Raw genomic sequence first — 57,671 nt, 5'->3', positions numbered from 1 at the left:
CAAGTGTGTGATATCAGGCCGGGAGGCACATGGCGGTTCATCATGCATGGACCGGATGGGGTGGATTATCCTAACCATAACGTCTTTGTTGAGATTGTACCGTCAGAGCGGATTGTGCTTGATCATGTGTCCGGTCACGAATTTCGGATAACGGCTACCTTCGAGAGCATCGAAGGCAGCACCAGAGTCACCTTCCGTCAACTTTTCAAGGAAAAAGAGGAGTTTGAAAAATCTAAGCCGATTTGCATAGAAGCTAATGAACAGAACCTTGACCGGCTTGGCAAGCTGCTGGCGGAATTGGCCTACTAGCTTTGCAAAGTTATATCGGTTTTTACTAAATTTCGCTGTTAGACACAATGGTAAAACTCATTTGGGCGAAACCAAAGGGGCAGGAAATAAAAAAACACTAAGAATCAACTTAGTGTTTTTCGTTATACAAAGGAAAGCCTCAATTGCCCTCAAGAATCCACTTGCTTAGCTTTTTGTCAAAGGTTAGAGGTTCCTCAATCATTGGGTTGTGACCACTATGCTCAAAGATCACTTTTTTCACGTGCTCATAGGTTTCATCAACAGAATTCCAAAGTGAAACAGGCGCTACCAAATAATCATACCTGCCTAATATACATCTTCCCACATGTATGCTGCGTCAAATGTATAGTCATAAAAGCTTTGGGCTCCCATCCGAATACACATGTATTAACACAACGCACAGAACGCCATCTGGCCTCCTGGTAGGGAGACCGGACAGCGTTCCGTGAAAAACTAGATTGTCGCATATTTTCGTTTAGAACGTGCTGGCTTTATGAGTATCCGGGCACCATCTTGAGGATCGGTAGAATCGAATTAATGTATCGATAGCCTCGGGCGTACGGATGTTTGTCAGCGCTTCAGCAGCATAGGATCTGACATAACGGTCATGACTTTCCAAACCTTTCTCAAGTGCCCGCAGCATGATGGCCGGGTCGCCTGCCTTGCCGATGCGCAGCAAGGACAACGCAGCGGTATACCCGATTTTGTTCGTGATATAACTTTGATTTTCTACATAAATGTCCGACGTATTTGGTTCGCCGGACATTTCTTTCGTGAGCGATTCCTCCAATACGCCCGCCAACGCCGGAACGATTTGCTCCGCGGGCTGTACGATCATCCCCAGCGACTCGATAACGTTGCGGCGGACCCATTCGCTCTCATCGCTTAACGATGTGAGCAGCGCCGGAACGGCAGAAACGGCATCCGATCCGAGCATGCCGAGAACAAACGCTGCGAACGCTCTCCGTTTTTCTTTCGGATCATTAAGCGCATCGATCAGTCCCGGTGCTGCACCGACACCCGCCCCTTGAAGACCGTATGCAGCGCGCTCTGCGATCTGGTTGGTTCCTGTCACTAGCTGCGCAAGCAACTCTTTCACGCCTTCCGGCCCCATATGTCCGAGCGCATAAGAAGCATTGAGCGCGACGGTTTCCACCGAATCGCCCAGCAAACTACCGAGCTGCGGCGCCAAGGCAGCGGCGGAGGTTCCATATCGTCCAATCTCGTCTGCCGCCTGCCCCCGGATTTCATATGATTCTGAAGTCAATTCGTTCTCCAGCTGCTTCAGCTTGGAAGTATCCGCGTATGCAGAGCCGTTCGCCGATCCCGCCCGCTCGCCGCGCAGCCAGTTCCAGATGTCGTTCCACAGATGATGATGGAATGCCGGCGTTCCTTCCGGAACAACGAGTTCGTCATTCGTATGATTCCAGCTTGGCTGCTCCGGAGCCCGTAGCCGAACAAATTGAAACTTCAGCATATAGCGGTCCAAATTCGTCGTATTTATTGAAGCTTTATGCCACATATCGAAATGGACCAGCACCATGGTACCCGCTTTTCCAGTCGGAAGCATCGTTTCTCCCCGGTCGCCGATAAACTTCTCATAATACTGGGTTCCCGGCATAATTGCGGTCGGTCCCAAGTCTTCGGTAACATCTTGCGTATAATAGAAGATCATCGCCCACCATGGCCGGTGGCTGCGCATCGCCGACCAATACCCGTCCTTATGCCAAGTGCCCCCGCCAGGAGTCTGATTGCCCGGCTGATTATAGTGACAGTGTCGATGCGGATGCATGTAATAGTCCGGCCCCAGAACGCTCGTCAAAGCGCCCTTCACAACCGGCGTGTCGAAGAATTGCTGAATATCCGGAACGCGCGGCAAAATGTTATTACCCGGATTGCCCTCATTGTGCAGAACATGATTAATCGAGTCCATAACATGCTGGTGAAGCTGCTGCGGCAATTCATTCTGTATCACGACATAACCTTTCGTGATGAACTGAATCATTTGTTCATCTGTCAACAAGAAACGGGAATCTACCATGTGAATGATCTCTCCTTTTTACGTTTAAACTATAAGTAAATATAACCTCAACCGAACGTTTTTGTATTTACAGAGAGTTCATTTTTTTGTACAATAATCATATGAAAATTACATCCTTGCACCCATATGTTTATTATGCGACCCGATACCCGTTCTCAAAAGGACAGACCAGCTCGCAGCGTATATGTTATGGAAGCTCCCTTTATCTGATCAGCGAGGGTCAAGGTGTCATACATACGTGCGGACGGACGCATATTGCGAGGCCCGGCTCGCTGGTCTATATCCCTCCAGGGCAGATCCATGAATGGATTGCGGATGATTATGAGCCGATGGTACATATTTGCTGTTATTTCGACTGGCATTTCGTCGACCGGCAAGCGCGATTCGAGTCACCGTCAACGATTTTATACGATTTCCCGCAGGTGCAGACCGACATGATCGGCCCGGCTTTTCTCTATTCCATTCCGGAGCATTCGACCGTTGAGCGAATACGTATCTGGACCGAACTATTCGAAGGCTTCTACACGGACAATGTGTATCTAACCGAACGCACATTACTGAGGAACTTGAAGGTGCAATGTCGGTTTCAAGCATTTATCGAGCATTTTTTAAGCTTCGCACTGAATGAGGCGCAATTTCCGGACCCGCGTATGGATAAGCTGCTGGAGTGTTTGGATCAGGATTTGATGAGGGGCCGACCGGAGCCACTGGAACATTATTATGAAGAGCTGCGGATCTCGCGGGGCTATTTTTTCGAGCTGTTCAAGCATGCGACGGGAATGTCACCCATCCAATACATGAATCACTTCCGAATCAACAGAGCAAAATACGACTTGTGCAATTCTCAGCTTACCGTCACGGAAATAGCGGAGAAGCATGATTTTTCATCCATCCACTATTTCTCCAGACTGTTCCGGCAAATCACCGGTACAACCCCTCTAAAATATCGAAGAGGCCAGGAATGATCGACGCTTGAGGGTCGGATCGGGACACTCACCACATCCAACCGTTACACTAGCCATTGTCATATTTGTGTGCCTCGTTCCATCGAGAAAGTAAAAAAAGATCAAGCTGCATGGTCGATTCCTGCCTTATTGACTAGAATGTCGACCGTTCCGTAACGGCACACGGATTCGTCTACTATTCAGAAAATGTAGAAGACGCAAAAAAGAGGAAGGGCTATCGCCCTTCCCCCTCAGCCGTTATAGAAACGGGCCCTTTACACAATTATCATTTCACGACGTTACTCTAATGAGGATAGAAACTCAATCGTTTTGGCATCTGGCTTATAGGCAGTTGTGTCAAACGGTTCTATCATCGCATTTTGCGACATTTCCAAAAACTCAGGAAGGCCCAACTTTTCAAAACCTTTCACATACGAGTCCCAATCAGTGTCTAGCGATTTGCTGCCCAGGATGAACTGTGCTTTCCATTGATTCACATATTGCTCTATATTGGTCTTGAGCAACGCATATTTCTGATATTGTTCCGGCTCCATCCAAATCGCGCCAGGATAGACTTGATCCGGCTGATGCCCGGTATAGTTTTTCATCGTCTCCAGCAGCAGCAAAGACTCCAGTCCGTCTGCGGAAAATGGTGGTTTGGCCTCGACGAAGCCGTTACGCCACGTCATATTCTGGTATACCGGACCCATCTGGTTCCAGCCTTCATTCTGCTTCGCGCCAGCCGAATAGAACTTATCGGATTGGGTGATGAACAGCCCTTGCTCGCCGTCAAGCCCTTTCACTCCAGGAGCGGCTTTCGTCCAGTACTTTCCTTCTGGGCCGAAGTTCATCATCTGTGTGCCCTCTGGCGTGTAGATGAAATCTATCAGCTTTATAAGGCGGATGATTTGAGCCTCGGTCGCTTTTTTCGTCACAACGACGGACATCGACCTTGGCGTATTACCGCTGAAGGAAGCATATTGCGTACCGTCCGGGCCTTTTAACGGCGTCATAGAGCTCCAGTCGGGATAGCTCTTGTGCCCCGCGTCAAGGAAGGCGCCACTATATAGTGAAGGAATGACAGCAACTTTATCTTGTGCGGCTAGTGGTTTAAGCACCTCACTTTTCTGGCTAAATGCCTGTTTATCGATCAAGCCCTTCGAATAAAGTTTATTGATGTAGGCGAGACCATTCCTCCATCCTTCCTGCACAGGAGCGTACGTAACCTTTCCATCATCCACATTAAAAAGATCAGAGTTATTGTGGTAGATGAACGCATTCATAAGGAACACGGTTGGATCATAGCCGTCCGATGTACCAGACAGCGGAATCAACCCATTATCCTTGAACACCTGTAGCACTTGCTCGAATTCTTCGGTTGTAGTCGGCATCGTTAAGTTGAACTTCTCCAGATAGGCGGTGTTCATCCAGAACTTCGAGCCCCAATAACAGTGTAGACAGGTGTTGTACGAAGTGAGCCCATAAATATTACCGTCGGGTGCCGTGATGGCCTGCTTCAATCCGGGAGCTGTATCGATCGCCGATTTCAAATTAGGGGCGTATGTATCGATATAGCTGTTCAAGGGAAGGAGTATGCCCTGTTTAGATAACTTTAATATTTCAGAAGGCGTGAATGATCCTGACCAAAACACTTCCGGATAGTTACCGCCCGATAGCAGCAAAGACTGCTTGGTGGCCGAGTCGCTGGAAGGAGACGTCACCCACTTGATGTTCAGTTTGTACATATCCTTGACATACTTGGTAAACCAGTTCGTTTCCAGATCGATGACATCACCAGACGGCACGGCGAAGAACGAAACGTCAACGACGGTATTCTCATCTACTACTTTATCGGTCTGCTTTCCGTTCTCGCCGTTATTTCCCGAGCAGGAAGACAGAATCAAAAGTATGCAAATCAACGCTGCTGTAATTGATATTTTACTTGTTTTAGACATGTATAAGACCCCTCCATCTTTCAAATTTTTGAAAGCAGATGAAAAGAAGCATACCGGTTCACGCTTTGATAGAACCGATCATCACCCCTTTCACAAAATATTTTTGGATGAACGGGTAAAGCATTAAAATGGGTACACTGGCAACGACGATCACGGAATATTTTAGCAAGTTTTTCATATCCTCGAACTGCTTTAGTTGCTCTGCCGATAGGCTCATCGAGCCGAGCGAGACCGAATTGAGTACCAATATTTCGCGTAGCACGAGCTGCAGAGGGTACATCTTCTCACTATCCAGTAGAATCAATGCGTTGAAGTAGGAATTCCATTGACCCACTGCAGACCAAAGCAGTAGAACGGCAAGGACAGGCTTAGACAGCGGCAATACAATACTGATTAGATAACGGCCATCGTTGCATCCGTCCAACTGAGCTGCTTCGTACAGATCGTTGGGTATGGTCGACTGAAAGAACGTCTTCGCTACGATGACCGAGAAGACGCTAAGTGCACCTGGCAACACCATCGCCCATATTGTATCCAGCATGTGAAGCGATCTCACAACTAGATAGAACGGGATCAGCCCTCCACTGAACAACATAGCGAACAACAGCGCCCAAACGAGCAGTTTTCGTCCAACAAATGTCGTTCGTGATAACGGGTAAGCCATCATGACCGTTAGGCTGATGCTTATTAGGGATCCCAACGCGGTATAAATAATGGAATTTAAATAACCGTTCCAAATTTGTGGATATTGAAATACGGCATGATACCCGTTCAGTGTAGGTTGAACGGGCAGCAGCCAAACGCGACCCTCCATAACGGCCGTCGAAGAGCTGAATGACGAACTGACGATATAGATCAGCGGATAGGCAACGGCAATCAACACGAGCGTAAGCAGCGTATAGATGATGGCCATGCTGATCCGATCGGGCAAAGACTCTTTGATGAGCGTGTTCTTTCTCACTTTCATTGCCGCCCCTTTCATTAAAACAGACTCGAATCGGAATATTTGCGAGCTAGGAAGTTCGCGATGAAGATCAGCACAAACCCAATGACGGAGTTGAATACGCCAACGGCAACAGCAAAGCTGTAATTCATATGTACGAGTCCGATCTTATAAACATAAGTCGATATGACCTCTGACGTACTGAGATTCATAATATTTTGTAGTAGAAACACTTTCTCGAAGCCCACGCTGAGTAGACCGCCGATCGCCATAATAAACAGAATGATAATGGTAGGCCGGATGGCAGGCAAATCGATATGGAATATTTTTTTGAGCCGGGTGGCGCCGTCGATCCTGGCCGCTTCATACAGCTCCGGATTGACGCCCGATAATGCCGCCAAGTAGACAACCGCTCCGTATCCGGTCTCCTGCCAAACAGCTGACCATACAAAGAGGGAAGAGAATGCGCTTGGATCGCCTAAAATATCGATCGGATCCGTAATGCCCACCAAACCCGTCAATTGACCATACAATCCGGTCGATGGCGACAACACGATATTAATGATCCCGACTAATACAACCGTGGAAATAAAATAAGGAGCATAGGTGAACATTTGAACGACCTTCTTGAAACGTTGATTGCCCACCTCATTCATAGCCAGAGCAAGAAGAATGGCAGCCGGGGCGCCAATGAAAAGCGAGTAGACGCTAAGCAGCAGCGTATTCTTAATGATCGGCCAGAAAAACGGAGATTCGAAAAACATGGCAAACTGTTTGCCGCCTACCCACGGGCTGCCCCAGATGCCTTGAACCGGGTTGAACTCCTTGAAGGCAAGTTGGATGCCGAGGAGCGGAACGTAATTGAAAATGATTAGAAATGCAACGGGAACGGAGACGATGGCATACAATTGCCAATGCCGGACAATATTCTTTTTCCAGTAGGCAGTCATTCGAACAGCCAAAAGACATTCCTCCAAACGGTTTTTAATGAAAACGCTTACTAAAGTAGAAAAATCGAATCATTCATGTGGGTTCTCATTGCTTCGACAGCCTTCACCTTAGCGTACTCTAAGAGAGCCCTGACGATCATCTTGTACTCGTATTTTTCTGCTTCGAGTCTGGTTGGATTTTGGATGAGGTTTAGATAGCGATGAATACGCTAAGTTATTGAGATCATCATCTGCTTCATATTGTCGTTGCCGGCGTAGCTCAATATCGTGCCGCGAAAGTCCTTGTTCATCCTTTAGAAAGCGCTTTCATTAGGGATTGCGCAAATCTACCCATTCCCCCCTTGCCGGTCGGTGAATCCATTTACTCAAGCATCTCACTCCTCTTAGAGAATGGTAAATACTGTTTTTATTTTATCCGAACCATTCAACGAAGTATTTAGCAAACAATCATTTATTTGTACAATCGTCAGGTCAAACAATTGATTGGGAGCTCTTTTATGAGTTGACCTTTGATTCAGTTAATGAACAGGGAGTAAGTTCGTCTGGTCCGAGTTTAGGTTCAGACATTTGAATTTGATGATGGTTAAAATATTCAAACGTACGTTCCCAATCTCCAATAGCAAAGAAAAAGCGGGAATCCAACGTTGAATAAGCAGCCCCGCCTGCAAAGTATTGACTTGGCTTGGCTTGTTCAAGGGAATGACATACTATTAATGCTAAGAGAAGGCAGGCGAAACTATTTTAAGTTGCACAAAGAAAGTGAAAGCGCTGTATCACATGAAAAGGAGCGAGGACGATGACTATACTAATTACCGGAGCGAGCGGTTTTTTGGGGGCTCTTTTGATAGAGCGACTTGCTAAACAGCATGATGTTCTGTGTATGTCTAGAAAAAAACCGAATAGCGATGTGCCTTTTGTGAAGGGGACGTTCGACAGCTTCGAGGATTTGCGTCAGCTCGACAAGTATGAGATTACATCGGTTATACATCTTGCCGCAGTTACAGGCGGATGCAGTGAGGAGGATGGGCTTTCCGTCAACTTACTTGGAACAAGAAGGCTGCTCCGTTATTTGCTTGACCGCGGGTGTCGAAAATTCGTCATGGCCAGTTCAATCGCAGCAGTCGGTTGTCTGGACCCAGAGTTTCTTCCCTTAAGCTTCCCTATTGCTGATGATCATCCTTGTTTGGCAACGGATGCATACGGATTAAGTAAGGCCATGGTGGAGGACCTGGCGCGATACTTCAGCCGTAAATATACGGATGCCGATTTTATTCATTTGAGATTTGGGAGCATCGCATCTGATGAAACCTGGTCACCGGAAGAAGTTGACCTTCATACTGTGTTATTTTTACCGATCACACAATTAACGCATGTGCTTGCAAGCGATGTGGTTAATGCCATCAAAAAATCGGTAGAGAGCTCCAACCATACAGGTGTGCGTGTTTACAATGTTGTCGGACCTGACGCTACTTGCGACGTTCCGGTTATCGCGAAATTACGCGCTACTCTCGGGGATGCTAAGCTTGAAGAATTCGATTTTAGCTATTATGAGCAACCAGGGAATGAGCATAAGCCATTGTTTGCTATGGAAAAAATCAAAGAGGAGCTTGGACATGAATCCGTCATGACGACAATGCCGAATAATCAAAGGGAAAATAGAATGAAATACACAGTTAGTGCAAAGTAAAACGCAGGTATAATCCGAAAAACCCCTCCATGATTTATTATAGAGGGGTTCTCTGTGTCCATCTAATTAGGGCAAGGTCACTATTCTCGAAAAGCGGTTGAGCGGCGCATTTGAAACTTCAGTCTCCCAAGAGACTAGAAGATTGTCGTCCCTTATGTCGCTCTGGCAGCAGAAGCCCAATCAGCATTCCAGCGCAGGCTGGAATCAGCCAGCCCAATCCGATATTATACAAAGGTAAGTAGTGGTTAAACCAGTCATGGAGCTGCTCTATACCTAGCGGCGTATTTTCAAGACCATCGACCAGGCTGACGAGAAAAGTCAGCAGCAGGCTAACCCCGTATACGGTGCGCTTGCCTTTAAACAAATCATGCAAGAATGTCAGTAAGATGAGCACGATAGCCAGCGGGTATAATATCGTCAGAACGGGCTCAGAAAAATGGATTAATTGCTCTAGACCTATATTTGCCAGCAGGGCGCTGACAACACACAAGACGATGCAGATACTTTTATACGACATGCCTGGAATAATCTTTTGAAAATAGCTGCTGCAAGAGGCGGTCAGTCCGATGCTTGTGGTCAGACAGGCAAGCAGCACAATGATACCGAGTACAACCCCTCCGAACGTGCCGAAATAATGGCTAGTCACCAAGTTCAACACCTCGCCGCCATTGGTCAGAATACCAAAGGTGGATACGCTGCTTGCTCCGATATAAGTTAGAGATGTGTAAATAACGGCGAGCATAGCCGCTGCAATTAAGGTCGCTTGGAAGCAGACGGACAGAATGCTTTTACGTTCGTGGACCCCTTTCGCTCTAATAGCGTTTATGACGATAATGCCGAATACGAATGCCGCGAGCGCATCCATAGTCAAATACCCCTCTTGAAATCCATTAAAGAAGGCTTGGGAGGCATACCCGGATTTCGGTTCTTGAGGCTTTCCTAGGGGTACCGTAAAGGATGCTATGGCCAATAATGCGATGCAGCCGATCAAAATAGGTGTCAGTATCTTTCCTATAATATCAACCATTTTTGCTGGGTTAATAGAAAGGAGCAAGGTTACCCCGAAAAATAATACGGTGAAGACCACCATTCCAAGCGGTCCATGTTCCGTTTCGATATAGGGCTTAATACCGATTTCGTACGAAATGCTGCCGGTTCTCGGCATGGCAAACAACGGCCCGATCGTTAAGTAGAGCAAAGTTGTGTAGCCGACGGCAAACCAAGGATGCACGCGATTGGTTAATGCGAGCAAATTTTTCAAGCCGGAAAAGCCGAGCGCCAACGTTCCAAGCAAAGGCAGACCGACGCCCGTGATCAGGAATCCCAGATTGGCTTGCCAATACTGATCACCTGCGATTTGGCCCATCATCGCCGGGAATACGAGATTTCCCGCTCCGAAGAACAAGGCGAATAACATGAGCCCGATTGTCAAAGTGTTACTAAAAGGAATGCGTTGCATAAGATGTCTCTCCTGTACCAAAAAATCATTTTTATTATTTTCACATAGAAATATATATGAATAAGATATTTTCATTGTAGCATTTCAATGTCGAATTTGCTTAATGTAAATCTACACGATTCGATGAAATTCGACAATACTATTATACATAGGTAAATATCTAAAAAGGTAGTTAATGAATAAAATGAAAAACACATAACAAAAATAGTAGAAAAAGATGATTCTTTATCTAGCATATTATTAACGGTTTATTCTGACCAGACAGGTTACTTTGAACGATTTGCAGTAGGTACTAAAAAAGGGGCGCACTTATACAGATGCGCCCCTTTTTTGGCGTATCTTATAATAGCCCTAAGTTCCGTACACTAATGGTATGCCTATTACTTTTGCTCATCGTCAGCATATCATGCTAAGGTAGCTTGTTGAAAGGAGAGGAAGATATGTTAGATCCAATCGTGAGTAAAATAAGCAGCAAGGAAAAAATAGATGTCCTGATCCCTGCAATCGCAAAGGATTTAAAGACTCTGCCCTATGTGATTGATGCCGTTAGAAAACAGGTTAAGCATCCTATTGGCAGCATCCTAATTGTGGCGCCGAGGCAGAATAAGATACGGGAACTGTGCAGACGAAAAGGATGCAGATTTATCGATGAAAACACAGTTCTTCCCATTACGAAGAAGGACATTCACTATCGTTCTAAGAAATGGGAACGGTCAGGGTGGCTTTTCCAGCAATTATTGAAAATGAGCGGCGATACTTTATGTACATCGAAATATTTTTTAGTTATTGACGCTGACACGGTGTTAATTCGACCGCATGTTTTCAGAAAAGGTAATAAGACATTATTTTATTGCAGAAAATGGAGCCAGCCTGAATATTTTAAAACCTATAGAAAGCTATTAGGGAAAAAAGCTGCGGCACCCATGTCCTTTGTTACCCACTATATGCTGTTTGAGAGGTCGAAGCTGCAGCAATTGAAGAGGGAAATTGCATCAAAACATCACACGAGATGGTATTCGGCGATAATAAGGAAGATGGACAAGTCGAAGCAATTTGCTTTCTCAGAATTTGAAACCTACGGAAACTTCCTCTATTCTAAAAATCCAAGCGGACTAGTTCTCAAGAGTGCACTAAACAAGAGCATAGGTATGAATATTGCGCAAATCACACAAAAACAAATTAAGACGCAATCACGACGATATCGATCATTCTCTTTTCATATGCGTAAAGGTTATGTAAGAAAGGCCAAGATGCGATAATGACTCCAAATCAAATCGTATGGAGAGGGCCTGTGGGCAGAGCTTCCGGTCTTGGAATCGCGAGCAGAGAATATGTTCGAGCGTTAAAATTGCAAGGGGTTAAGGTCAAAGTTGAAGCTGCGAGGACACGGTCACCCAAAAACTCAAAAAGACAAAGGGTTTTAATTTATCATTACTCCCCTAATACGATTAACATGAAGAAGGAAAGAAAGCATTTTAAAGTTATTATCATGAATACCGTCTGGGAGACGACACGAATCCCTAATCGATGGCGGAGCCCTCTCAATCGAGCTGATGCCGTATGCGTCCCTTCGTATCAAAACAAGAAGGCCATGAGAGACAGTGGAGTGAAGGTTCCTATTTTTATTGTTCCTCATGGAGTCAACGCCCGAACTTTTACCCCAAACAAAAAGAAACTGCCCATAAAAAATGCAGATGGTAAGTTTACTTTTATTTCTGTATTTGGCTTTCAGCACCGTAAAAACCCCGAAGCTTTATTAAAGGCTTATTGGGAAGAGTTTTCTTCCTCAGACAAAGTGCTTCTGATCATCAAAACGAACGGATATGCAAAGTTTGAAAACGAAAAATGGATCAGCAGCCAAATCCAATCCTACAAAAAAAGACTCGGAATTCGTAAGAGAACAGCACCGGTCATCATTATGGCAAGGCATCTAAGTCCCAAGAAGTTGAGAGGAATTTATAACCGCGGTCATGCATTTGTTCTACCTACAAGAGGTGAAGGAGTAGGCTTGCCGTTATTAGAATCATTGGCCAGCGGCATTCCCGTAATCGCAACCGGGTGGGGCGGACACATGGATTTCTTAACAAGTAAAAATTCATTCTTAATTAACTATAAATTACGATCCCCTGTCACCAGTATGAATCGAAAATCCTCGATATCACGTCAATTTCGCCATTTGTTTTCGGAGAAAGGACAACGTTGGGCAGAAGCGGATATTAGAAATTTAAAGAGACAGATGAGAACAGCGTATGAAAACCCTCATCTGTGCAAGAAGAAAGGGGACCAAGGAAGACGTGATGCGCTTAAACTGTCCTGGAACCGTGCGGGCCGTACAATGAAAAGCGTGATAGATAGGGTATGTCGGACCAAAAGATAATCGATTATTCCATTCTTTAGAAGGGGGAAATGTAATTGCGAATTGTACTATTGAGTGGCGGTTCTGGAAAAAGACTGTGGCCGTTATCGAACGAGATCCGATCGAAAATATTTCTAAAGCTCCTGCCTTCGGAAGTTGGCGGCATGGAATCCATGATTCAAAGAGTATGCAGACAATTGGATGAAGCAGGATTGCTTCCATGCACCTCTATTGTTGCACATAAAAGCCAAGCGGAAATTGTACGAAACCATGTGGGGGACAAAATTCCATTTATTGCTGAACCTCATAGAAGGGGAACCTATACAGCAGTTGCTATAGCTTCAAGTTATTTGCATACCAAGCTGCTGGCAGCTCCAGATGAAACGGTATGCGTGATTCCTGCCGATCTCTTCGTTGAGCCCGAATTTTTCAATTTGCTTCGTAAATTTCCCGACGTCCTTGCTCAATCGGGCTCTGAGCTGGCCCTTCTTGGAACGACTCCCAAGCATGCCTCCAGCCAATTTGGCTATATTGTACCGCAGCATTCGAGCGATAATTTATCGAAGGATTATTTTTCGGTTACTCAATTCGTTGAAAAGCCTGATGTAGAGAAAGCACTCCTTTTGATGGGCAATAATGCCTTGTGGAACTGCGGTGTGTTTGCTTTTCCGTTATCTTTCATGCTTTCTAGTTTGAAAAGTAAAGGTCTGCCCTCAGCATATGATGATCTAATTGACTGCTACGAGCATCTTCCCGATGCTAGCTTTGATGTAGAGGTTGTGGAGAAAACAAGACCTTCGGTGGTCATTCCATACGACAATGCTTGGAAGGATCTAGGCGACTGGAGTGTGCTTCCGGACTTTTTTGAAAATAGCGTCATCGGTCTAGGAGAGATTTCGAGCGATTCCATTCATACGCATTTAGTCAACGAGCTTGTTTGCCCGATTCACGTTATTGGGGTTTCTAATCTTATCGTAGCTGCTAGCGCAGATGGTATTCTTGTTGCTAATAAAGACAAATCCAATCAAATTAAAAGTATACGAAACAGCCGTCAAGAGCCCATGCAAGGGGAAAAAAGATGGGGAACTTATCGAATATTTGATTATTCGAAGGCGGAAATACAACCGGAAACCTTAACGAAGAAAGTAGAATTGATACCGGGGAAAAATACAAGCTATCATTTTCATCAGAAGAGAAAAGAAATCTGGATCATCATTTCCGGGACCGGAGAATTCATTATGGAAGCAGTGAATGTTCAGATTCAAACGGGTGACGTTCTGCAAATTCCTGCTGGAGCGAGGCATGCCATCAAGGCGATTACGCCGATCGAATATATTGAAGTCCAGATAGGGACCGATCTGCTTGAAGAAGACATCGTACGTATAGCCATAACCTGGGAGGAAATAAGTAAGCTCTGCAAGGGGGATCAGAGTTAAGGATTCCATTAATCAGCACATAGTTGTAAAAATACTGAAGCATCGAGAACAACCCACTGTCCTCGATGCTTTCTTTGTGAGTGATACGGGTAACCGCATCACAAATAACGGTGTCTCTGCATAAATAAACCGACGTGGTGAGTTGGTTTAGAGCGTTAGCCCACCGTCGATCAGTACGATGGAGCCTGTCATGTAGCTAGAGCGATCGGAAGCGAGGAATGTGACGACTTCTGCAAGCTCGTCCGGCTTAGCATAGCGGCCCATACGCATATTGCCGACTTCCTCTGGCACGTATCCTCCCGACATGAAAGCCTGTTCTACGCTCTTCGTCAGAGCTGTTTCCACACCACCCGGACAAATCCCGTTGATACGGATGCCTTTTTTCACATACTCGATCGCCGCACCCTTCGTCAGACCGACAACCGCATGTTTGCTGGCGGAATAAGCGGAAGCGCTGTGCTCACTTTTTACCCCCGCCGTCGAAGCGGTATTAATGATCGTTCCGCTCTCTTGCTCCTCCATCACCTTTAAAACATATTTCATACCGAGGAAGACGCCCCGGACATTGACATTCATAATTCGGTCGAACTCGTTCTCGTCAATGTCCGCGAGCTTCGAGAACTTCTGTACAACGCCGGCATTGTTGAAGAAAATATCGATACGTTCGTAAGCATCAACGGCTGCTTTTACATAGCGCTGAACATCCTCGCTATTTGACACGTCGGCCTGAACGAAGATGGCTTCGCCGCCCTGTTCCTGAATCATTCGAACCGTCTCTTGGCCGGTTTCCTGATTAAAATCAACAGCGACGATTTTTGCGCCGTTGCCTGCCATTTTTAAGCTGCTAGCACGGCCGATGCCGCTTCCTGCTCCAGTAACGATAGCTATTTTATTTTCCAACATTTTAATTCATCCCTTTCGAGTGTAATAGCAAAGGATCTCTGCTTTCTTATTGTAATGCGCTTTCATTAATGAAAATTGTATTTATCAACGATTTGTAGTACTTTTTTATCATCTTCTTTTTAACCTTAATGGTACCCTATGGAGGTTCGCATGAATAAGCTCCCCGAACTGGTTGTATTTGGCCGACTTCTCTATGATGTTATTGGACTCCCTGTATTTATCATCCACCCGGGCCGGACAATTGAAGCAGAATATACCGACCGTTTGTTTTACTCTAACCCTTATTTTGCATCTATTCGCGAACAGGTAGCCGGCTACGCTTACGCGCTGTATGCTGCAGAGCAGCCAGTTCATTTTACCCGATCCAGGCTGCAGTATTTTTTTGTGAATGCGTTTGACGAAAATCAGCTTGCTGGTACGCTCGTTGTAGGTCCGTACATGCATGAAAAGCCACAAGGGGGCGAATGGAACGAGACAATGAGTTCCCTCCCAATAGGTAACCGGAGGTATTTACTCCAATTGTACGAAGAGATTCCGCTACTCCCCCCGGAGCGAACTGCCGCTTTAAGCCGGATGATTTATTATGTGGTTTGCAGGCAACTAGTTGATTCGTCGACCAGCCTTCTAGCAGAGGACATGCCGATGACGGAACCGGTTGTGGAGAAGAAAGAACCGGATGCCGAGCTGTCGCGAAGACGTCGCAGCGGTATGCTGCACGCCAACCTGTCGCATGAGCGCGTCATGCTGCACTACGTGCGCAACGGAGAGAGGGAACGAATAAGAACATTCGTCACGGAATCCATCATTGCCGAGGACGAGTTTGGCGTGCTGGCCAAGCGGAGCAGGATTCGGAGCGAGAAGAACCTGATGATTACGGGAATCGCTCTGATCTGTCGAGCTGCAATTGAAGGAGGAATGCACGAGGAGGATGCGTTTACGCTGAGTGACTTCTATATTCAGCAGCTGGAGGAGAAGGATACGCTGCAAGCGATCGGCGCTATCATGACCGAAGTGCTGTTCGACTTCGTTGATCGGGTATCGGAGGTTCGCCGGGGTCACTACTCACCAGCAATACAGGATAGTCTTCACGAGATCGCCAACCATTTGTACGGCGACATTACTCTTGAACGACTAGCCGAGTGTACGAATCTCAGTCCAAACTACTTGTCGAGCCTGTTCAAGAAGGAGGTTGGGCTAACAATTTCCGAGTACGTCCAACGCGAACGGATTGAGGAAGCGAAGAGGCTGCTCACGCTGACAGACTATCCGATCGCCGATATCGCAGCATGGCTGAACTTTAATGATCAGAGCTATTTCAACAGGGTATTTAAAAAATGGAATGGAATGTCGCCGAAGGCATATCGGAAGAGCGAGCGGCGCCCGTCGCAAAAATATTCGGAATGAAGGCATTGATATCTGTCAAAAGAAAAGGTTCTGGTTGACTAAGCCCGTACAATTGCGCTCGCAGTAATTGGCGGGTTTTTTTGCGTCTATAGCAATATAGGGAATGTGCAGCCACATTAAACCAATGGTCAAGTTCTATCCCGTTGATCCGAACGTTTATTTTATTGGAAATAGCAGTATGCTAAAAAAAATTGACGCAATGAAAAATATGAGGCTTCTCAGTTGTATTAATAGTGAAAGGGGGTGCTGAGGTGTACAATTCATTTGAGCTCAATGAATCAGTGCGGCAGGCCTTGGATCTATATTCACAAAGCATGATTAAAATTGCTTTTGCATACTTGAAAAATATAGCTGACGCTGAAGAGGTGGCACAGGAAGTATTTCTCACCTATTTGCAAAAGCGCCCTGTATTTGAAAACAGTGAACATGAAAAAGCTTGGTTGATTCGAGCTACCATTAATAAAAGTAAAAATATGCTAAAAACGGGGTGGTTCAAAAGCAGGAACCCTGTTCCCGAAGATCTGAGCTACCTTCCGAAGGAAGAAAATGAGGTCTTACAGGCCGTATTGGCCTTGGACAAGAAATATCGGATTCCGATTCATCTGCACTATTATGAGGGATATTCTATTCAGGAAATTGCAGTTATTTTGCAGTCCAAACCCGCAACGGTAGGAACATGGCTTGCAAGAGGACGCTTTATCTTAAAAGAGAAGATTGGAGGCCTTGAGGATGAAGAAATCTGTTTATAAATCCGGGATGTCTCATGTGAAAACAAGTGAGGATTTTAAAGAAGCAACATATCAGAAGATGATGTTGGAAATGGAAAAGACAACACAAAAAAATAGGATCAATCAAAAGGAGCAATTAAAAATGGAAAAAGCTAAGAAAAGAACGTTAACAGGTTGGACAGTCGGTATTGCAGCGTGTGCGGTATTATCGGTCAGCATCTTCACGATGAGCCAGAATACACCGATTGCTACACCCCAGCCCTCGGCTGTTGTAACAAATCCTCCTACAATGGGTAAAGTTGCAGTCAATATTAATGGTGTCATCTCCGAAGTAAGTGAAGATGGTAAAAGCTTCAAGGTAGGTGACCTGTGGGTGACGGTAACAGATAAAACAGAGCTAGGCAGTAAAGAGCCGACAGCATCTGAGCCATCTGAAGAGCTGCTGCAGAAAGAATTTAAAGTTGGTAATACCGTGTCGGGCTACACTTCTCAGGATGTCAGCACTGGCAAGGTAACTGCAGATGTTATCTACAACAACATGGCTCCGCAAAAATAAGATATATACTGGAGCGGCATGGCAAGAAGAAATATAATAATATAAAAACTGCCTAGGCACCTTCAATGGAGGGTGCCCGCATTTTTGAGTAGCTTGAAGCCGACCCGAAGTTGAATGGTAACTTGCCCCGAAGTGGAAGCGGAATGAAATTTGTGCTTCCGGGCATGTTATGGAAAAGACATTGAGGGGAGTGCATCATGATGGCAAGAAGAAGGAGAAAATATGCGGTGCCAGGGGTGGAACAGGGGATGCAGGCTTTCAAAGCAGAAGTAATGAAGCGCGAAGGATATGCAGTTAACCCTAATCAACCGGACGACGTAAAATACGAAGTGGCTAAGGAGCTTGGCATACCTCTGCAGCCTGGTGACAATGGCAATCTGACTACGGAATCAGTGGGTCAAATCGGCGGCAAAATTGGCGGTTCCATGGTTCGGGAAATGATCCGTCTCGCACAAGAACAAATCGCAAATAGGGAGTAGCCCTAGTTTTTTTAGTCCCATAAACTCAAAGGTCTATATTCATATAATGGAGATGGGATCGCAGGTCAATATTTTAAGAACCTTAAGCAAGGTTCTTTTTTTTATTGGATCGACCTCATACAACATCATGGGTGAACAACTATTTCATTACTTCTGAAATATGCCAACATACACCAGCGGGATCTATTAGGTTGATCTCACGTTTTCCCCAAGGATATATTGTAGGTTCTTTCGCCTTAATAGAATAATTCTTCTCTAAAGTAATGGTTTGTATGAGTGCCCACCAACCATCTAAATCCTCCACTTCTAGTTCTACCATGTAATTATCTTGGAATTCTTGATTATGGAAATTTTGAAGAAAGAATTCCTGCTCCCCCATTCGAAAGATACTCAATCCGTCGTCGGAGTAGACTTTCTCAAAACCAAGATCTTCAAAAAAACGCTGTGCAAGTAAATAATCTTTGCCTGATGGAATAAATGGTCGAAGCTTAGTAACTTTCATAAGTTTCCTCCTCTTTGGACCTAACAAGCAACCGTAATCATCTTCAATAGCCAATTGCTTTTTTATACAATTATACAGCCATTTCTCTTTAAATACATGGAGAACATAAATATTTTATCGGTTTACCCAATTTGGAATATGATGTCCAAAATATCTACCTATTTTTTCGACCTCGCATGGCCAGCTTTGCAAACCATAATTACTTTATTAGCTTGCAACCCTACTTCTTTTAATACCTCAAAAGAATATCTAGCATTTTCAAATGTATTTCAGAGGCTTTTTCCATCAACTGCGGATGGCTCCCTCCAGGAACCAATATAACATCAGCGTGCTCAATTTCAGTTTCCAAAAAGATAAATTTGGTAATCGGATCAAATGGATACGCCATTATCTCTTACCTCCAAGGGATTAATATTTATGATTACCAATATATTACCATATTGAATCTAATCTAATTTTATAAAGTGAAAAAAACACTTACATCATGGGTAAAAATATTGTTATAATAACAAACAGACCAGTCGGTATGTTGTGGGGAGGAGACTAATTTGGATACAAAATCGCTAATCATTGAGACATCTACAATCCTTTTTCAGCATAAAGGCTATAAAAGTGTAGGACTGAGTGAAATCTTAAAAGCCTGTAACGTTACAAAAGGAGCGCTCTATCATCATTTTCCAAATGGAAAAGAAGAACTGTTAATTACTTGCTTACACACCTTAAACAAAGCAATTACGACAGATATCGAGAATATTTTCAGAGGGCATCTATCAACTAAGGAAGCCACACAAGCCATGATTGATAAGTTAATTCATAACTTAGAAACAGACGGAACCATTACCGGATATACATTTAGCAGTATTGTCAGTGAAATGGCCACGGTGAGTGAACCTGTCCGCAAAGCATGTAGTGCGCTTTATGAAAATATTCAACACATTTACTGTGCGAAACTTGTAACTGAAGGCCATTCGAATGAATCAGCTTCCGCTACTGCATTGTTGATGACAGCTTCAATTGAAGGTGCGATGCTGCTTTGTTTAACGCAAAAATCAACAGAACCTTTAAAAACGATCGCCAAATTATTACCGAATCTATTGAAGGCTTTTTGATGCAGGAATTTATAATCGTTGCTGCATTTGCTCCTGTATCCAGCTGCTTTTTGCTAAAGTCTGAAATAATCTCTTTGAAAGGAAGAAAAAAATGAACCTAGAAACAAGATTGCCGAGAAACGGAAAAGAGGGAGCATTGTATGGCGCAATCATTTGTACATTGACTGTTCTGTTTATGACTTCAGTAAATGTCATTCTAGCTGCCGGGGAATTCAATGAAGAGGTTGCCTTAACGATCCTTAAGACGTTACCAATCATGTGGATTATTGTCATGATTTTGGAACCTGTTCTTATTGGTCGTATCGCTGAAAAATTGGTTGGGAAATTTACAGATCCAACGGATAGCTTTAATGCCAAAATTTTATTCCGCATCTTATTCACTGTACTAGGAATGTCAGCCGCTATGACGTTTATTGGCGATATTGTAGGAAACGGTTTTAGTTCTGATATTTTTAGCAACTTCTTAACGAATTGGCCAAGAAATTTCTTAATTGTACTGATTGCTGAGAGTTTAGTCATTCAACCAATTGCACGATTTGCGATGGTAAAACTACATGCTTCGCAAGACAAGAAAAATAAAGCGGTGCTGCTGCAACCGTAATCGTACATTATCTATAGAAACTAAAACCCTTAACATAAATAAGCTCTCAGTCGGACTTGTTCGTCTGAGAGCTTATTTATGTTTTTTATGAAATCACTCGAGCTCTATAAGCTGGTTCGTATTTTGATGCAAACGGAACAGCAGGGAAAGCTGCTTGGCGAGAAATTGTGGCGTGTAGGGCATATCATTGCGTAGCCAGCAGACAATTGTACCAATGAAGGCGGAGGAACCATACCAGATTGCAATATCTTTCGGAACGATCACAGCCGAAGTAGAAGAGGAATTGTCTCGGTTCTCGCTTCTAATAGTGATAATATCAACGATTAGATTCATAAGCCGATCAGTGAAAAGCGGAATGCGTTGTGAAGCGAGCAGCACCTTGTAAAATTTTGAATTTTCCGCGATATGCTCAAGCATTTTCACCAATATGGACCAATCCCTATCTATGGAACGAGACTCATTCCTAACATCATTCAAGATAGCATGAATTTCATTAATCATGTCATCCGCCATCTTCTCAAGCATTTCTGGAATATCACGGTAATGAAGATAGAAGGTAACACGATTAATGGTAGCTCGTTCCGTAATACGATTCACGGTTATTTTCTCAAGTTCAATCTCCTGAAGCAAATCGATAAATGCATCTCGAATCAATTGGCGCGTGCGAAGTACACGCGGATCCGTACGCGGTGTTGACATAGGCTCTTATTTCCTTTCCCTATAAATGATCTAAACGACAATTTCATCTGGTTATGTAGTTTATTTTCCGTGTAGACGACAGATCCAGCTCAACTGTAAACTAATAAACATTTTTCGAAAATCTGTTGTTTGTAAAATGGAAGAGAGATAATTATAATCTTTTACATTGAGTTTATTATACTACAAAGTGTTTATTAAACTCACGAAGAATTTGAAGGGATTGAGCATAATGAGTAAAAATTTAGCCTTTGATAGCAGTTCAATTAAGAAAGGTCCCTTGTTGTTTGTCATGATTCTGGGAGCTTTTATCGCCGTTTTGAATCAGACGATTATGAGCGTCGCGCTGCCAGAGCTGATGGTTGACTTTAACATTGAAGCGTCTACCGCACAATGGCTAACAACAGGATACATGTTGGTTAACGGGGTGCTTATTCCAATTACTGCATTTCTAATGCAACGGTTTACGACCCGTGAGCTGTTTCAGTCTTCTATGATCATTTTTCTCGTCGGAACCATTGTTTCGGCAGTTGCGCCTAACTTCGACATTTTGCTAACTGGCCGCCTCATTCAAGCCGCTGGAGCTGGGATTATTATGCCGCTGCTCATGAATGTCATTCTGACGGTATTTCCTCCTGATAAGCGCGGAGCTGCTATGGGAATGGTTGGATTGTCTATTATTTTTGCTCCTGCAATTGGACCTGCAATCGCTGGTTATGTCATGGAGCATTATTCATGGCGTACGATGTTTTATGGAATGCTTCCAATTGTCGCCATCATTATTGTGGTTGCTTATATTTTCCTGAAAAATGTGGCTGAACGAACCTATCCTAAAATTGATATTTTGAGTGTCATTCTGTCAACAATCGGATTTGGTACCGTTCTTTATGGCTTCAGCAGTGCTGGAAGCAAAGGTTGGTCAAGCGCGGAAGTGATTGCATCGCTTGTTACGGGTGTGGTTGCCTTGATTTTGTTTACATGGAGACAGCTGATTTCGAAGGATCCGCTTCTTGATCTAAGGGCGTTTAAATACAGCATGTTTTCCTTAACCACCATTATTAATATTGCTGTAACCATGGTCATGTATGCAGATATGATGCTGCTTCCACTCTATTTGCAAAGTGCACGTGGATACACAGCTCTAGAGTCAGGGCTGCTTATGCTCCCTGGTGCGCTTCTAATGGGACTAATGATGCCGATAACAGGAAAGCTATTCGACCGGTTCGGAGCGAAGTGGCTGTCCATCATCGGTATGGCTATTACGATTGTGACAACAATCGGATTCGTTAATCTGACCGATTCCACCAGTTATACGTATTTAGTTCTGATGTCCACAGGACGACGCTTCGGGATGGCTATGTTCCTGATGCCAATCACTACGGCGGGTCTAAACCAACTGCCTGCAAGACTGAATGCACACGGTACAGCTATATCAAACACCATTAAGCAGGTGGCTGGTGCGATAGGTACCTCATTGCTTGTCACGGTTATGGCGAGCCGTACCAAGTCCCATCTTCAGGATATGGTTGCAGCAGGCGACTCAGCCAATTTTTCGAAGGAACATATCATGATGGAGGCATCTATTCAAGGTATTAATGATGCGTATCTTGTCATTATTGGAATCGGATTAGTAGGTCTCTTGCTTTCATTCTTCATTAAACGTGCGGGGCAGGCGGAGGAAGCAGAAGAAACTAAAACCACCCTGAACCGAAAAACAGTTATTGAAGCTTAGGAAGAGTACAAAACAAAGTATGAAAAAGAAATGATAACAGCCAAGATTCTTAATTGTTTGCTAATCATAGATTATAAAGAAGAGCCTCGTGAGTAGTGACGAGGCTCTTTTTGTGGATTAATATGAACTAACTGGGATCACGTAGACACTCCATTTTTAAATAAGCAACAAAGCTTTTACCTATTAGGGCTATTTGCAAACGGAAAAGGAAGACATACTGGAGTTCTCCTTCTCTTCCACCAGGGAGGTGGTATCGTGGGTGCATTAATCGGAGGCTTATCCTTCGATTATTTTGGAGCGGCTTGTCAGCTCATTAACTTTCTTGATTCTAAATAAAGGACCTGAATAAACTTTTTTGTGTTTTGCCGGTTTAAGCTGAGAGCAGAAGTTTCATCATTATCCAGTGCTTTCATTTTTTTGCGGATATCACTCAGGTCAAAAAACTTTGTAGAGTACTGCTCGAACTTCGGATTCGAATAATCGATCAATCCAAGGGATGCCAAGTGGGTTAGCGCTTGATTCACTGCTCGCCGCACCCGTTGTTCGGCCGCTTTGATCTCTTTTTTCAAGTCGATAGTCGAAGCGGAGGGGCCTAATTTTTTCAAGGCAATTTGATGGTATATTTCATGAAGCTGCGGAAAGCCCTGTTGCTGTGAGTGATGGGCCTCATAACGGTATAAATAATCGAGCATCTCCAGCAAGTCTTTGCTGCCGGCTTCCCCAATCAGTCCGAGATCTGATAACATATAGTTTCCGCATGTAATGATATTTTTTTCAGTGGAAGAAGGCCCCTTCTCCGTTAATTCGCCACTGAAGCCGACAGCACGGAGAGATATTTGAATATTTCGTAAGGATTGGCGGATGAGCAGCAATTCAGAAACCTTTCTAATAACGGCAATAACTTCCAAACGATTTATGGGCTTAGTGATATAATATTCAATTCCGCATGCATACGCCTTGACTATCATTTCCTTCGACTCCACTTGAGAAATCATAATGATTTTCCCTTCAAAGCTCCCGGATAGTTTGCGAACGGTTTCTATGCCGTCACGAACGGGCATTAGTAAATCGATAAGCATGATGTCGACTTGCTTGAGTTCGAGCAAAGTGATGTCAACATGCGCCCCGTCAGGAGCTTCGCCTACCACACTTCCTAAATTCTCATCCTCGATAATTTGTTCCAGCATGGAACGGATAGCCGGATCGTCATCGATAATAAAAAAACGCATCGCGCTACCCTTCCTTTCCTATTTGGCCAATTGGCAATGTGATGGTGAAAACTGTACCTGCGCCTTCGGTGTTGTCTTGAACTTGGACGTTTCCGAGCAAACGCTCTGTTTCCTGATTCACATAAACCAAACCGATTCCCGTAGACGGATTGCCAGCTTTATCGAATTTGGTCGTATAGCCGGGCATGAAGATTTTCTCTCGATACTTCGGCGCAATACCTGGGCCATTATCGGAGACACTGAATACAATATCATCTTTTTCTCGTTTAACCCATATGCGGATAATGCCCTGTTCCTCAAACGATTCTACGGCATTGGCTACTAAGTTATTGAACAAAGACAAAGCTGTGTACACATGACATAAAGGAAGGATCCCTTCGGTATGTAGAGTGAATTCGATCTTCTTACCAAGTGATTGGGCATATTTCTGATTGGAGCGCAGAACAATATCGGCCAATTCTTGGACCGGCATATACTCGCTTTCGTGCGAAATCAGGCTGGATAGTCCCGCATATATCCGTTGATTGTCCTTTTTTATCTCATGAACCTCACCGGCGATCCGGAGAGCTTTTTGTGCTAGATCTTCATGAAAAACATACTGTGCATCATTTAACGATTGATACAGCTCGTAGCTGTCACGGGTGATATTTTCTGCGTTGTGCAGCGTTTTCTTCAATTGAATAGTTTCCTCGTAAAGCTCAGAAATAAGCATGAGCAGCTTCTCGTTTTCTTTACGCTTCTGCTCTTCTGCCACTTTCGACTGCCTCAATTTGACCAAATTGAAAAAACCAAGAACGAAAAAACTCCGAAAAAAAGCAATGAGAACAATCTGATTCCAGGTTGCGAAATTGGTCGTTTGCGCTGTTGCCGAATAACGCAGCAAAATCTCTACCAACGTCGCGGCGATTTCACACGCCACACCAAGTACTCCAACCAGTAGTAGTTGGTTATGACGACGGTTCATTCGAACTGCCGCGAAGGCAATCGCATAGGTCAAATAGTAAAAGAATACCGGATAATGATGCTGAAAAGCTGCTCCCCAGTTCCAATACGGTTCGTGTGTCAAATCAAGTCCAATGCGAAAGATCGTAACCGAACTGCCGACAAGTAATCCGGAGATAAGCGGCGAGGGAGAACGGATCCAGAGTAGGAATAGAAAAAAGGCAGGAGTGCCCAGACTCACGCGAAAATCAGTTTGGAACGGGTAAAAATGTAATTCGCCCGCGATCGGAACCGAAATGACCATTAGTGTTAACAGAAGCCATTTTTCTTTCAAAGCGGTTTTCCGGCCACCTTTCTTAACAACTAACAGACTTTCCACATCATTTGTATTATTCCTCCATGGTCATAGATACTCCTTCATCTTTATTATTCCAAAAACGAGATGAACCATTCGACGAAGGATGAACCAAACAATTTTTGCACAACATGTAGATTCATATAGATTGCTGTAGATTCCCCGTACAATAAACTCATTCAAGACATTTTAAATTATATAAAAAAGAAAGCGCTTTATATTTATAGAAAAAGGAGAGTTATTATGAAAAAATTTGGTTTGGCCTTTCAAATCTTGTTTGGACTACTATTAGGGGTTATTGTCGGGGCCATTTTTTATGGTAACCCAAACATCGAAAGTTATTTGAAACCCGCGGGAGACATTTTCATTCGTTTGATTAAAATGATTGTCGTTCCCATAGTCGTTTCCTCTCTTATTGTCGGAGTAGCGGGAGTAGGAGATATTAAAAAGCTTGGAAGACTTGGAGGGAAAACGCTTCTTTATTTTGAAATCGTGACGACGATTGCTATTATTTTCGGCTTGGTCATAGCGAATATCTTTCAGCCTGGGGCCGGAATCAATATGGCTGGACTAGCTAAGTCAGATATTACGAAATATGTCGAAGCGGCGCAAAATGTGACCAGTCACAGCTTTGCCGACACATTTGTCAATATCGTTCCGAAGAACATTTTTGAATCATTAGTAGCCGGTGACATGTTGGCGATCATTTTCTTCTCTGTATTGTTTGGCTTGGGCGTTGCCGCGATTGGTGATAAAGGAAAGCCGGTTTTATCTTTTTTCCAGGGCGTTGCCGAATCGATGTTCTGGGTGACGAACCAAATTATGAAATTTGCGCCGATCGGTGTATTCGGATTGATTGGTGTAACCGTATCTAAATTTGGTGTCGGCTCTTTGATTCCTTTGGGGAAATTGGTGCTAGCCGTGTATATCGGAATGTTCCTGTTTGTAGTTATCGTGCTGGGTTTAATTGCTAAGCTTTGCGGTACAAGCCTTATGGCAATTGTTCGCATATTAAAAGATGAACTCATTCTGGCTTTCTCTACAGCAAGCTCCGAAACGGCACTTCCAAAGATGATGGTAAAAATGGAGAAGTTCGGCGTACCGAAGGCAATCACGTCATTTGTCATCCCTACGGGATATTCGTTTAACTTGGACGGGTCCACGTTATATCAAGCGATAGCTGCATTATTTATTGCACAAATGTATGGGATCCAAATGTCGATTAGCTCTCAAATCATGTTGATGCTTGTCTTGATGCTCACTTCAAAAGGAATTGCTGGCGTGCCAGGTGCTTCGTTTGTCGTCCTGCTTGCACACTCGGATCCGTCGGGATTCCGCTTGAAGGTCTAGCTTTTATCGCAGGTATTGACCGTATTCTGGATATGGCCCGGACAGTAGTCAATGTTATCGGCAATTCTATAGCCTCGGTGGTCATGGCTAAATGGGAAGGCCAGTACGACAAGGACAAAGGAAAGAAATATGTAGAGTCCATCAAGAAGGCTGCTTAAGAGAATAACGAGGAGGAAACAACCATGACAACAGCTGAGCAAAGGGTAGAAAAAGATTTTCTTGGTTCTAAGGAAGTGCCGTCCGACGCCTATTATGGCATTCAAACACTGCGCGCAGTAGAAAATTTCCCAATTACCGGCTACCGTATTCACGAAGAATTGATACGTGCGATGGCAACCGTTAAACATGCGGCTGCTGCAGCGAACATGGAAATTAGGCAGTTGACTCCTAAGATTGGGCAGGCAGTTGTGCAAGCGGCACAGGAAATTATGGACGGTAAATTGCATGATCAATTTATCGTCGATCCGATACAAGGCGGAGCAGGTACGTCCATCAACATGAATACCAATGAGGTCATCGCCAACCGGGCGATCGAGATCCTCGGGGGAATCAAAGGCGATTATTTTAAAGTAAGTCCCAATTCGCATGTGAATATGGCCCAATCGACCAACGATGCTTTTCCGACGGCGATTCATATTGCAACACTTTCTTTAATTGAGAAGCTGCTAGTGACGATGGAGGAGATGCTCACGGCATTTCGTAAAAAAGCCGTGCAATTCGACGGGGTTATCAAAATGGGGCGGACGCATCTTCAGGATGGTGTGCCGATCCGACTAGGGCAGGAATTTGAGGCTTACAGCAGAGTACTGGAGCGCGATATCAAGCGGATAAAACAAACTCGCGGCCATTTGTATGAAGTCAACATGGGTGCAACAGCCGTCGGAACCGGCCTGAATGCCGATCCCCGCTACATTAAGCGGGTTGTGGCATTGCTCGCTGAGCTCAGCGGGCTGCCGCTTACCAATACGGATCACCTGGTGGACGCAACTCAAAATACAGATGCTTATACCGAAGTGTCAGGCGCATTGAAAATTTGCATGATCAATATGTCTAAGATTGCCAACGACTTACGATTGCTCGCCTCTGGACCGCGTGCTGGGCTCGGGGAGCTGAATCTACCTGCACGGCAACCCGGCTCGTCCATCATGCCAGGCAAGGTCAATCCGGTCATGGCTGAGGTCATCAATCAGGTAGCGTTCCAGGTTATCGGAAATGACCATACGATTTGTCTTGCCTCCGAAGCGGGGCAGCTCGAGCTTAATGTGATGGAGCCTGTGCTCGTGTTCAATTTGCTACAATCGCTCAGTATGATGAATCAAGCCTTCAAAGTTTTCCGTGTACATTGTTTGGAAGAAATCGAAGCGAACGTAGAGCGCTGCAAAGAGTATGTGGAGAAAAGTGTCGGGGTCATTACCGCGCTTAACCCTCATCTGGGCTATGAAGTCGTAGCAAGGATTGCGCGTGAAGCGATTCTAACGGGGCGTCCAGTACGGGAGCTATGCCTTTTATATAATGTTTTAACGGAAGAGGAGCTCCAAATTATTCTCGATCCATATGAAATGACGAATCCAGGTATCGCAGGAGCAGAGCTATTGGACAAGTACTAAAGAGGAAATTGCAGAAACCGTTTCACATTAACCTGCTATGAAAATGAAAGGGCTTACACCAGTCGTGTCGTCGAACTCGTACTGCTAATGAAAAAGAGTGGATCATGTGTGGAGAGCACCTCTGCAATGTTTGGATAACAAAACGAAGGGAATTGATAAGTATGGAAGCCAAGTTGCAGCAGTTGAAAATAGGTATGGTAAATAATAATTTGCCCGTATCCCAGCTGGTCCAAATTGCATTAGAACGGAAGGAAGGGGTTCTTGCTTCCTCAGGAGCCTTACAAGTAAACACAGGGAAATATACCGGACGTTCCCCAAAAGATAAGTTCATTGTCCAAGAACCTTCCGTAATGGATCACATAGATTGGGGGGCTGTGAATCAACCCATCTCACAGCTTCAGTTCGAGCGGCTCTATCAAAAAGCGAAAGACTATATGTCGGATAAGGATTTGTTTGTATTCGACGGTTATGCCGGGTCAGACTCGGAGTATCGGTTACCCATTCGCATCGTGAATCAATATGCGTGGCATAATTTATTTGTCCGGCAGCTTTTTGTTCGCCCGACACAGGAAGAATTGCAAACCCATCGTGCCGAGTTCACCGTGATCGCATTGCCGGGCTTAAAAGCTGATCCGGAAGTGGACGGTACGCGCTCTGAAACGTTTATCTGCCTTTCCTTTGAAAGGAAAATGGTTCTCATCGGAGGGACCGAGTATGCAGGAGAGATGAAAAAATCGATTTTTAGCGTTCTGAATTATTTGCTCCCTTTCCGGGACATTTTTCCGATGCATTGCTCAGCTAATGTGGGCGAAAAAGGCGATGTTGCTTTATTCTTCGGGTTATCCGGAACAGGAAAAACGACGCTTTCCGCTGATGCAAACCGACGCTTGATTGGGGACGATGAACATGGTTGGACCGATCAAGGGGTCTATAACTTTGAAGGCGGATGTTATGCCAAGTGTGCCAATCTATCCGAAGAAAAGGAACCTCAAATTTGGCAGGCTATTCGTTATGGTTCGGTTTTAGAAAATGTCGTTCTGGATCCAAAGACAGGCATAGCGGATTATAACGATACTCGGACGACAGAAAATACACGAGCCGCTTATCCAATCAATGTAATTCCTGGTGCAGTCATCCCAGGGAAGGCGGGGCATCCGAACGTCATCATTTTCTTAACAGCTGATGCTTTCGGCGTGCTGCCTCCTATTTCGAAGCTGACGAGGGAACAGGCGATGTATCACTTTTTGTCAGGGTATACTTCGAAGTTGGCAGGTACCGAGAGAGGAGTAACGGAACCGGAGGCGACATTTTCCACTTGCTTTGGGGCGCCTTTCCTTCCGCTGCATCCAACTGTGTATGCAAGGCTGTTGGGAGATAAAATTGAGGAGAACCAAGTTAAAGTGTATTTGGTTAATACGGGCTGGTCCGGGGGTCCCTACGGTGTAGGAAAGAGGATGAACTTAACTTTCACCCGTGCGATGGTAACCGCTGCTTTGAATGGAAGTATCGAGCAAGCGACGTTTACGGCCGATCCGACCTTTGGTGTGCTCTGTCCCGATTTCGTGGAGGGTGTTCCAAGCAATGTTTTGGTTCCCCGTCATACTTGGCAGGATCAAGATGCGTATAAGAAGGCCGCTTTGGATTTGGCTGAACAGTTTACTCGCAATTTCGAGAAATTTTCCAATATGGAAAAAGAAATTATTGCTGCTGGTCCAATTAAGGGAAAACAATAGTTGAGCAAATGAAGGGCTGCTGCATGGCAGCCCTTCATTCCGCCCAAAATCAGACCAATAAAGAGAGATTGCAACAAAGTTGGGACTATCGGACCTAACCGGGCATACAATCTGATCTATGTATTAAAAAGCACACCCATTGGTCAAGCTTCAGCATGTTCTACAAAGTAAGGCCATCCGCTAATGGATGGCCTTTTTCAAAGTTGTATGGGCTGAATAAAAAAGAACCCGGCAGGTTTTGCCGAGTTCAATTATATAAATAAATTGCGCACAAAGACGCATTATGATAATATTAGAAAACCACTGATTTATTTTTTAAAAAACGACATAAATATTACATCTTATCTACACTCTTATCTTATCACATGGATTTACAGTTTGTCAAATGTTCTTTTTCTTCTCCAGACTAGACGAATAAGGAGCGTGTTCAGGAGGATGTTGAACGCAAATGATTGGCAGCAAGAGCAGGAACGGTTGGATTTGGTTACGAAAAATCTGCAATTAAGAATCGTCGAGTTGGAGCCCGAGGTGGATCAACTACGCGATCAAGCGGCGGACATCCGCAAGCGATTTTGGGAAGAAGTAACGGTCAATACGAGCACAGACGAAGATTTCGAAGAGACCTTCTTCACGATCAAGCAGCAGGCTGCGGTGTTATCCGAACGGGAACGCAGCCACGGGCAGTTAACGCAGCAATGGAAGAGTATGAACCGATTGCTGCCTTCTCCTTATTTTGGACGTATCGATTTTCAAGAGGATGGACTGGACCTCAATGAGCAAGTCTATATCGGTGTATCGTCCTTCGTTGATGCAGATGGTATGAGCTTCCTGGTGTATGACTGGCGAACACCTATTGCGAGTCTATACTACGACTATTCACCAGGGGCGGTCGCCTTTGAAACGCCGGGAGGACACGTCGCTGGGACAATGGAGCTGAAGAGGCAGTACCAGATTCGAGACGGGCAGATTCAGAATTTGTTTGACTCCAGCTTAACAATCGGCGACGAATTGCTTCAGCAGATGCTCGGAAAGGGCGCAGATGCGCAGATGAAGAGTATCGTAGCGACCATTCAAAAGGAGCAAAACGAGATTATTCGTAACGACAATAGCCGAATGCTCATTGTGCAGGGGGCAGCCGGCAGCGGGAAGACCTCTGCCGCATTGCAGCGAGTTGCGTACCTGCTATACAAACACCGCGAGAGGCTGAAGGCCGATCAAGTGGTTCTTTTCTCGCCTAATCCGATGTATAACAGCTATGTTTCCACAGTGCTTCCCGAGCTTGGCGAGGAGAATATGCAGCAGACGACCTTCCAGGAATATCTTGAATACTGGCTCGGATCAACGTTTCGTCTTGAGGATCCGTTCGATCAGCTCGAATATGTACTGACTGAAGAATCAACGCCGGGTTATGAGGCCAGGCTGAATGGGATCCAATATAAATCGTCGGAAGCTTTCCTTAAGGCTCTCCAAAACTATGTATTGTGGCTAGGGCGGGAAGGCATGCGATTCAATGCGATCCGATTCCGAGATCGCGAATTGATCACCGCTCACCAAATAAAATCGCAGTTTTACAGCTACGACGCTTCGATCCGCTTGGTCAATCGCGTCGCTCTGCTGCAGGAGTGGATGTTGCGGGAGCTAGTCATGCTGGAGCGTAAGGAGCGGGATGAACTCTGGGTGGAGGAGGAGCTTAATTACCTCGACAATGATCAGTATGCCGCAGCCTATAAGTTTTTGCGTAGAGAGGAGGGTATTTTCGAGTTTGCCGAGCAATACGTCGAAGCCTACAACATACTGCACAATCAGCACCAACAAGAGGAAGATGTATTCGACTTTGCCCAGCAGGAGGAAGAACTGCTGCGCCGCATGATCGTGAAAGAACATTTCAAAGAGCTAAGGCGAAGTGTGAAGCGGTTATTGTTCATAGATATGGTGGGTCTGTACGACCAGCTGTTCAATGATGTTGCCACTTACCTTGAGATGACGAATGAGACCGAATTACTTGATGGTTGGTTAGAAATATGCAAGCAAACCAAGGAGAAACTGAGCCGGCTCGAACTGTTTTATGAGGATGCGACACCATATCTATATTTAAAAGAACTCATCGAGGGCATTCGGACGAATACGGAGGTACGGCATATATTCGTCGATGAGGGCCAGGATTACTCGATGTTTCAATATGAGTTTCTCAAAAAGCTGTTCCCCCGTGCTCAGATGACGGTGCTCGGTGATTTCGGTCAGGCGATTTTTACGCAGGCTACGAATTTGCACGAGGCGGATTCGCCGCTTATACGGCTTTATGGCGAGGGAGAAACGAGTCGGTTCTTTCTTGTACGCAGTTATCGTTCCACCCGCGAGATCGTGGAGTTCACCAAGTCGTTGCTGCCATATGGGGAAGCGATCGTGCCCTTCGAGAGAGGCGGAAGGAAGCCGCTCCTCTTTAAGGCGGGCAGCAGCGAGAAGCGAGCGGAACGAATGGCGGCAGATCTCGCAGCGCTTCAGGCCGAAGGTTACGGATCCATCGCCGTCATTACGAAGACAGCGACCGAGAGCAGCGATGTCTTCGAGACTTTGACGGCCTTGGGCTGTCAGGCGCTGCGGCTCATCACGAAGAAGACGCCTACATTTGAGAAGGGAACGCTGATTATTCCCGCGTATCTTGCTAAGGGCGTTGAGTTCGACGCTGTGCTGATCTACGATGTTTCTTCGCAGGCGTATCATCGGGAAAGCGAACGCAAGCTCTTCTATACCGCATGCACGCGTGCGATGCACCGGCTTTTGCTTTACACGACAGGAGAATGGACGCCTTATATTCAGGCAGTGGATACGTCCTTGTATGATTTAGAGCAATAAGGGGTTACTGCATGGTTGATAGAGTGAGCTTCAAATTCAATGAAAAATATAAATGACGTTAGGAGGAAAAGGTGTGCTTCATATTGTAAACGGGGATTCGGTAGCGGAGAAGCTGCGGCAAGGCATTGTGAAAGGTGATATTTTAGTATGGAGGGAAGTATATCCTCATGGTCCTGTATTTTTAGATCCTGCTGCATTAGACAATCGCTCTGTACGATCACTATACTTGGAACATACGATGGGAATCCCTCGCTCGGAATATATTCAGGGCAGTGAAACACAGGAGAAGGTTTTGGCTGATTTTCATAAATATGAGGAGATCGTGTTTTGGTTTGAGCATGATTTATTCGATCAGACGATGCTGTGCTATTTGCTCCATTGGTTCTCAGGGCAGCCTTTGTTAAAAACGAAACTGAGTTTATTGTGCATCGGAGAGTATCCGGGAATTGAACTGTTTCGCGGTCTAGGACAACTGTCACGCGAGCAAATGGAGACGTTATCGGGAACATGGAAATCTATCGGAGCAGAAGAGCTGGAATTAGGCAGAGCGTTTTGGCAAGCCTATGCAGCACAGAATCCGCAGCTGTTGCAGCAATTATTAAGTCAAGATACGTCCGTGCTGCCGTTTGCGCATGAGGCGTTCCAATTTCATCTATCGCGTTTCCCTTCTACACACAATGGTCTTGGTATCGTAGAGCAGACAACACTTGCGATGATCCAGGCTGGGATAAACACTCCGTATGAATTATTTGAACATGTTGGAAATAAGCTCAATGCTTTAGGTATGGGTGATCTGCAATACTGGCATATTTTAAGAGAGATGTCACAAGATCCGTATCCATTGATACAAGGGTTACAGGTATTCCCCGCTTATAATGATTCATCGGTGTCATTTCGCGATTGTGAAGTTGCTTTAACTGATTTTGGAAAAAGCGTGTTGGATGGAAAAGAGGACTGGGTCGCTAAAAAAGGGATAGATGAATGGTATGGCGGAGTGCATCTGCAAGGATATTTTCCGCGATGGCGTTGGAATTCGGACGAACAAACGATTCTTGATATAGGCACTGAGGTGTAGTATTAAAACGGCAGTCTAGGACTAATAAGCTCCCCTTACGGTAAACAGGTGAAATAATAAAACCTGCTACTGTAAGGGGGCTTTTTTATGTCTAGAGGAAAATATAATGCTTGGAGAAACTCACAATTCTATGGCTTTAACCCGCCGCCCAAACATCTAATTCAATTTTTAATTCAGGTAAACCTAATCCTTTAATATAAGCAACCGTCATTGAGGGAGGAGTGGGGCCGAAAACCTTATCCCAAATGGCATAGAAATGATCCCAATCTATTTCTTCTGTGGCCCAAATGTTGATTTTAATGACATGATCAGGAGTCAATTGTTGAGAAGCAAGGATATCAACAATATTGCTCATTGTATTTGTTACTTGTTGATTAAAATCTGTGGGGATATTGTTGTTCTGATCAATACCAATTTGACCGGAAAACACATACATTTCAGCATTTCTACTTATTTTTGTAACATGACTATAACTACCAACAGGTTTCGCTATATTTTCCGGATTATATCGTTTAATTATATCATTATTTAAGTTCATCATTTGTAAGTCTCCTTATAAATAGAAAATAGATAACGATGAATAGGTTATATATTTTCACTGTATTTTAACTTCATTTGATTTTTGACAGACCTATCCCGTCGATATCAATTTTAGAAAAAAACAGCAGTTGAATACCCAATACCAGCAGATAATGATTTAATCGATCTCTTTTTCATCAGGTATTCCTCCTTAATATTTATAAGTAAAATAACTTACAGCAGAATAATATCATTAGCGGAAAAAAAATAATAGTAGAAAAGTGGTTCGTCAAGCCAAAGCCATATAAAGACTGTGAATTTTGCTTTTTTAGAAGCTGTGCTTGTATATTATTAGTATATCTTTTATTCATTAAAGGATTATATAGGGAACATACAGGGGTTCGCAAAAAATAGAAAAATAGAAAGAGACTAGGCACCTTTCTATCGAACCAGCAATAGGTATGGAATAGACAACCGGGAGGAAACAAATTGAGTACACAGAGTCTGGGATTTCCATTAGAAGGTTTTGCTGAATTTAGCCGAACAGTAGCCGCAGAAGGCGCGGTACTATTAAAAAATGAAGGACAAGTACTTCCGCTTCGAGATGGTGAAAACGTTGCTATTTTTGGTAGAACCCAGGTTAACTACTATCGCAGCGGTACAGGATCAGGCGGGAGCGTCCATGTTACTTATACAACTAATTTGATAGATGGTCTTCGTGGTAAAAAGAACCTTACAGTCAACGAAGAACTGGCGGCTGTCTATGAGAAGTGGATTGAGCAAAATCCATTCGATAATGGTGGTGGCGGCTGGGCTGCTGAGCCGTGGCACCAGAAGGAAATGCCTTTAACTGATGAACTGGTGTCGGGGGCAAGAGGTAAATCGAGTAAGGCAATCGTTGTTATCGGACGTACAGCGGGTGAAGATCAGGATAATGCTGACGCACCCGGAAGCTACCAGCTAACGGCGGACGAAAAAGCGATGCTGAAGCAGGTAACGGCTTATTTTGAACAAACGATCGTGGTACTGAATGTATCGAACATTATTGATATGAGTTGGATGAACGATGAAAGTTATGTGCATCCGATTCCATGTGCTATTTACTCATGGCAGGGTGGAATGGAAGGCGGAAATGCAATTGCCGACGTGCTGGCTGGAGAAGTGACTCCTAGCGGTAAATTGACGGATACGATTGCTTATTCCATCGATGATTATCCATCAACTCGCAACTATGGCAATGAATTTAAAAACTTTTATCAGGAAGATATCTATGTGGGTTATCGTTATTTTGAAACATTTTGCCCAGAGAAGGTTCAGTATGAATTTGGATATGGTATCTCTTATACCTCATTTAAAGTCGAGCCTGAGGAAGCTAAACTGACCACCAAAGAAGGAAAAGAATACGTTGAAATCGACGTAACTGTAACCAATACAGGAGCTGCCTATTCGGGTAAAGAAGTCGTGCAGGTCTATTACGAAGCGCCGCAAGGAAAGCTTGGGCAACCGGCTAAAGCTTTGGCGGCATTCGGGAAAACAAAAGTGCTTCAGGCGGGTGAATCGGAGCTTCTTACTGTGAGTTTCTCCGTTGATTCTATGGCATCCTATGATGACGCCGGTGTTACTGGGCAACCTTCCGCTTATGTGCTGGAGGCAGGTACATATCGCTTTTATGTGGGAACCAGTGTCAAGAACCTTGGGGAAGTAGCCGTACAAGGACAAGGCGGTTACGTTGTGGAAACTCTTCAAGTCGTGGAGCAGCTGCAAGAGGCGCTAGCACCGACGGAGAGCTTTAGCAGAATGAAACCGGGCGCTCAGAAGGAAGACGGTTCGTATGAAATCGTTACGGAAGAAGTGCCGAGTCGTAAAGTTTCTCTGGCGGATCGGATCGAGAAGAATCTTCCCGTAACGCTTAAGCAAACCGGTAATCAAGGACTTAAATTAAGAGATGTTTATGACCAGAAGGTTGGCATGGAGGCCTTTATCGCTCAGCTTAGCGATCAGGATTTGGCTGCCATTGTCAGAGGAGAAGGTATGAGCAGTCCACTCGTAACACCGGGTACGGCTTCGGCTTTCGGCGGAGTAAGCGACAGCTTGTTCAATTACGGAATTCCAGTTGCTTGTACAGCAGACGGCCCATCTGGTATTCGCATGGATAGCGGGCAGAAAGCGACGCAGGTTGCAATCGGCACCTTGCTTGCTGCTACTTGGAATGCTGAATTGGTCGAAGAGCTTTATGTTATGGAAGGCCAAGAATTATTAAGCAACAATGTGGACGCCTTGCTTGGACCTGGCTTGAATATTCGCCGTAGTCCGCTTAATGGACGCAACTTTGAGTATTTTTCAGAGGATCCGCTAATTTCTGGGGTGTTTGCTGCAGCATGTACTCGAGGCATTATGAAGGGCGGCTCTAACGCAACGCTAAAGCATTTTGCATGTAATAACCAGGAAAAACATCGCAGTAAAGTAGATGCGATCGTTTCTGAACGCGCCCTTCGGGAGATTTATCTGAAAGGCTTTGAAATCGCGGTGAAACAAGGCGGCGCGAATTCCATTATGACCTCCTATAATCCCATCAACGGGCACTGGGCGGCTTCTAATTATGATATGAATACCACGGTGCTTCGCGGTGAATGGGGCTTTAAAGGTATTGTAATGACGGACTGGTGGGCCATCATGAACGATGTTGTCCATGGAGGCGCAGCCGATCGTAAATATACGAACTGGATGGTTCGTGCACAAAATGATCTATATATGGTTGTTCCTAACTACGGAGCGGAGATCAATGGCTGGGATGACAATACCATCGAATCACTAGAGAATGGTACGTTAACAAGAGGAGAACTTCAGCGCTCTGCTATGAACATTTGTGAGTTCATTATGCAAGCACCGGTATTCTCGAGAAAACAAGTCATTGAAGAAAAGGTCGATTCATTTAAGGCTAATTCATCCCTTTCAACGGAGCAAGCGCAAGTGCTTTCCGAGAATGCACAAGTTAAACCAGTGGCAACAGGATCAAGCTTTATGAAAGTGGATCAGGCTGGTCAATACCGGATTATTGTCAGCATCATGTCCCCGGAGCCTGAGCTAGCTCAAAGTGCTTGTAACGTGACACTTAATGATCAATTGATGACGACCATTCAGACGAATGGGACGGAAGGCAAATGGATCAAACAGAAGCTTGTGAAGGTTGAGCTGGAAGCGGGTCTTTATGAGTTGAAGCTGGAATTCATCAAACCGGGCTTGCAAATCGACTGGATCGAATTCAAAAAAGTGTAAATGTAAAAACAGAATAAACAAAGGGCACCCAGAAGGGTGTCCTTTGTTTTTATCTTTTTTGTGATGCCACCCTGAGTTTCGAGTAATGTCGCTGCCTATTTGCTCTAAGGCTAAGCTCTTTTCTTTGAAAATAATACTTTATGTATAAAATGTTTGGACGGAATTTTACCGGTTGATTGTTTGTCAGGATCGGTTGAATGAATGATTAATGCCAATAGTGCTACGTTAATTGAAGTAGCTGCAGGCTGTGAAACGAGGTAGATATTCTCCCATTTCGGAGCGAATTTATTCTTATATTCATACAGCCCCTTAAAGTTATACAGCTTGTTCCCATACTTATAGAGGAGCTTGACGATGTGAGAATCGGTTACGTTAGCAAGCGGAGCCATACCTAAGCTGCAAACGTCATAGGTTTGTTCTTTGGCCCAAAGGAATAAGGAAATAAATAGGGCATCCATTGTGCCATGGGGGCATGCTTTTGTATAACGCATGAGATCAACCGTTATCCGTCGACCAACAGATTCTTCTCTCTTCCTATCGGCGAATGATTGATGATCGCCTGCAATCGAGACAAACGCCTCGTAATTTCCATCCGGGCCAACCAGTAACGCAACAGGAAAGCGAATGACATACTCCTTAGCAAAAGAGCCCACGGAAAAGCTTTTCTCTTTGCGACTACCCAGCCACTCATCTGAAATGGCTTGAAGACGATCCAGGAATGAATCACTATATGGAGGGTGCAGAACCTCGAAGGTGAAGCCAGTACGTCCAAATTTACTCATGCGATTTCGCAGCTTAAGCCACTGCTTCCCATTCAGGTGAAAGGTAGATAAATTAACTTGAGCTTCTTCTCCGATTTTTGAGCAGCTTAGCCCTAATTGCTCATACAGCGGTAAAAATGAGGATTTTGCTTGGTAAAATACCGGTATTTGTTTATTTTCATCGCAGTCCGCGACAAATTGTTTAATAACGCGGCTAGTAAACTGGGGATTTCCAACAGGATCGCCAAGCACGATTCTTCTATTCAAGACAGAGCGATACACGATTAACGCCTCGTAATCTGAATCCCAAAACCATTCCTTATCACCAAGGTAGTATAAATGACTGTGTGAGTTATTGCCGTACCTTTCAAGCAGGTCATTAAGACGTTTTTCAGAATTGATATCAATCATGATGAAGCCTCCAAGTATGCAGTCTCTGGGAGTCGGTTGAAACAAATATTCATCTTCATATTCAACACGTACTATAGTTAAGAATTATACCAGTGATACATGCGTTTGAGGTTTTTTTCTTGTGAATATAACGAAATAGGAGAGCAAGAAAAGGGACTGCCCAAGGCAGTCCCTTTCCATTTGTTAATAAGCTATCATTTACCCTGACCGTTTATTTAAATAGGGCGATACTGCAAATGATTTTGTGTTTTGGAAAGGCAAATGATTAAATAACGAATGCCACCACTCGCAGCCAAGGTCGTTGGAAACCGTAAATAGATGTGCATTGATTTCTTCCTCATGCTGCGAAGGAAGCTGGACATGATGAGCCCAGGTATCCAGTAGTTCATCCAGCATTTGTTCAACATCCGCAGGAAGCCACATCGCTGACTCGTGATCGCTCATCCATTTCACTTCCTTTCTGCAGCCTTTTCTTTGTGCAGCATACCAAGTGTTTCGGCAAGCTGACGGCGTGCTAGCAGTATTTTATAGCGAACTGTCCCTGCAGGCAACCCGAGCGCGGCGCCAATCTCGCCGCTTTTCATACCGCCAACCGCCTTCATGAGCAATATAGAACGAAGCTCCTCGGGTAGTTCTCGAATGGCTGACTCAAGCTCGTGAAACTGCTCACGGCCAGCTAACAATTGCGATAGGTCGCCGTTTGGACTAGGAAAGGTATGCAGCTGCATTTTTGATACCGCTTGTTTGTAGCTCTGCGATTTCCGATAATAGTCCTTTACCCGATTGGCAGCAATCGAAAATATCCAGTACAATTGTTGATCCTCGGGAATACGTTCGACCACATCTTTTCGGTTCCAAATTTTCATAAACACGTCCTGCAGCAAGTCTGCAGCCGTTTCTTTACTCTCCGTTCGTCCGAGTAAATAAGAATAGATTTGCCTTGAATGGGTACGGTACAATTGCTGAAACAAAGCCTCTGGATTCATCGGCATAGCTTGTTTCTCATGCATCATCTCTGATGTTGATATCTCCTGTTTTAGAAATGGCAAGATATTGGAGTAAAGGTACTACTGCTTTAGAAGCAGTTAAATCACCGACTAGAACGATTTCTGAAACTTTGTTTTTAATCGACTCGATTTGAACATCATCGGCAATTTCAAAACTGCCAATCAGCACCATACACATTTTTTCCTCGATGAAGTCGAAGAAGCTATTGGAGAACGTATCATCTCCGAGAAACAATCGCACATTGGATGTATTTGAATAATAAACGACTTGACCGAGCATGCGCGATATAGCACTTCCTAGCACGACATCGCTCCCTTTAGGCAAAATCAGCTGACCTGCTAAAATAATATCTTGAAATCCGATTTTTTCCACTGGCGAGGTAATAACCGCTTGCCCTGCAATAACCGCGATGTCCTCAGGAGCACCATTACTGTTAGCAAAAAACTCTCCACCCAATGAAACCTGTCCAGACAGGATTTTTACTTTACCTGCCGTATTAGGTATTAAACAAACACATCCGTTATTTTGTTGAGGAATTCGATTCAAAGCACTAGATAACGATTCTGGGGCAATAATTATGCCATTGTTGCGGATGGAGGTAACATCGGCCAAATCCTCAGCTTTCACTCCAGTCAAATCGAGAAGACCCATATTTTCAAGAGCTCTTTCTTGAACATTAGCTTGCTGCACGTTTTCCATACCTTCCACGCTCCCATCATTTTCTAATTACACTTGATATAACGTATCTCCTTTAAAAGTGTTGGGAGGAAGAAAATGCTGCCTAAATTGACAAAGCAGAAACTACACTCTATGTAATAGGGGCGTGGTTCTTTTTTTGTGTCCAAACGCCTCTTAGAAGTCGAGCTTTATTGATTTGAGATGCCATATTATTCACCATGTTTTTCATGATTTAAAAGCCAATTTTTACGTGTTAATCCACCGCCGTAGCCGCCTAATTCACCATTTGAGTTGATGACACGGTGACAAGGAATCATAATGGCAAGCTGATTTGCGCCATTGGCCTGAGCGACAGCACGATAGGCGGATGGTTTTCCGAGCGAAACGGCGATGTCAGAATAGGAACGAGTTTCACCCGGCGGAATTTTCATTAATTGCTCCCACACGCTTTTTTGAAAAGGCGATCCGAGTAACGAGACAGGGGTTTTGAATACAGTCAGTTTACCGTCAAAATATTGGGTCAATTCACTCTCAACTGATCGGATTGGTTCCGTGACTCCTGGAATGATTGCGGATTTTGTCCTTTTTCTAAGCCTTTCCACTTCGCGCTCTAGCCCTCGCCGGTCAACAAATTCAAGAAGATAAAGTGCAGTCTCATTCCCAATCGCAATCATCGGACCAAGCCGTGTATCGATCCAACATGCTTTTAGAACCTTACTATTTTCCAATAAAGTAGGAGCGGCCCCCATAATTCGAGAGAATGCGTCTCTAAAACCACTGCTTGATTCATAACCGGCAGACAACTGTGTATCAATGATCGTCTGTCCAGATCTGATGTTTTTCAAGGCAAGTCCCATGCGGCGGGCACGTGCGTATTCAACAAATGTCATGCCAAACCGTTTTTTGAATTGACGGCGTGCCGTTGATTCATCAACTGAGAGGTTTTTGAAATCTTGTTCTTTCCATCGTTTTTCAGGATTTTCCTCGACAGCTGCAACAAGCTGGCGAACAACATCTGATACATGATTCGGATGAGATAACGGACGACATCTTTGACATGGCCGATAAGAGGCGAGCAGCGCTTGTTGTGCTGTCTCGTAAAATTCGCAGTTTTCAAACTTTGGCTTCCGTGCCGGACAAGTTGGACGGCAGAATACGCCAGTTGTCTTGACTCCTACATAAAATACTCCTTCATATTCCGTTCTTTTTTCTAATAACGCCCTGTAATATTCTTCGTTACGCTCTGCAGGTACCATGTTTGCACACCCTAAACTTAGATTATGTTCTTATTATAGAGCCCTCAAAAATATAACGTAGCCGAAAATCAGGCATTCATTTTTTAATTGGTATGAATAAAATTTACTTTATTGCTGCGCTTTATTATTTTCGAGAAAAAAGTGAAGAAAACCCATGTGTAAGCGATTGCAGCTAGGAAATGCTCGTTAATAGGGGGCAAAATAAGTTGATTTATTAAAGGAGAAAGATGTACAATAGTTGGGTGCTTAATAAAGTAGTACAAGGTATTCAGAATGTTAATGGTCCTGACTATTAATTAGTGATAATTCTAACAATATGTTCAGACATTTACATGATTAAAAATAGTTAGTTAAACTCTAAGGAGGATTTTAATATGGCATTGGTATCAATGAAAGAAATGTTGAACAAAGCGTTAAAAGAAGGATATGCAGTTGGTCAATACAACATCAACAACTTGGAGTGGACACAAGCCATTCTAGGCGCTGCTCAAGAAGAGCAATCCCCGGTTATCCTTGGCGTTTCTGAAGGCGCAGCTCGTTACATGGGAGGCTTCACAGTTGTAACTGCAATCGTGAAATCCCTAATTGAAGAAATGAAAATTACGGTTCCTGTTGCAATCCATTTGGACCACGGTTCAAGCTTTGAAAAATGTAAAGCTGCGATTGACGCTGGATTTACATCCGTTATGATCGATGCTTCACACTCTCCATTTGAAGAAAACGTAAAAACTACACAAGAAGTTGTTGCATACGCTCACGAGCGCGGCGTTTCAGTTGAAGCTGAGCTAGGTACAGTTGGCGGACAAGAAGACGATGTAATAGCTGAAGGCGTTATTTATGCAGATCCTAAGGAGTGCTTCGAGCTAGTTCAACGTACTGGTATTGATTGCCTTGCTCCTGCACTTGGTTCCGTTCATGGTCCTTACAAAGGTGAACCAAACCTAGGCTTCAAAGAAATGGAAGAGATTTGCCAAACAATCAAATTGCCACTAGTATTGCATGGCGGCACAGGTATCCCTACTGAGCACATCAAAAGATCCATTTCGCTTGGAACTGCTAAAATCAACGTAAACACTGAGAACCAAATTACATTCACGAAAATCGTTCGTGAAGTGTTGAGTGCAGATTCCGAAGCTTTCGATCCACGTAAATTCCTTGCTCCAGGTCGCGAAGGAATTAAACAAACAGTTATGGGTAAAATGCGTGAGTTTGGTTCTTCCAACAAAGCATAAGACCATTGTAAAACATACAAAAAGAGCTATCTTTCAAACACCGCTGGTGTGAGAAGGATAGCTCTTTTTTTTATTTGTAGTTGTGATTCGCGGCAAAGGCAAGGCTGCTCACAACCCAGCAAACGAACGTACGCATAAAAAAGGATTCTATCCAAAAGAGAGGAATATAATGTAAAAATAATCGTGCAAACGTAGAATGGAGAATGGCCTATCGAGCTCCCTCAATATGAGCAATATAAAAGGATTTTCGCGCAGGTGGCAAAGCCCTTTGCTTATGTAAATCTTGATTTATTGGATGCGAATAGTAGAGCCATTGCAGCTGCGGCGGGCGATAAGAAGATACGTGTTGCAAGCAAATCCATACGGTCTGTGGAGGTTCTTCGCCGGATTGTCCAATCAGACGAAGCGTTCCAAGGGATCATGTGTTATACAGCGAGAGAGGCTGCTTTTCTACTGAAGCATGGCTTCGATGATTTGCTTTTGGGATACCCCGTTTGGAATCAGAGTGAAATATCGATTCTTTTACAGGCTGCGGCTAGTGACCGGATAATCGTGTTTATGGTTGATTCTATTCAACATGTGGAGCATATTGAGCAGCTGGCAGCAGCAATTGGCGTACAGGCAGCCGTCTGTCTAGATATCGATATGTCTGCTAATTATCCAGGGCTCCATTTTGGCATATGGAGATCACCGGTAACCTCTTGGGCGCAAGCAAGGCCGATTGTTGAACGGATTATGCAATTAAAATGGGTGAGGCTGGATGGTGTAATGGGCTACGAGGCACAAATCGCTGGGGTAGGGGATCATGTTTCGGGAAAGTGGTTTAAAAACGCATTCATTCGTCAGTTGAAGCGGCGCTCGGTTAAGGAGGTAGCTAAGCGGCGTGAAGAAGTGTTGCAAGGCATTCACGCATTAGGCTTGGAATTGCGCTTTGTAAACGCTGGGGGCACCGGAAGTATGGACAGCTCCAGATTGGAACGAGGTGTAACCGAGATCACGGTCGGTTCCGGCTTTTATTCTCCGGCGCTGTTTGATCATTATGCTGGTTTTCGGTATTTGCCTGCTGCTGGATATGCGGTGGAGGTCGTCCGGAAACCTAGATCGGATATGGTAACCTGCTTAGGTGGGGGGTACACCGCTTCAGGTGCTGTAGGCGTGGATAAAGCGCCACAACCGTATTTGCCAGAGGGTCTAATACTGCTCCCGTTAGAAGGCGCGGGGGAGGTGCAGACGCCGCTTCGATGTCCGAGTGGTTTGGCGCTCGAGCTAGGGGACCCGATATTTTTCCGGCATGCTAAGGCTGGTGAATTATGTGAGAGCTTTCCTAAGCTATTTGCTATATCTGGGAAAGACATTGTTGATGAATACTTAACCTACCGCGGAGAAGGGGAATGCTTCCTATGAGCGAGAATCGGAAAAGCTGGACAAATTGGTCGGGGTCAGTGATCGCCGATCCTGAGCTTATAAGGTATCCGAAGACGATAGATGAGGTAGTAGAAATCGTTCGTAATGAGTGTTTGAAGAGGGGAAAATATTTACGTGTTGTAGGGTCAGCACACTCCTTCACGGCGGTGGCTGCTTCAGATCAGGTGCTCATGTCCTTGGACGGAATGCAAGGACTTGTTAGCGTAGACGCAGCCCAGCAGACGGCTGTCGTCTGGGCAGGTACGAAGCTGAAGCGGTTAGGAGAATTGTTGCATGAAGAAGGATTGGCACAAGAAAATCTAGGCGATATTGATGTCCAGTCGATAGCAGGAGCAATTAGTACGGGAACCCACGGATCAGGGGTACGTTTAGGAAGTATGGCTACACAGGTGATTGGCATAACAGTTGTAAATGGCTTAGGAGAAGTGATGGAATGTACGCTGCAATCACATCCTGAGCTATTTCGTGCATTGCAGGTTTCACTTGGCACATTAGGCATTATTGTTCAGGTAAAGCTTCGTTTAAGAAAAGCTTATGTCCTCTCCTATGAGAGCAAACGTATGGCTTTGACGGATTGCTTGACGAGCTTGCCACATTTTATAAAGGAGAACCGACATTTTGAGTTTTTTTGGTTCCCGTATGCGGAGACTTGTCAGGTAAAACTGATGAACGAAGCGGATGATCCCATACCCACGAATAAAGTACTTGAATATGTGAATGAGAAACTGATTGAAAACACGTTATTTGGCCTATTATCAGGGTTTTGCAAAATCATTCCCACAGCAAGTGCGACCATTAGCAGGCTAAGCGCATCAAGTGTACCCGTTATGACGAAAGCGAATTTTAGCCACCGAATATTTGCGACAGAAAGAACCGTTCGTTTTAATGAAATGGAATACAGCTTGCCGAAAGAAGCAATGACATCTGTAATTCGTGAAATGCGAGAGGCAATGGAGCGTGAGCGATTCCATGTTCATTTTCCGATTGAGTGTCGATATGTGGCGGCTGATGATATTTGGCTTAGTCCTGCCTATGGCCGCGATTCTGCTTATATTGCAGTCCATATGTATAAAGGAATGCCCTATAAACGTTATTTTGAAGTGATGGAGCAAATATTTCTTCGTTATGAAGGCAGACCCCATTGGGGAAAAATGCATACGCTCAAGGCAGCTAATCTCGTGAAGCGCTATCCCCAGTGGCAGGAGTTCGCAGAAATCAGAAAGCAGATGGATCCCAATGATTTGTTCATGAGTCCTTATTTGCGGGAATTGTTAACGAATGGCTAAGCCGTGTTAGCTTTTGCACTCCGCTAGATCATGTTTTAGCCGAGTTATGAAGCTCTTAGATATCGGAGTGGAATGATGTCCTTCTGGCTGAATAAGACCCAAATACACAGGGCTTTGGCCTGTTAAATCGATTTCCAAAATGACCGATTCATTACGAATTATAGGTAATTCACTTGCAAAAGAATAATCAAGACCAATTGTTACGGCATGATGATTTTTAAGGGCTCTACCGATCGAGTTCGGGTTATTTGTCGTAAACAAAATATCAACAGGACCAAATTTGGCTTGAAAGTCATCCATAAACCATTTGACATAATCATCGTTGTACAAGACAACCGTCTGCTGCATGATCTCCTCGGGTGTAATCGTTTTGTTAAGCGCTAACGGAGATTGTTTGCTGACTGCTGCAACCATCTTTACGCTCATCAATCGTTCAATGGAGAGCCCCATATTCTCAACGATTCGATTCTCAAACAATATAATAAAGCCCAAGTCGGCGCGATTATGTAGGATGTCATCAATAATTTCTTGGGAGCCTTTCTCGAAAATTTCCATTCTTACTTGTGGATAATCCTTTTTGAAATCCATAACGGCATTCTCGATTAAAAATGCGTGCCCAGGAATAGTAGCGAACCGCAAGTTTCCTTGAATGGAATTGGAATAACCTTGTGTAGTTTCCATTAGCTCTTTGTACTTGTTAAGTACTTCATACACCTTCTTAATAATTACAATTCCTTCAGCCGTTGGAACTGCTCCTGACCGAGATCGCTTGAGGATAACAACGCCCCATTCCGATTCTAAGCTTGATATCGCCTGACTAATAGCTGATACGGTGACATGTAAATTTTGAGCAGCACCTGAAATAGACCCCGTCTTCACTACCTCAACAAGATACTCCAGCTTTTCAATATTCATGGACGATGATTCTCCTTTAATTCAGTTTATCTTAATCATTATTCAATATGTTTAAATATATCTTAACTTAAAACAGTGATAATATGAAATCAGGGTACAGATACTTGTTCTTATTAAGTAAGAGTGAGATTGGCGGATTTTGGACAACGTAATCGAGACCGTTTAGGGGCTCGAAAGATGAGAAGGGGTGTAGAAACCATGAGATTCCAAGATAAAGTGGCTATTGTTACAGGTGGTGCAAGTGGTATTGGTGAAGTAACCGTCCGCTTATTTGCCGAAGAAGGCGCTAAAGTGGTCATCGCGGATTTTTCTGATCAGGGGCAGGCGGTTTCAGATCAGTTGAATGCGGAGGGCTTTGACACCTTGTTTGTAAAAACGGACGTGGCTAACGAGGAAGACGTTATTCATATGGTATCCCAGACGGTAAACAAATATGGCAAGCTGGATATTCTGTTTGCCAATGCAGGTATTGCTAAAGACGGACCCGCTGATCTATTAAGTGCGGAAGCATGGAAAAGAACCATTGATATCAATCTAACAGGTGTATTTCTCTGTGATAAATATGCGATTAAGCAAATGCTTGCACAAGGCACAGGAGGTTCCATCGTAAATTGCGGCTCCATCCATAGCCACGTTGGCAAAGCAAATGTTACCGCATACGCTTCTGCTAAAGGCGGCGTTAAGCTTTTAACCCAGTCGCTGAGTGCAGACTATGCCACAAAAGGAATTCGAGTTAACGCTATATGTCCGGGATACATTGATACGCCACTCATCCAAGGTCGGAGTGAGGCGATTACGCAGCACCTTATCGATTTGCACCCGATGAAACGTCTAGGCAGGCCAGAAGAAGTCGGTAAAGCCGTTCTGTTCCTTGCCAGCGATGACGCTTCTTTTATAACAGGTACAAGCCTTCTAGTGGATGGCGGCTACACAGCTGTCTGATTTTGTACTTCAATCACCTTGATCTAATTTGGACGACAAACCCGAAAGGAAGTATCAACCATGAGACTACAAGGCAAAATTGCTCTCATTACGGGCGCAGGTACAGGTATAGGAAAGACAACGGCGCTTAGATTTGCGAATGAAGGTGCCAAAGTTGTCGTAACGGATATCAATCTGGAAAATGTTAAAAAGACCGCTGCCGAAATTCAACAATCCGGCGGTGAAGCTATCGCATTACACCATGATGTCAGTAATGAAGATAGCTGGAAACAGGTCGTTGACGCTTCCTTATCATCATACGGACAAATTGACATTTTATTTAATAATGCAGGTATCTATTTCATTAAACCTCTCGCAGAAACGACATTAGATGAATTTAATCGCATGATGAGCATCAATGTCACCAGTGTATTTCTTGGGATGAAACATGTCATGCCGCTTATGGCGAAGAAAGGCAGCGGGTCGGTTATTAATGCTTCCTCCGTTGCAGGTCTAAAAGGGGCTGCAGGTCATATTGCGTATGGTGCCAGCAAGGGCGCAGTACGAATTATGACTAAGGATGCAGCTGTTGAATATGCACCGGCTAATGTCCGGGTCAATTCGATACATCCAGCCTATATTAATACGGCGATGGGAGCCTATGCTGTTGACAAAGCTAAGCTGCCTGAATCAGAGTTAGCCCAAATCATGGCGCCATTAGGGCGTTTTGGCACGGTAGAAGAAGTCGCGAATTTAGTTGTCTTTCTGGCATCTGATGAATCCTCTTTTTCAACGGGAGCGGAATTCATCCTTGATGGCGGAGCTACTGCGAAATAGTATACAAGCAAAGGGCACCCCAGCGGGTGCCCTTAAATTTTGCCGAGACTTGGGAAAAAGAGAGGGGTCATTCCATTAACTAACGCTCAAAAAAGAATGTCTGAATTAAATTGGATACAGTCCTGTCATATAACGTTTTCGCTAATGCCTCACTCTCAATATGACCGCCTAAGTGAAGGTGAATGACACCATGCAGTGATGCCCAAACAACATGAACGACAAGTATCGGGTCTTTTTCGGCAATTAATCCTTGCTCAATTGCTGCTGCGATCGTATTTATTACTTGTTGTAAAGCTGTTATTGTCGCTTTAAGGCTCTCCTCTTCCGGTTTAAATTCACTAAATGCACCACCAAACATCAGCATATAGTAGCTTGTATAGGTTTGTCCAAAGCTCCAATAAGCTTCACTCAAACCACGAAGATAGTTTTCCAAATCTGCTTGTTTTGGCACCGCTTCAAAGGATTTGGCTAACAGCTTGCAGCCTTCCAAAAATAATTGTTTAGCCAAACCTTCCTTGTTATTAAATAAGTTATAAATAATTTTTGTGGAACATTCCATTTTCTCGGCAACTCGGCGAACCGTAACCGCTTCTGGGCCTTGTTCCTGCAAAATCCTTGCAGCTGCCTCAACCACGTTTTGCCTTAAGTTCTCGGTATGCTGCAGTCTTGTTTCCTGATAGGTTTTTACAGCACGATTATCTGTGAAAGGCATATCGGAAGGATTGTTCATCTAACTTCACCCTCAGACCTTTAGTTTTTTCGAGACATGTTATTTCCTGACCTTCATTTTACTATTTTCAATATCAGAACACCAACCTAAACTAGGCATTACTGTACCATCAAAAGGTTTTATTAATCAATAAGTTGACATTAGATGCGCATTTAAATACAATGATTTCATTAGGAAACAATGTTTCTACATAAAAACTACATATCCGAGAGGGTTGAGACGATGAAACAGGTACAAAACAAGTGGGCACTGATTACAGGTGCTTCTTCGGGTATAGGAGAAGCGTTTGCGCATGAATTGGCTGCTAAGGGAAGCCATTTGATCTTAACCGCACGCTCGGAATCTAAGCTCGTTGCTTTAGCTGAGAAACTAAGTAAGAAACATGGCATTCAAACGGAAGTTATCGTCTCAGATCTATCTAGAGAAGGCTCTCCCGCCAAACTATATCAAGAATGCTTAAAACGTGGTCTTAGTGTAGATATATTAATTAATAATGCGGGGTTCGCTAGTCATGGATTATTTGATCAATTATCCAGAGACCGAGTGCATGAAGAAGTTATGCTCAACGTACTTGCGGTTGTGGATCTCACTCATTTATTTTTACCGGATATTCTGAAGAAACAGAGCGGTATAGTCATTAATGTAGCTTCTACGGCAGCATTTCAACCGGATCCATATATGGCAGTGTACGGAGCGACTAAAGCATTTGTATTGTCGTTTACACAGTCGCTTTGGGAAGAAAACCGCAAACGCGGTGTCCAATTTCTTGCTCTATGTCCAGGTTCAACGGAAACCCCATTCTTTAGCGTTGTGGGAGCTGAGGAGGCTTCGGTCGGAAAGCGTGATACGCCAGAAAATGTTGTACAAGTGGCGCTTCGCTCATTAGAGGCTGGTCGGCCTTATGCTGTTGCCGGGTTCAAAAATTTCATAACAGCTCAAGCATCTCGTTTTTTAACAAGTAAACAAATGCTTCGTATCGTGGAACGGATGCTGCGTCCACGTGTACTTTTGTAAATATGAAATGAAAAGATCGTTACTACTTCTTTGATGACTATTGTTTTGAAGAAAAAAAGGCACCCAAGTGGGTGCCCTTTCATTTTAAACAACTAAGAAGCTAGCTTATATTCGCATACTGAAATTTATTGAAAAGCATTGGGGAATTGCGCAACGATGCCAGCTGTAAATGCATCTGCCATTTCCAATGCCTGCTTCTCAATTTGATCAAAGGCCTCGATGTCGGATTTATATTTTTTGGATAACCGAAATACGGCTTCATCTTTGGTCATTCGCAGATGCTCATACAGCATGTTCTGCAAGACTGACTTTGGCCAGTTGGGATTGATACTGTTCAAAAAACCAGCGATTTCATCTGCATTGGCGTACCATTTCTTCTCCGCTTCCGCAGCTGCTTGGTTGTTGCCGGCCTTCGCAGCTTTAACGAGTTGGGCAGCCAAAACAAGATGTTCTCTCATTAAGCTGTCAAACTGAGAAGCTACTGCATCCCCGTAATAATGTCTAAACACGGCGGCCATATCCGTAGGATTTCGGAGCAGACGTTCGGTAACTAGAGCCAAGTCAGGCAATTCTTCTGCAATACTAATAATAAGCATCCTCGTCCAAGCGACGTGTTGCTCCCAGAGCGTTCGGAAAGTCTGGTTTAATTCTACTACAGCTTTACTTATACATGTATTACCTTGTACGATACCCCTTTCCATTCTAAAGAACGGTGCAGGTGTTTGCCTATAGGGGATATAATTCGTCTGCCATGTGTAAGAGTTATAAGGATAAGTCCCTGGATGAATGGCATTTCTTGTATAGAACGAGGGTTGATGCCGTGGTTCTGATATCCAAGGAATCGAATAGAACATATGTGTTTCCTCCTTAATATAGGTGTTCACCTAATAAGAATATGCAATGGAGGTCATATTCGTTTGGGCTAATGCACGATAGCGCTAATAAGCAGAGAGAATAACAATGGCTGATCTGGGTTAGCCTACAAGAAGTTAAAACAGTCATTATAACCTGTTGAACGTCAGCAGATATCCTATTTTGGTAAATAGGTTATTTACCGTGCCAATGGTTTTCATTTGGGGTTTTGTGATAGTATATAGACCTATACGCAGAGAGGAAGTGAACCATTATGATAAACATAACGATTCCGGCACCGGACGTGACCATTACCAAGCAGGTTAATCCCCAGCTGAGCAATATTTATGGCTTTACTGATTTTCACCTGATTACGAGGGAACATGGTGGCTTTTTTATGTTTTACAACGATAAGGACGAGCTGCTGTTTGTCGGTAAGGCGCGGAAACTAAGACCTCGAATCAAAAAACATTTTGAGGATTCAGTATCCGTCATGAAGAATCATCGCAATGAGGTTACTAAAATTGAGGTTTATGTCAATGAGGATTCTGTTGATCGGGAGATCTACGAAACTTACCTTATTAACAAATACAGAGCGAAGTACAATGTAGAAAAAGTATACTTTAGATAGATACAATTACGAAAACAAAGCAATGAGCACAGTCATGAGGACGAGGCTTATTGTTTTTTTGTTTCCTGTGTATGCGGACATGTTGACAGCGAAAAGTAAACCTGTTATATTTATCTTAAATTAAAGATAATTAAATTAAAGATTGTTTTAGAAGATGATTTTTATTCATGTACCACGGGAAAGCTAAAATTGAATGGAGGAATATATAATGAATCAATTAAAAGGTATCCATCATGTTACGGCGATTACAAGCAGCGCAGAACGCAACTATGACTTTTTTACTAATGTGTTAGGTATGCGTTTAGTTAAGAAAACAGTGAATCAAGACGATATTCAAACGTATCATTTGTTTTTTGCAGATGATAAAGGCAACGCAGGCACTGACATGACATTTTTCGATTTTCCACATATTCCGAAGGGCGTGCATGGGACGAATGAAATATCAAAAACTTCATTCCGAATTCCGAATGATGCGGCTCTGCAATACTGGGTAGAGCGATTCAACCGTCTAGATGTCAAGCATACCGGTATTCAAGAGCTGTTTGACAAGAAGTCACTTTCGTTCGTTGACTTTGATGACCAACACTATCAATTGATTTCGGATGAAAATAATAAAGGGGTAGCTTCAGGGGTGCCTTGGGAAAAAGGACCAATTCCGTTAGAGCACGCGATTACGGGTCTAGGGCCAATTTTCATTCGCATTTCTAATTTCGAGAACTTCAAAACGATGCTGGAAAAAGTACTGTTGTTCAAAGAGATTGATCAAGACGGCTCATTCCATCTATTTGAGGTTGGTGAAGGCGGAAATGGAGCTCAAGTTATTGTGGAATACAATGCTGTGCTTCCACAAGCGCATCAAGGCTTCGGCACCGTTCACCACGTGGCATTCCGTGTTGAGGACCGCGGCGTATTGAATGAATGGATCGAGCGTCTAGAGAGTTTCAGATTGCCGTCTTCTGGCTATGTGAACCGTCACTTTTTCGAATCGTTGTACGCTAGAGTGGCTCCGCAAATTTTATTCGAATTTGCAACGGATGGTCCAGGTTTTATGGGAGATGAGCCTTATGAGACGCTTGGTGAAAAATTATCGCTGCCTCCTTTCCTAGAGCCTAAACGTGAAGAAATCGAAAAATTAGTTCGCCCGATTGATACGGTACGCAGTACGAAGGAATTTATTAAAGAATAATATTGTTGATACGGTTGCAAACAGCCCTAGCTTCGCTTAGTAGCTAGGGCTGTATTTAATCTAGTGGATTGATTGGACAATATCCCATATACTTGTAAGGCAACTTCAAGGAGAGCTTGAATGTACAATAAGGAATGGAGGACATGAAATTATGTCTAGTTTGCCAAATTGCCCGGAATGCAATTCTGAATACACGTACGAGGATGGCAGTCTGCTGATCTGTCCAGAATGCAGTCATGAGTGGAGCTTACAATCAGAATCCGATAACGATGAAGATAAAAGAATAATCAAAGATGCGAATGGAAATGTGTTGAACGATGGCGATTCTGTTACTGTTATTAAAGACCTTAAAGTTAAAGGCAGCTCGCTCGTTATCAAAATAGGCACAAAAGTAAAAAACATCCGCTTAATTGAAGGCGATCATGATATTGATTGCAAAATTGATAGCTTTGGCGCTATGAAATTGAAGTCGGAATTTGTGAAAAAGATTTAGGTTTTATTTATCATGAGTTACGCTAAAGTAAAAACGGAATAGTTGAGGCCTGATTCGCTCTTATAGAGCTTATCGGGTCTTTTTATTTATGTAGAAAAAAGATAATAAACCCGAGAGGGCAGAAAATCTAGGGGGGAGTTTTGTGGTGGAAATATTTTTTATTAATTAAAAAATAATGAAATTAATTTACAATATCAAGGTATTATGATATGTTGTTTTTGCCTACTGCTATGATGACTTGATTTAGTATTCCTAATTTTGCTTATAAGATGGCAGGGTGCATTCGAGGAGTAAATAAAACCGTAGTGGAGTGGAGTCCAATGAATACAAATAGAAATGTCCTTGATATGATAAGAAGAAAGCTGGTTGTTTCCTGCCAGGCCTTGCCTGATGAGCCGCTTCATAGTCCATTTATTATGGGGAGAATGGCATATGCAGCATACTTAGGCGGTGCTTCGGGTATTCGTGCTAACAGTGTGGAGGATATTAGGGAAATCAAGAGGCAAGTTGATTTACCAATTATCGGGATCATTAAAGAGGTTTATGAGGGGTCTGCCGTATTTATCACTCCCACGATGAAGGAAGTGGATGAGCTTTGTCTTGAAGGCGTAGACATCATCGCAATGGACGCGACGGATCGTGTGAGACCGGATGGTTCGACTATATCGGAATTATTTCCGTTACTAAGAGAAAAATATACAGATCAGCTCTTTATGGCGGATTGCTCCACTTATGCTGAAGCAATCAAGGCTGCAGAGCTTGGGTTTGACATTATAGGCACGACGCTCAGTGGTTATACCGAAGCAACAAAAGATAACGCTTTGCCGGATTTTCAATTGATAGAGAAGCTCGTAAATACGATATCCGTTCCGATCATAGCGGAGGGCGGCATCTCGACACCCGAGGAATTAAAAAGATTATTTGACCAAGGAATTTATTCGGCAGTAGTGGGGTCTTCCATTACAAGACCGATGGAAATAACCAAAAAATTCGTAAAGGCTGTTGAATAGCCATGGGGATGAACATTTTAGCGGCGGATATTGGTGGCACCAACACGAAGATCGGCATTTGCGATGAACAAGGAACGATTACTCAGTTCAAGGAATATTCTACCGAGGCTCATTTGGGCGGCTTGCATCTCATGGAAAGATTGCTTGATCAATTGGAATCCTATCATCATTTCGATGCTGTCGCTATCAGTACGGCCGGTCAAGTGAACACCGAAGAGGGCTGCGTTTTGTATGCAAACGAGAATATCCCCAATTATACAGGTATGAAGATTAAAGAAATCGTGGAGAACCGATTCCATAAACCCGTTAAGGTAGAAAATGATGTGAATGCGGCTGCTTTAGGCGAGGCATACTTTGGGGCAGCAAAGTCGTTTACTGATTTCTTATGCTTAACGTTTGGAACAGGTATCGGCGGAGCTATCGTCATTAATCGTCAGATATACCGCGGATCAAGCGGATCGGCCGCTGAATTCGGTCATATATTTACACATCCATTGTCTAACATGAATGGCAGCACGAGAAAACCGTATTACGAAACCTACGCCTCAACGGCAGCCTTAATCCGAATGGCCCAAGAAGCTGATCCAGAAATTGTAGATGGAAAAGGTTTTTTTGATAAAATACAGGTAGGAAACGATACGTTAAATCATATTTTGCATACTTGGACTGCTGAAGTATCTGCGGGTTTAGCTTCACTTATTCATATCTTCAATCCACCTGCAATTATTGTAGGGGGCGGAGTGATGGAACAGGATGAACTCGTTCGCATAGTCGAGAAACAAACAAAAGAGTTAATCATGGAAAGTTTTTTGGGTGTGAATATTCTAAAGGCTTCTCTTGGAAATAAGGCTGGCTTATTAGGTGCTGCATCATTATTTTTACGCTGAGTGTAAAGGATTTAGGGAGGTGATGGGTTGCGCACGATCAATATTTTCACAACGATTCATTCGAAATACAACAACCTGACGAATACGGAAAAAAAAGTAGCGGACTATGTCTTGGATAACTCGGAAAGTGTCGTTTATATGTCGATCACTGATCTTGCGGATAGCTGCGGAGTAGGCGAGTCAAGTGTATTCAGGTTTTGCCGATCGTTAAGCTACAAGGGGTATCAGGATTTCAAGATTGCACTTGCACATAGCATCACAGTGGAAAACGAAATACCGCAGCTCACGGACAAGGTTCTGATGAACGATACGATAGAGCAAGTGTCCTCCAAGGTGCTGTCATCCAATATAAGCGCGTTAAACGAAACTTATCATCTGATCGATAACGAAAAAATGAATCAAGCCATTGAACATTTGCTTCAAGCGGAACGCGTCATATTTTTTGGCGTCGGTTCTTCATTAATGACAGCAATGGAAGCGAAAATCAAATTTATGCGTATCATAAATAAAACGGAATGCAGCATCGATTCCCATCTGCAGATGATGTCGGCGGCTTTAATGACGAAACGAGATGTTGCCGTCGTTATTTCTTATTCCGGTTCTACCAAGGATACGATTGAAGTGGCAAAAAAGGCAAAAGAAAGTGGTGCTACCGTCATTTCTATTACCAGATTCGTTAAGTCACCGCTAACCTCTTACTCGGATCTCACACTGCTATGCGGCGCGAATGAAGGGCCTCTGCAAGGCGGTTCATTATCTGCGAAGATTTCACAGCTTTACTTGCTCGATGTACTATATGTTGAATATTTCAAGAGAACCTACGAGGATTCTATAAGGAATAAGGAAAGTACTGCTGGGTCAGTAGCTGTGAAATTGCTTTAAAGCATAGCATATGCGGAACAAGCTTTTGAATACGCCATTGGGGGAATAGGTCATGATTTTAGGTTCTTTGACATCATGGGGAGATCAAAGCAAATACGAGAATACCGTCATCGTAACAGCGATGGACGAACTTAAGAAAATACTAGTACAAAATCCTGCTGCCGGTCGTGTCGAGATTAACGGTGATCTTATGTATGCTTCATTTATGGAATTTGATGCGAAGGCTTCAGAAGATCATCTTGCTGAGAAACACGAGTCCTATATCGACCTCCAATATTTAATTGAAGGTGAAGAAACCATCGGGTGGTCATCGCTGCGAGAAGATGTTGAACCCGTTAAAGCTTATGACAGTGAGCAGGATTACGCGCTGTATAAGCCTTCAGCAGATGAGATATTGCTCCATCTTAAGCCGGGTATGTTTGCCGTCTTTTTCCCTAATGATATTCACAGACCCGGCATGGGCCAACCGTCTACAAAAATCAAAAAAGCGGTTGTGAAAATGCATATGGACTTGCTGCAACGGCGTTAAAAAAAGCCGCTCTATCGGGGATCGGCACGATGAGCGGCTGGCTTTTATTATAGATAGGTATGAGATTTCAATTATGAACGGGGTTTGAAGATGCCAAAAGGCCGACCGATTGGCAGAAACACACGTCCAAAATGCGTGTTCAGCACAGCTGCACCCGCGGCATATAGCGACAGCAGAGCGATACCCATCTCGGCATAAGCAGCGAGTGTGTGGAACACGTCGGAGGCAACTCCGAATGCATCGAAGCTCAGGCCTAGGAACAGCAGGTCAATCAGTACGAAGATGAAGAACAAGACTTTATTTGTCTCAGCTGCCCCGATGGTCATCAGCAGGGAGAATATGAGATAACCGACAAAAGCAAAACCAAGCTGCTTGCTGTCTGCGATTGCTGCTAGCTCTGCGCCGAATACTCCGAGCTTGATAAGCCAGCTGCCGGCCATGGCCATCCAGAAAAAAGCATAGGCGCCAAAAGCGGTCATACCGAATGTATTATTGTGTTTGGCATCTTGTATAGAAGCAAAGAGCTGGGCAAAGGCGCCTAGGAAGATAGCCCATGGAATAACGAGACTAAGACCCTCCGTTAAGCCGAGCTTTTGTGAGGAGGCTACGAGCGTAACGATAGCCAGCCCAAATAAGCCGATTGCGCTTGGGTCGGCGGTTACGATTTTTACATTGGAATGATGTTCATTATGCATGTTAGAAAAGAAACCTCCAATAGTTTTTCAGGGGTAAACCTGCAATATTATAGTTGATTCTGCCGATACCAGAATTACTAGTTTAACGGAAATCACCTGACTCGCATAGGGGGAAATTATTGAAAACGCCCCTTTTGCCTATGATAAGCAGAGGGGCGTCACATAAATGTTTTAATTTCATCCTTCGCGGCTACTGTCCGAGCGGTTTCTGCTTGGGAATAGGTCCGAATAAAATCCAGTTTCCTCTTACTTTTCCAGCCCAAGTGACGATGATCCATGAGCCGATTAGAGCCAGTAAGAAGC

At 44.0% G+C, this 57,671-nt stretch carries 53 protein-coding genes and 2 pseudogenes (2 of these 55 running past the window's edge); 32 read left to right on the top strand and 23 right to left on the bottom strand.

From position 1 onward, the window contains the following. Positions 1 to 309 carry the 3' portion of an SRPBCC family protein gene (locus AC787_RS16130; protein ID WP_054025712.1) on the top strand. The gene continues 132 nt to the left of window position 1, outside the view, so 309 of the gene's 441 nt are visible here — the last part of the coding sequence; its start codon lies beyond the left edge, outside the window; the stop codon is at positions 307 to 309. Positions 310 to 448: 139 nt separating this feature from the next. Here AC787_RS16130 and AC787_RS34845 read toward each other — a convergent pair. Together AC787_RS34845 and AC787_RS16125 are read right to left on the bottom strand one after the other, a co-directional pair. Next, positions 449 to 619 (bottom strand): annotated as a pseudogene (locus tag AC787_RS34845) (alpha/beta hydrolase); the annotation flags it as partial. A 165-nt stretch (positions 620 to 784) separates the two neighbouring features. Further along, positions 785 to 2,350: a HEAT repeat domain-containing protein gene (locus AC787_RS16125; protein ID WP_054025711.1), complete on the bottom strand. Its 1,566-nt coding sequence runs from the start codon at positions 2,348 to 2,350 to the stop codon at positions 785 to 787. An 86-nt stretch (positions 2,351 to 2,436) separates the two neighbouring features. On the opposite strand from AC787_RS16125, the gene AC787_RS16120 reads away from it, so the two are divergent. Further along, positions 2,437 to 3,315: an AraC family transcriptional regulator gene (locus tag AC787_RS16120; protein WP_235560997.1), complete on the top strand. Its 879-nt coding sequence runs from the start codon at positions 2,437 to 2,439 to the stop codon at positions 3,313 to 3,315. Between the two features lie 278 nt (positions 3,316 to 3,593). On the opposite strand, the gene AC787_RS16115 is transcribed toward AC787_RS16120, so the two are convergent. Genes AC787_RS16115 through AC787_RS16105 form a run of 3 tightly spaced genes read right to left on the bottom strand, consistent with a single transcriptional unit; the run spans position 3,594 to position 7,154 of the window. Next, positions 3,594 to 5,249, bottom strand: a complete 1,656-nt coding sequence (locus AC787_RS16115; protein WP_054025710.1) for an extracellular solute-binding protein — start codon at positions 5,247 to 5,249, stop codon at positions 3,594 to 3,596. 58 nt (positions 5,250 to 5,307) lie between these two features. After that, complete coding sequence (locus AC787_RS16110; RefSeq protein ID WP_082360796.1) at positions 5,308 to 6,216, bottom strand: carbohydrate ABC transporter permease; 909 nt, start codon at positions 6,214 to 6,216, stop codon at positions 5,308 to 5,310. A gap of 14 nt (positions 6,217 to 6,230) precedes the next feature. Then, the gene (locus AC787_RS16105) at positions 6,231 to 7,154 is read right to left on the bottom strand and encodes an ABC transporter permease (RefSeq protein ID WP_235560996.1); all 924 of its coding nucleotides are present in this window, start codon (positions 7,152 to 7,154) and stop codon (positions 6,231 to 6,233) included. Positions 7,155 to 7,938: 784 nt separating this feature from the next. On the opposite strand from AC787_RS16105, the gene AC787_RS16100 reads away from it, so the two are divergent. Then, complete coding sequence (locus AC787_RS16100) at positions 7,939 to 8,829, top strand: NAD-dependent epimerase/dehydratase family protein (protein ID WP_054025708.1); 891 nt, start codon at positions 7,939 to 7,941, stop codon at positions 8,827 to 8,829. A 118-nt stretch (positions 8,830 to 8,947) separates the two neighbouring features. Here AC787_RS16100 and brnQ read toward each other — a convergent pair whose 3' ends face one another. Beyond that, positions 8,948 to 10,288, bottom strand: a complete 1,341-nt coding sequence (gene brnQ / locus AC787_RS16095) for a branched-chain amino acid transport system II carrier protein (protein ID WP_054025707.1) — start codon at positions 10,286 to 10,288, stop codon at positions 8,948 to 8,950. Between the two features lie 440 nt (positions 10,289 to 10,728). Here brnQ and AC787_RS16090 point away from each other — a divergent pair, with 440 nt between their 5' ends. The 3 genes from AC787_RS16090 to AC787_RS16080 all read left to right on the top strand — a co-directional run bounded on the left by AC787_RS16090 (position 10,729) and on the right by AC787_RS16080 (position 14,080). Further along, positions 10,729 to 11,547, top strand: a complete 819-nt coding sequence (locus tag AC787_RS16090) for a DUF6492 family protein (RefSeq protein ID WP_054025706.1) — start codon at positions 10,729 to 10,731, stop codon at positions 11,545 to 11,547. 347 nt (positions 11,548 to 11,894) lie between these two features. Next, the gene (locus AC787_RS16085; RefSeq protein WP_235560995.1) at positions 11,895 to 12,665 is read left to right on the top strand and encodes a glycosyltransferase; all 771 of its coding nucleotides are present in this window, start codon (positions 11,895 to 11,897) and stop codon (positions 12,663 to 12,665) included. A 35-nt stretch (positions 12,666 to 12,700) separates the two neighbouring features. After that, complete coding sequence (locus AC787_RS16080; protein ID WP_054025704.1) at positions 12,701 to 14,080, top strand: sugar phosphate nucleotidyltransferase; 1,380 nt, start codon at positions 12,701 to 12,703, stop codon at positions 14,078 to 14,080. 147 nt (positions 14,081 to 14,227) lie between these two features. Here the strand turns inward: AC787_RS16080 and AC787_RS16075 are convergent, their stop codons facing one another. Next, positions 14,228 to 14,983, bottom strand: a complete 756-nt coding sequence (locus tag AC787_RS16075) for an SDR family NAD(P)-dependent oxidoreductase (RefSeq protein ID WP_054025703.1) — start codon at positions 14,981 to 14,983, stop codon at positions 14,228 to 14,230. A gap of 150 nt (positions 14,984 to 15,133) precedes the next feature. On the opposite strand from AC787_RS16075, the gene AC787_RS16070 reads away from it, so the two are divergent. The 4 genes from AC787_RS16070 to AC787_RS16055 all read left to right on the top strand — a co-directional run bounded on the left by AC787_RS16070 (position 15,134) and on the right by AC787_RS16055 (position 18,150). Further along, positions 15,134 to 16,387 carry a helix-turn-helix domain-containing protein gene (locus tag AC787_RS16070; RefSeq protein WP_054025702.1) on the top strand — a complete coding sequence of 418 codons (1,254 nt, stop codon included), beginning with the start codon at positions 15,134 to 15,136 and terminating at the stop codon, positions 16,385 to 16,387. A 233-nt stretch (positions 16,388 to 16,620) separates the two neighbouring features. Continuing rightward, entirely contained in the window at positions 16,621 to 17,136 is a 516-nt protein-coding gene (locus AC787_RS16065; protein ID WP_321166120.1) for an RNA polymerase sigma factor, read from the top strand. Continuing rightward, entirely contained in the window at positions 17,117 to 17,671 is a 555-nt protein-coding gene (locus AC787_RS16060; protein ID WP_054025700.1) for a hypothetical protein, read from the top strand. Before AC787_RS16065 ends, AC787_RS16060 begins: the two co-directional genes overlap by 20 nt. Positions 17,672 to 17,868: 197 nt before the next feature. Further along, entirely contained in the window at positions 17,869 to 18,150 is a 282-nt protein-coding gene (locus AC787_RS16055; protein ID WP_054025699.1) for an alpha/beta-type small acid-soluble spore protein, read from the top strand. 139 nt (positions 18,151 to 18,289) lie between these two features. Here the strand turns inward: AC787_RS16055 and AC787_RS16050 are convergent, their stop codons facing one another. Further along, on the bottom strand, positions 18,290 to 18,652 hold the full coding sequence (locus AC787_RS16050; protein ID WP_054025698.1) for a hypothetical protein: 363 nt from the start codon (positions 18,650 to 18,652) through the stop codon (positions 18,290 to 18,292). A gap of 229 nt (positions 18,653 to 18,881) precedes the next feature. Continuing rightward, positions 18,882 to 19,040 carry a hypothetical protein gene (locus AC787_RS34840; RefSeq protein ID WP_235560994.1) on the bottom strand — a complete coding sequence of 53 codons (159 nt, stop codon included), beginning with the start codon at positions 19,038 to 19,040 and terminating at the stop codon, positions 18,882 to 18,884. Between the two features lie 160 nt (positions 19,041 to 19,200). Here AC787_RS34840 and AC787_RS16045 point away from each other — a divergent pair, with 160 nt between their 5' ends. Next, the gene (locus tag AC787_RS16045) at positions 19,201 to 19,761 is read left to right on the top strand and encodes a TetR/AcrR family transcriptional regulator (RefSeq protein ID WP_054025697.1); all 561 of its coding nucleotides are present in this window, start codon (positions 19,201 to 19,203) and stop codon (positions 19,759 to 19,761) included. A gap of 91 nt (positions 19,762 to 19,852) precedes the next feature. Then, a complete protein-coding gene (locus AC787_RS16040; RefSeq protein ID WP_063847534.1) occupies positions 19,853 to 20,362 on the top strand; it encodes a DUF2798 domain-containing protein in 510 nt (169 codons plus the stop codon). A gap of 93 nt (positions 20,363 to 20,455) precedes the next feature. On the opposite strand, the gene AC787_RS16035 is transcribed toward AC787_RS16040, so the two are convergent. Next, positions 20,456 to 21,061, bottom strand: a complete 606-nt coding sequence (locus tag AC787_RS16035) for a TetR/AcrR family transcriptional regulator (protein ID WP_054025696.1) — start codon at positions 21,059 to 21,061, stop codon at positions 20,456 to 20,458. A 229-nt stretch (positions 21,062 to 21,290) separates the two neighbouring features. Here AC787_RS16035 and AC787_RS16030 point away from each other — a divergent pair, with 229 nt between their 5' ends. Beyond that, on the top strand, positions 21,291 to 22,790 hold the full coding sequence (locus tag AC787_RS16030; protein ID WP_054025695.1) for a DHA2 family efflux MFS transporter permease subunit: 1,500 nt from the start codon (positions 21,291 to 21,293) through the stop codon (positions 22,788 to 22,790). 305 nt (positions 22,791 to 23,095) lie between these two features. Here AC787_RS16030 and AC787_RS16025 read toward each other — a convergent pair whose 3' ends face one another. Together AC787_RS16025 and AC787_RS16020 are read right to left on the bottom strand one after the other, a co-directional pair. Continuing rightward, positions 23,096 to 24,019 (bottom strand): response regulator, encoded by a 924-nt coding sequence (locus AC787_RS16025; protein WP_054025694.1) that lies wholly within the window; start codon positions 24,017 to 24,019, stop codon positions 23,096 to 23,098. Positions 24,020 to 24,023: 4 nt separating this feature from the next. Further along, positions 24,024 to 25,295 carry a sensor histidine kinase gene (locus tag AC787_RS16020; protein WP_235560993.1) on the bottom strand — a complete coding sequence of 424 codons (1,272 nt, stop codon included), beginning with the start codon at positions 25,293 to 25,295 and terminating at the stop codon, positions 24,024 to 24,026. Positions 25,296 to 25,559: 264 nt separating this feature from the next. On the opposite strand from AC787_RS16020, the pseudogene AC787_RS16015 reads away from it, so the two are divergent. The 5 genes and pseudogenes from AC787_RS16015 (at position 25,560) to AC787_RS15995 (ending at position 33,934) form a co-directional block, all read left to right on the top strand. After that, a pseudogene (locus AC787_RS16015) lies at positions 25,560 to 26,824 on the top strand (cation:dicarboxylate symporter family transporter). Positions 26,825 to 26,848: 24 nt separating this feature from the next. Further along, complete coding sequence (aspA, locus tag AC787_RS16010; RefSeq protein ID WP_054025693.1) at positions 26,849 to 28,273, top strand: aspartate ammonia-lyase; 1,425 nt, start codon at positions 26,849 to 26,851, stop codon at positions 28,271 to 28,273. 161 nt (positions 28,274 to 28,434) lie between these two features. Beyond that, positions 28,435 to 30,006 carry a phosphoenolpyruvate carboxykinase (ATP) gene (pckA, locus tag AC787_RS16005; protein ID WP_082360794.1) on the top strand — a complete coding sequence of 524 codons (1,572 nt, stop codon included), beginning with the start codon at positions 28,435 to 28,437 and terminating at the stop codon, positions 30,004 to 30,006. Positions 30,007 to 30,441: 435 nt separating this feature from the next. Further along, the gene (gene helD / locus AC787_RS16000) at positions 30,442 to 32,859 is read left to right on the top strand and encodes an RNA polymerase recycling motor HelD (RefSeq protein ID WP_054025692.1); all 2,418 of its coding nucleotides are present in this window, start codon (positions 30,442 to 30,444) and stop codon (positions 32,857 to 32,859) included. 73 nt (positions 32,860 to 32,932) lie between these two features. Then, on the top strand, positions 32,933 to 33,934 hold the full coding sequence (locus AC787_RS15995) for a DUF1835 domain-containing protein (RefSeq protein ID WP_054025691.1): 1,002 nt from the start codon (positions 32,933 to 32,935) through the stop codon (positions 33,932 to 33,934). 136 nt (positions 33,935 to 34,070) lie between these two features. Here AC787_RS15995 and AC787_RS15990 read toward each other — a convergent pair whose 3' ends face one another. Then, entirely contained in the window at positions 34,071 to 34,475 is a 405-nt protein-coding gene (locus AC787_RS15990; protein WP_235560992.1) for a RidA family protein, read from the bottom strand. Positions 34,476 to 34,942: 467 nt separating this feature from the next. Between AC787_RS15990 and AC787_RS15985 the strand changes: the two genes are divergently transcribed. Beyond that, on the top strand, positions 34,943 to 37,729 hold the full coding sequence (locus AC787_RS15985; RefSeq protein ID WP_054025690.1) for a glycoside hydrolase family 3 C-terminal domain-containing protein: 2,787 nt from the start codon (positions 34,943 to 34,945) through the stop codon (positions 37,727 to 37,729). Between the two features lie 110 nt (positions 37,730 to 37,839). Here AC787_RS15985 and AC787_RS15980 read toward each other — a convergent pair whose 3' ends face one another. The 5 genes from AC787_RS15980 to AC787_RS15960 form a co-directional block, all read right to left on the bottom strand. Then, entirely contained in the window at positions 37,840 to 38,901 is a 1,062-nt protein-coding gene (locus AC787_RS15980) for a phosphatidylglycerol lysyltransferase domain-containing protein (RefSeq protein ID WP_054025689.1), read from the bottom strand. A 198-nt stretch (positions 38,902 to 39,099) separates the two neighbouring features. Then, positions 39,100 to 39,345, bottom strand: a complete 246-nt coding sequence (locus AC787_RS15975; RefSeq protein WP_054025688.1) for a hypothetical protein — start codon at positions 39,343 to 39,345, stop codon at positions 39,100 to 39,102. A 5-nt stretch (positions 39,346 to 39,350) separates the two neighbouring features. Continuing rightward, entirely contained in the window at positions 39,351 to 39,914 is a 564-nt protein-coding gene (locus AC787_RS15970) for an RNA polymerase sigma factor (protein WP_054025687.1), read from the bottom strand. Beyond that, the gene (locus AC787_RS15965; protein WP_054025686.1) at positions 39,904 to 40,608 is read right to left on the bottom strand and encodes a hypothetical protein; all 705 of its coding nucleotides are present in this window, start codon (positions 40,606 to 40,608) and stop codon (positions 39,904 to 39,906) included. Before AC787_RS15965 ends, AC787_RS15970 begins: the two co-directional genes overlap by 11 nt. A gap of 188 nt (positions 40,609 to 40,796) precedes the next feature. Further along, complete coding sequence (locus tag AC787_RS15960; protein ID WP_054025685.1) at positions 40,797 to 41,843, bottom strand: bifunctional transcriptional activator/DNA repair enzyme AdaA; 1,047 nt, start codon at positions 41,841 to 41,843, stop codon at positions 40,797 to 40,799. Positions 41,844 to 42,217: 374 nt separating this feature from the next. Between AC787_RS15960 and AC787_RS15955 the strand changes: the two genes are divergently transcribed. The 3 genes from AC787_RS15955 to AC787_RS15945 all read left to right on the top strand — a co-directional run bounded on the left by AC787_RS15955 (position 42,218) and on the right by AC787_RS15945 (position 45,786). Then, positions 42,218 to 43,075 (top strand): class II fructose-bisphosphate aldolase, encoded by an 858-nt coding sequence (locus tag AC787_RS15955; protein ID WP_054025684.1) that lies wholly within the window; start codon positions 42,218 to 42,220, stop codon positions 43,073 to 43,075. Between the two features lie 255 nt (positions 43,076 to 43,330). Continuing rightward, on the top strand, positions 43,331 to 44,479 hold the full coding sequence (locus AC787_RS15950) for an amino acid deaminase/aldolase (protein ID WP_235560991.1): 1,149 nt from the start codon (positions 43,331 to 43,333) through the stop codon (positions 44,477 to 44,479). Next, positions 44,467 to 45,786 carry a D-arabinono-1,4-lactone oxidase gene (locus AC787_RS15945; RefSeq protein ID WP_054025682.1) on the top strand — a complete coding sequence of 440 codons (1,320 nt, stop codon included), beginning with the start codon at positions 44,467 to 44,469 and terminating at the stop codon, positions 45,784 to 45,786. Before AC787_RS15950 ends, AC787_RS15945 begins: the two co-directional genes overlap by 13 nt. Before the next feature lie 6 nt (positions 45,787 to 45,792). Here the strand turns inward: AC787_RS15945 and AC787_RS15940 are convergent, their stop codons facing one another. After that, positions 45,793 to 46,701, bottom strand: a complete 909-nt coding sequence (locus AC787_RS15940) for a LysR family transcriptional regulator (RefSeq protein WP_054025681.1) — start codon at positions 46,699 to 46,701, stop codon at positions 45,793 to 45,795. A 198-nt stretch (positions 46,702 to 46,899) separates the two neighbouring features. Between AC787_RS15940 and AC787_RS15935 the strand changes: the two genes are divergently transcribed. Then, a complete protein-coding gene (locus AC787_RS15935) occupies positions 46,900 to 47,643 on the top strand; it encodes an SDR family NAD(P)-dependent oxidoreductase (RefSeq protein ID WP_054025680.1) in 744 nt (247 codons plus the stop codon). Positions 47,644 to 47,703: 60 nt separating this feature from the next. Next, positions 47,704 to 48,459 (top strand): SDR family NAD(P)-dependent oxidoreductase, encoded by a 756-nt coding sequence (locus AC787_RS15930; protein WP_054025679.1) that lies wholly within the window; start codon positions 47,704 to 47,706, stop codon positions 48,457 to 48,459. Positions 48,460 to 48,538: 79 nt separating this feature from the next. Here the strand turns inward: AC787_RS15930 and AC787_RS15925 are convergent, their stop codons facing one another. Then, the gene (locus AC787_RS15925) at positions 48,539 to 49,189 is read right to left on the bottom strand and encodes a TetR/AcrR family transcriptional regulator (RefSeq protein WP_054025678.1); all 651 of its coding nucleotides are present in this window, start codon (positions 49,187 to 49,189) and stop codon (positions 48,539 to 48,541) included. 222 nt (positions 49,190 to 49,411) lie between these two features. Here AC787_RS15925 and AC787_RS15920 point away from each other — a divergent pair, with 222 nt between their 5' ends. After that, positions 49,412 to 50,203, top strand: a complete 792-nt coding sequence (locus AC787_RS15920; protein ID WP_054025677.1) for an SDR family NAD(P)-dependent oxidoreductase — start codon at positions 49,412 to 49,414, stop codon at positions 50,201 to 50,203. A gap of 125 nt (positions 50,204 to 50,328) precedes the next feature. Here the strand turns inward: AC787_RS15920 and AC787_RS34835 are convergent, their stop codons facing one another. Further along, positions 50,329 to 51,057: a LysM peptidoglycan-binding domain-containing protein gene (locus tag AC787_RS34835; protein ID WP_235560990.1), complete on the bottom strand. Its 729-nt coding sequence runs from the start codon at positions 51,055 to 51,057 to the stop codon at positions 50,329 to 50,331. A gap of 272 nt (positions 51,058 to 51,329) precedes the next feature. On the opposite strand from AC787_RS34835, the gene AC787_RS15910 reads away from it, so the two are divergent. The 7 genes from AC787_RS15910 (at position 51,330) to AC787_RS15880 (ending at position 56,673) form a co-directional block, all read left to right on the top strand. Next, complete coding sequence (locus AC787_RS15910; protein ID WP_054025676.1) at positions 51,330 to 51,686, top strand: nucleotide excision repair endonuclease; 357 nt, start codon at positions 51,330 to 51,332, stop codon at positions 51,684 to 51,686. Positions 51,687 to 51,894: 208 nt separating this feature from the next. Then, positions 51,895 to 52,872, top strand: a complete 978-nt coding sequence (locus AC787_RS15905) for a ring-cleaving dioxygenase (RefSeq protein ID WP_054025675.1) — start codon at positions 51,895 to 51,897, stop codon at positions 52,870 to 52,872. Positions 52,873 to 53,023: 151 nt separating this feature from the next. Next, a complete protein-coding gene (locus tag AC787_RS15900; RefSeq protein ID WP_054025674.1) occupies positions 53,024 to 53,365 on the top strand; it encodes a zinc ribbon domain-containing protein YjdM in 342 nt (113 codons plus the stop codon). A gap of 320 nt (positions 53,366 to 53,685) precedes the next feature. Continuing rightward, on the top strand, positions 53,686 to 54,375 hold the full coding sequence (locus AC787_RS15895; RefSeq protein ID WP_054025673.1) for an N-acetylmannosamine-6-phosphate 2-epimerase: 690 nt from the start codon (positions 53,686 to 53,688) through the stop codon (positions 54,373 to 54,375). A gap of 2 nt (positions 54,376 to 54,377) precedes the next feature. Then, the gene (locus AC787_RS15890) at positions 54,378 to 55,262 is read left to right on the top strand and encodes an ROK family protein (protein ID WP_321166119.1); all 885 of its coding nucleotides are present in this window, start codon (positions 54,378 to 54,380) and stop codon (positions 55,260 to 55,262) included. A gap of 27 nt (positions 55,263 to 55,289) precedes the next feature. Then, positions 55,290 to 56,144, top strand: coding sequence for a MurR/RpiR family transcriptional regulator (locus tag AC787_RS15885; RefSeq protein WP_054025672.1), 855 nt, complete (start codon positions 55,290 to 55,292; stop codon positions 56,142 to 56,144). Between the two features lie 52 nt (positions 56,145 to 56,196). Then, positions 56,197 to 56,673, top strand: coding sequence for a YhcH/YjgK/YiaL family protein (locus AC787_RS15880; protein WP_054025671.1), 477 nt, complete (start codon positions 56,197 to 56,199; stop codon positions 56,671 to 56,673). A 71-nt stretch (positions 56,674 to 56,744) separates the two neighbouring features. On the opposite strand, the gene AC787_RS15875 is transcribed toward AC787_RS15880, so the two are convergent. Both AC787_RS15875 and AC787_RS15870 read right to left on the bottom strand, forming a co-directional pair. Then, on the bottom strand, positions 56,745 to 57,368 hold the full coding sequence (locus AC787_RS15875) for an acetate uptake transporter (RefSeq protein WP_054025670.1): 624 nt from the start codon (positions 57,366 to 57,368) through the stop codon (positions 56,745 to 56,747). 190 nt (positions 57,369 to 57,558) lie between these two features. Then, positions 57,559 to 57,671 carry the end of an acyltransferase gene (locus tag AC787_RS15870; protein ID WP_054025669.1) on the bottom strand. It continues 1,030 nt past the right edge of the window, so only the last 113 of its 1,143 coding nucleotides appear in the window; its start codon lies off the right edge, out of view; it ends in the stop codon at positions 57,559 to 57,561.

The sequence above is a fragment of the Bacillus sp. FJAT-28004 genome (assembly GCF_001280845.1).
GTDB lineage: Bacteria > Bacillota > Bacilli > Paenibacillales > Paenibacillaceae > Pristimantibacillus.
The sequence above is the reverse complement of the archived record's forward strand: the minus strand, read 5'-3'. Positions and strand labels throughout refer to the sequence as shown.

What these genes read in the sequence shown, in the direction of transcription:
- AC787_RS16125 (WP_054025711.1), bottom strand. Translation starts at nt 2,350, where the DNA reads ATGGTAGATTCCCGTTTCTTGTTGACAGATGAACAAATGATTCAGTTC.
- AC787_RS16115 (WP_054025710.1), bottom strand. Translation starts at nt 5,249, where the DNA reads ATGTCTAAAACAAGTAAAATATCAATTACAGCAGCGTTGATTTGCATA.
- AC787_RS16110 (WP_082360796.1), bottom strand. Translation starts at nt 6,216, where the DNA reads ATGAAAGTGAGAAAGAACACGCTCATCAAAGAGTCTTTGCCCGATCGG.
- AC787_RS16100 (WP_054025708.1), top strand. Translation starts at nt 7,939, where the DNA reads ATGACTATACTAATTACCGGAGCGAGCGGTTTTTTGGGGGCTCTTTTG.
- brnQ (WP_054025707.1), bottom strand. Translation starts at nt 10,288, where the DNA reads ATGCAACGCATTCCTTTTAGTAACACTTTGACAATCGGGCTCATGTTA.
- AC787_RS16090 (WP_054025706.1), top strand. Translation starts at nt 10,729, where the DNA reads ATGTTAGATCCAATCGTGAGTAAAATAAGCAGCAAGGAAAAAATAGAT.
- AC787_RS16075 (WP_054025703.1), bottom strand. Translation starts at nt 14,983, where the DNA reads ATGTTGGAAAATAAAATAGCTATCGTTACTGGAGCAGGAAGCGGCATC.
- AC787_RS16070 (WP_054025702.1), top strand. Translation starts at nt 15,134, where the DNA reads ATGAATAAGCTCCCCGAACTGGTTGTATTTGGCCGACTTCTCTATGAT.
- AC787_RS16060 (WP_054025700.1), top strand. Translation starts at nt 17,117, where the DNA reads ATGAAGAAATCTGTTTATAAATCCGGGATGTCTCATGTGAAAACAAGT.
- AC787_RS16055 (WP_054025699.1), top strand. Translation starts at nt 17,869, where the DNA reads ATGATGGCAAGAAGAAGGAGAAAATATGCGGTGCCAGGGGTGGAACAG.
- AC787_RS16050 (WP_054025698.1), bottom strand. Translation starts at nt 18,652, where the DNA reads ATGAAAGTTACTAAGCTTCGACCATTTATTCCATCAGGCAAAGATTAT.
- AC787_RS34840 (WP_235560994.1), bottom strand. Translation starts at nt 19,040, where the DNA reads ATGGCGTATCCATTTGATCCGATTACCAAATTTATCTTTTTGGAAACT.
- AC787_RS16040 (WP_063847534.1), top strand. Translation starts at nt 19,853, where the DNA reads ATGAACCTAGAAACAAGATTGCCGAGAAACGGAAAAGAGGGAGCATTG.
- AC787_RS16035 (WP_054025696.1), bottom strand. Translation starts at nt 21,061, where the DNA reads ATGTCAACACCGCGTACGGATCCGCGTGTACTTCGCACGCGCCAATTG.
- AC787_RS16030 (WP_054025695.1), top strand. Translation starts at nt 21,291, where the DNA reads ATGAGTAAAAATTTAGCCTTTGATAGCAGTTCAATTAAGAAAGGTCCC.
- AC787_RS16025 (WP_054025694.1), bottom strand. Translation starts at nt 24,019, where the DNA reads ATGCGTTTTTTTATTATCGATGACGATCCGGCTATCCGTTCCATGCTG.
- aspA (WP_054025693.1), top strand. Translation starts at nt 26,849, where the DNA reads ATGACAACAGCTGAGCAAAGGGTAGAAAAAGATTTTCTTGGTTCTAAG.
- pckA (WP_082360794.1), top strand. Translation starts at nt 28,435, where the DNA reads ATGGAAGCCAAGTTGCAGCAGTTGAAAATAGGTATGGTAAATAATAAT.
- helD (WP_054025692.1), top strand. Translation starts at nt 30,442, where the DNA reads ATGTTGAACGCAAATGATTGGCAGCAAGAGCAGGAACGGTTGGATTTG.
- AC787_RS15990 (WP_235560992.1), bottom strand. Translation starts at nt 34,475, where the DNA reads ATGATGAACTTAAATAATGATATAATTAAACGATATAATCCGGAAAAT.
- AC787_RS15980 (WP_054025689.1), bottom strand. Translation starts at nt 38,901, where the DNA reads ATGATTGATATCAATTCTGAAAAACGTCTTAATGACCTGCTTGAAAGG.
- AC787_RS15975 (WP_054025688.1), bottom strand. Translation starts at nt 39,345, where the DNA reads ATGAGCGATCACGAGTCAGCGATGTGGCTTCCTGCGGATGTTGAACAA.
- AC787_RS15970 (WP_054025687.1), bottom strand. Translation starts at nt 39,914, where the DNA reads ATGATGCATGAGAAACAAGCTATGCCGATGAATCCAGAGGCTTTGTTT.
- AC787_RS15965 (WP_054025686.1), bottom strand. Translation starts at nt 40,608, where the DNA reads ATGGAAAACGTGCAGCAAGCTAATGTTCAAGAAAGAGCTCTTGAAAAT.
- AC787_RS15960 (WP_054025685.1), bottom strand. Translation starts at nt 41,843, where the DNA reads ATGGTACCTGCAGAGCGTAACGAAGAATATTACAGGGCGTTATTAGAA.
- AC787_RS15955 (WP_054025684.1), top strand. Translation starts at nt 42,218, where the DNA reads ATGGCATTGGTATCAATGAAAGAAATGTTGAACAAAGCGTTAAAAGAA.
- AC787_RS15945 (WP_054025682.1), top strand. Translation starts at nt 44,467, where the DNA reads ATGCTTCCTATGAGCGAGAATCGGAAAAGCTGGACAAATTGGTCGGGG.
- AC787_RS15940 (WP_054025681.1), bottom strand. Translation starts at nt 46,701, where the DNA reads ATGAATATTGAAAAGCTGGAGTATCTTGTTGAGGTAGTGAAGACGGGG.
- AC787_RS15935 (WP_054025680.1), top strand. Translation starts at nt 46,900, where the DNA reads ATGAGATTCCAAGATAAAGTGGCTATTGTTACAGGTGGTGCAAGTGGT.
- AC787_RS15930 (WP_054025679.1), top strand. Translation starts at nt 47,704, where the DNA reads ATGAGACTACAAGGCAAAATTGCTCTCATTACGGGCGCAGGTACAGGT.
- AC787_RS15925 (WP_054025678.1), bottom strand. Translation starts at nt 49,189, where the DNA reads ATGAACAATCCTTCCGATATGCCTTTCACAGATAATCGTGCTGTAAAA.
- AC787_RS15920 (WP_054025677.1), top strand. Translation starts at nt 49,412, where the DNA reads ATGAAACAGGTACAAAACAAGTGGGCACTGATTACAGGTGCTTCTTCG.
- AC787_RS34835 (WP_235560990.1), bottom strand. Translation starts at nt 51,057, where the DNA reads ATGTTCTATTCGATTCCTTGGATATCAGAACCACGGCATCAACCCTCG.
- AC787_RS15910 (WP_054025676.1), top strand. Translation starts at nt 51,330, where the DNA reads ATGATAAACATAACGATTCCGGCACCGGACGTGACCATTACCAAGCAG.
- AC787_RS15905 (WP_054025675.1), top strand. Translation starts at nt 51,895, where the DNA reads ATGAATCAATTAAAAGGTATCCATCATGTTACGGCGATTACAAGCAGC.
- AC787_RS15900 (WP_054025674.1), top strand. Translation starts at nt 53,024, where the DNA reads ATGTCTAGTTTGCCAAATTGCCCGGAATGCAATTCTGAATACACGTAC.
- AC787_RS15895 (WP_054025673.1), top strand. Translation starts at nt 53,686, where the DNA reads ATGAATACAAATAGAAATGTCCTTGATATGATAAGAAGAAAGCTGGTT.
- AC787_RS15890 (WP_321166119.1), top strand. Translation starts at nt 54,378, where the DNA reads ATGGGGATGAACATTTTAGCGGCGGATATTGGTGGCACCAACACGAAG.
- AC787_RS15880 (WP_054025671.1), top strand. Translation starts at nt 56,197, where the DNA reads ATGATTTTAGGTTCTTTGACATCATGGGGAGATCAAAGCAAATACGAG.
- AC787_RS15875 (WP_054025670.1), bottom strand. Translation starts at nt 57,368, where the DNA reads ATGCATAATGAACATCATTCCAATGTAAAAATCGTAACCGCCGACCCA.